The sequence below is a fragment of the Roseivirga sp. genome, assembly GCF_034669765.1.
Classification (GTDB): domain Bacteria; phylum Bacteroidota; class Bacteroidia; order Cytophagales; family Cyclobacteriaceae; genus Roseivirga.
Window position 1 is genome coordinate 230,687 of sequence record NZ_JAXMOQ010000004.1, and the last position, 57,671, is coordinate 288,357.

Consider the following 57,671-nt stretch of genomic DNA (forward strand, 5'->3'; position numbering starts at 1 on the left):
CAAAACCAATGAATTGCTAAATCAGTATGGTAGAGCCAAACTGCTGATCAACGATCATCATAATAAAACACTTCTAGAAACAGAAAGTGCCTTAACAAAGACGAGTAAGGGATATTCGATTAATAAAAACCTAGATCAATTTAGGCTAAAATGGGTCAGAGTAGATGCCGATATAGAATATGAAGTGAATAAAAAGCCCAATACAGATTCCACCAGTGTTAATATGGCGCGCTTTTCTTCGATGGGAAATCCCAAAGGGTTCAAGTACAAACTCACTTTTCAAACCACAGATTTCCAATACCAAAAGGCTTATATTGAATGGGAATCAAATCAAAAATAGTAAACTAAGAATTACCTTCTCATTCCTCCAAGATTGGCCAAGGCTCTTTTCCCTCCACCCATCTTGTTCATGGTTTTCATCATTTTACGCATGTCGCCAAACTGCTTCATTAAGTTATTTACTTCCTGAATAGTTCTACCGCTACCGCTGGCAATTCTCTTCTTTCTGCTGCCGTCAATTAAGTCTGGATTGGCCCTTTCAGCCTTGGTCATTGATTTGATAATGGCCTCTATTGGCTTGAATGAATCGTCATCAATATCGAGTCCTTTCATGGCTTTTCCCATGCCTGGTATCATTCCCAAAAGGTCTTTGATATTACCCATCTTCTTGATTTGCTCAAGCTGAGAAAGGAAGTCTTCAAAATCGAATTTATTCTGACGAATCTTCTTGTTCAGCTTACGTGTTTCTTCTTCGTCAAAGTTTTCTTGTGCCTTTTCAACCAAAGACACCACATCACCCATTCCAAGAATTCTGCTGGCCATCCTTTCAGGATAGAAAAGATCGATAGCATCCATCTTTTCACCAGTAGACATGAACTTGATTGGTTTCTCTACTACCGTTCTGATAGAAAGGGCAGCACCACCACGGGTATCACCATCTAATTTGGTTAACACAACACCATCAAAATCGAGGCGCTCGTTAAAGGTTTTGGCTGTATTCACCGCATCCTGTCCAGTCATCGCATCGACAACGAACAAGGTTTCGGTAGGATTAAGGGCTCTTTTAAGCTCCTCAATTTCATTCATCATTTGTTCGTCTACCGCCAAACGTCCAGCAGTATCCACAATTACAATTTTCTTACCCGTTGCCTTGGCGTGTTTGATCGCGTTGTTGGCAATTTGAAGGGCATTCTTATTCTCTGGCTCGGCATATACCTCCACTCCTACTTGCTCTCCCAATACTTTCAATTGGTCAATTGCAGCAGGTCGGTAAATATCACAAGCGGTTAGCAATACCTGACGGCCTTGCTTTTTAAGCATGTTGGCCAGTTTACCAGAGAAAGTGGTTTTACCCGAACCTTGAAGTCCAGAAATTAAGATCACAGCAGGGTCACCCTTTGTATTAAAGTCAGCCTTTTCGCCCCCCATCATCTTGGTAAGCTCTTCGCTTACAATCTTCACTAAGAGTTGGCCTGGCTTAACAGAAATCAAAACATCACGTCCAAGTGCTTGTTCCTTGATCCTATCCGTTACATCCTTGGCTACTTTAAAGTTAACATCTGCAGAGATTAAAGCCCTCCTGATTTCCTTTACCGTTGCCGCAACGTTAATTTCAGTTATTGTTCCTTGTCCCTTCAGCGTTTTAAACGCCTGATCCAGCTTACCACTTAAATTATCAAACATATTCTCAATTGTAATTGACTGCAAAAATATAAAAATTATCGTCAGCACGAAGGATGAATTCGCATTGAAAAACCCAAAAAAAACATTTCACCTTTTTAAATACATTTGATATGAAGATATTGGTGCCTTCATAACATTCCCAAACATGATCAAAGTCGATTTTAAGAAGGACATATTGCCTCACATAGTTGCGATAGCTATTTTCTTAGTACTTACCCTCATCCTTTTCAAGCCTGTTTTTTTTGAAAGCAAAGCTTTAACCCAAGGTGATATTTTACAGTGGGAAGGTGGCGCAAAAGAAATTTTGGATTATCGTGCCGAAACAGGTGAAGAAGGCCTTTGGACCAACTCCATGTTTAGTGGAATGCCAGCCTATATGGTGAGTGTAAAATGGGGGAATGAGTTGATCAAAACCATGCACGCAGTCATCAGTTTTGGACTACCCCACCCGGTTAGGATCATCTTCGTTTCGATGATTTCCTTCTACATCATGCTGCTTTGCTTTAAAGTGAGGCCCTATCTAGCCATTATTGGCGCTGTCACTTTTGCGCTTTCTTCCTACAATATTATAGGCATAACGGCTGGGCACAACGCTAGAATCTCAGCGGTATCGCTGATGCCTTTGGTCATGGGGGGAATTCATCTCTGCTTCACCAGAAATCAATGGTTAGGCTTTAGCCTTACCGCTTTGGCTTTGGCCATGCAGATGCGGGTCAACCACCTTCAAATCACTTATTACTTGGCTTTTATTGTTGCTATTTACGGTTTGCTTCAACTTATCCATGCAGCAAAACAAGGTGAATTAAAGCCTTTTGCTCAACGTTTGGGACTACTAGTATTGGCGGCCGTTTTAGCAGTAGGCACTTTCTTTGGCGAATTTTATGCGACTTACGAGTATGGAAAATATTCAAACCGTGGCGCGTCTGAGCTAACAGCGCAAACCGATCAAGATTTAAACGAAGATGGCTTATCTAAAACTTACGCCTTTCAATACAGTAATGGGCTTGCTGATCCTTTTACATTATTTATTCCAAATGCTTTAGGAGGAAATGATGTATTAGGAACCGACTCTAAAAGCGCAGATGTTTTACGAAAAGCGGGCGCTACTGAAGCGCAAGTGAGGCAAACACTACCACAGCTCAGAACTTACTGGGGGAAGGAATCTCCAACCACTTACTATGCTGGTGCTACAATGGTATTTCTTTGTGTAGTAGGGATGTTCTTTGTGGAAAGAAGGTATGTGATATGGCTAGTGGCCATTTCCATTTTGGGAATTTTAATGAGCTACGGTAGAAACCTACCTAGTCTTAACAACTTTCTCTTCGATTACTTCCCTGGCTATAATAAGTTCAGGTCGGTGAGTTTCACGATTATGATGCCCATTTTCGGCATTATCTTCTTAGGAATGCTAGGCTTAGAAAAGGTGATAGATCAAAAACTGAATAAAGCACAGCAAAAGAAATTATGGATCGCATTAGGCGCCACTGGAGGTTTAGCCTTGCTATTGGCCATCATTCCAGGAATATTAGGCTTCAACTCACTCTTTGATGGACAGTTACCTGTAGAGTATGCCAATGCACTGAAAGAAGACCGTAAGGATTTATTCCGAAATGATGCATTCCGTGCCTTTATGTTTATCGCGCTTTTTGCAGGTACCTACTTTTTGTATTCCATAAAAAAACTAGGGAAACCAATGGCTTTCGGGCTAATGATTTTGTTGGGGATTTTAGATGTAAGCCTAATTGCAGGGCGTTTTATTGGAGAAGCCAACTTTGCTACATCGCCAAGGGCGCAGTTCTTTACAGAAACCAATGCAGATAGGTACATTAAGCAAAATGAAAGTCTAGGAGATCGAGTATTAAACCTCACTTCTTCCTTTTATGGTGCTCAATCGTCTTACCATCACCATACGATAAATGGATATCATGGAGCCCGCTTGAGAAGATATCAAGAGTTAATCGACAAAAACATCTTTCCTGAAATGCAGGAATTGACCGATAACATTAAAAGTGGAAATACTGATATTGGAGGTTTTGGGGTATTGAATATGTTAAATACCCATTATCTTATTATTGATCCTTCATCTCCTCAAGGCGTGTTAACTAACAATTCGGCCAATGGTGCCGCTTGGTTTGTAGACAACTTAGTCGAAGTAGATTCTCCTGATGGTGAATTTAACTCCATCAACAACCTTGACACTAAAACGGAAGCAGTCGTTAACACTTCTGAATTCGATTTAAAAGCAACGAACTTAAGCTCGGACGGGAAAATAGACCTAGTGGATTATCACCCTGGATATTGGAAATACAACAGTCAGAATTCGGGAGATGGCTTTGCGGTATTCTCAGAAATCTATTACCCGAAAGGCTTTAAAGTAACCATCGATGGCCAGCCAGTAGAAATGCTTCGTGCTAATTATGTGCTTCGTGCATTGGAAATCCCTGCTGGAAACCATGAAATAGTTTTTGAATTCAAGCCCGCGATCTACAGCACAGGAAAAATAGTGATGAGGATTTTCTCTATTTTGGTGGTGTTGATGTTTTTAGGAACAGTGTATTGGAGTTTAAGACCTAAAAACACCTAGTCCATTCCGTATATATTTTTATAAAAAGCGGTATCACCTCTCATAATCAAAAATTCAACCCTAAATTTGAAGCTATGGGCAAGAAAATCTGCATGCTTCTACATGAATTTTACCCGAACGACATTCGTGTAACCAAGGAAGTCTCTTCTCTTAATGAAGCTGGATTTGAAATTCACCTAATTTGCCTTCAAAGAAAAAGTGAGCTAAAAACCGAAATGGTTAATGGAATTAAGGTTCACAGAATCCCAATTGCTCAAACTTTTTTTTGGAGGGGGATTTGGGATGTGCTTCTCGTTTTCTTAGGTTTCTTTCAGCCTATGTTTTATAAAAGACTATACTGGCTACACAGTAAGGAGCAATTTGATGCAATTCATGTTCATGATTTGCCCTTGGCCAAAACGGCAATACAGCTTAAAAAGAAAACGGGGGTAAAAGTTGTTCTGGATTTCCATGAGAATTATCCCGAGGCTTTAAAAGTTTGGTTCAAATGGAAAAAGAATCCACTAATTCGTTTAAAGAACAAATGTTTTTTTGGATTTGATAAATGGTTAAAGTACGAAAGAGAGATGGCTCACTCGGCCGATAAAGTGATTGTCGTTGTTGAAGAAATGGCAGAAAGAATTCACCAACTTCACAATATTCCTTTCTCCAAAATCAATACAATTACTAACTCCGAAGGAAAAGATTTCCTAAATCAGGAGTCATTTGAAAATATTTACGAACGTAATGAAGGTGATTTCATACTAGCCTACACTGGAGGCGTTGGTCCTCACAGAGGAGTCGATGTAGCTATTGAAGGTTTGGCTTTTCTTAAACATCACCCTAAAATCAGGCTGGAACTTACCGGCACACTTTCTACCGCCACCCGCCATTGGCTAGAAGACTTAATTAAGAAGCACGGCATCGGAAATCAAGTAAAAATCAATGGCTATCAGCCGTTTTCTAAGTTCTTCTCCTACATGGCTTTTGCGGACGTAAACTTGATTCCCCACAATAGAAACGGACACACCGACAACACAATCCCTCATAAGCTTTATCAGGGTATGATGGTCGGGAAGCCAGTGTTAGTCAGTGATGCACCTCCGCTAAAACGCGTGGTTGAAGAACTCAACAGCGGGTTAGTTTTTGAAGGTGGGGATTCAAAAGACTTCGCGAATAAAGTTGAAACACTATATTTGAACAAAGTGCTTTACGACCAACTTGGTAAAAACGGTTACGAAGCCACTATGAATCAGAACGCCAACTGGGAAGCAACAGGCAAAATACTCATTAACGAATACCAGCAATTACTTGAATCCAATGACTGACAAAAATAAGCAGATTACTAAATTCAGAAGGTTCGAGCAAACACTTGAATTCATGAAAGGGTCTCTTCCGAAAGGAAGCAAAATCTTGGATTTAGGCACTCCGAATGACATGTCTTCATATTTGACAGACTATGGCTACCAAGTAGACAACGCCTACGGAGTGGATTTCGACCTAAATCCCGAAATCATTGCAAAAGAGGGCTATGATGCGGTAACTATGTTTGAAGTACTAGAGCACCTCATCAACCCAATGGGCATTCTGACTCAGGTAAAAGCCCCCAAACTTTTTGCTTCAGTGCCATTGAGTCTTTGGTTTGCGAAAGCCTACCGTAATAAATCAGACGAATGGGACCAACATTTTCATGAATTTGAAGATTGGCAATTTGACTGGTTGGTAGAAAAGTCAGATTGGAAAATCCTAAACAGAGCAAAATGGGTAAGCCCAGTTCAGAAACTTGGTTTCAGACCCATTTTACGAAAATTCACACCACGTTATTATATTATTGAGGCTGAAAGGTAACCCGTGGGCATCGTAATCAAGCAAAGCATTCGTTCTTCTATCATCGCCTATATAGGAGTATTGATTGGATACGTCAATGTGCTTTGGCTTTTCCCTTATTTTTTAGAGGCAGATCAAATTGGCCTCTTCAGGTTAATTCAAAGTAGTGCTTTTTTGATGGCTACTTTTGGGCAATTTGGCCTAGGCTCTGCTTTGGTCAAATTCTTCCCGAAACTCAAAGATCAAAAAGGCTTTCTCAGCTTTATAATTCTAGGCGGACTTATCGGGTTCATTGTATTTGCTGCATTTACCTTTCTGTTCAACGCTGAAATCACAGCTTACTTCGCTAAAGAATCGGGCTTATTTATCCAGTATTTTGGAATTACGCTATTGATCAGTTTTCTACTCATTCAGTTTCAATTGCTAGAATCTTATTGCCGTAGTTTATTGAAAATCGTCATCCCTACGCTTATTCGAGATATCCAACTGAGACTCTCTGTAACTGTCCTTGTTGCGCTATATGCCTTAGATATTATCACGTTTGGTGGGCTTATTCAATGGTTATCTGGTGCATACCTGCTCATGGTAATTACGGTTGTTTTTTATCTGCGTCACCTGAAAGTCTTTCACCTCAATTTCAACTTTAAATTCATTGATAGACCGTTATTGAAGCAAATCTTGACCTATGCTGTCTATATGATGATTGGAGCAGGAGGCACGCAAATCGTGCTACAAATTGACAGCATTATGGTGAGCGGTGCTTTAGGTTTAGATGCCACAGGAATTTACATGATTGCCTTTTTTATTGGCGGGGTAATCGAAATGCCCAAACGTTCTATTACGCAGATTTCTGCCCCATTAATTGCACAGGCTTTCGAAAAGAACGACATGCCCGCTGTAGAGAAACTCTATAAACAGACCTCTATCAACCAAATGATTATTGGAAGTTTATTGCTCATTGGCATTTGGGCAAATCTAGAAAGCCTCTATTCATTTATCCCCAACGGAGAAGTATACATCCAAGGCATTAACGTGGTTTTGTTTATTGGCCTAGGGAAGCTAAGTGATATGATTTTCGGCACCAATGGAGAAATCATTGTGATGTCGAAACACTATAAGTTTAATGTAATTGCAGTGGGTATTTTGGCCATACTCACTGTTGCGCTGAACTTATTATTGATTCCAAGTTATGGAATTGAAGGTGCTGCCATTGCTTCATTTTTAGCCATGCTTACTTTTAACCTAAGTAAATTTTTATTCGTTTGGATGAAGTTTAAAATTCAGCCATTCTCTTTGGGGAGCATCAAACTACTGGCCATTATAGGGCTCGTGCTTTGGGTAAACCAATGGATCCCCAAGCTGGACCAAACGCTTTTAGATATTATTATTCGGTCTCTAGCAATTACAATTCTACTAGTAGGCCTCACCATTGGGCTCAAGGTTTCAAAAGAGGTAAATAGCCTTGTATTGGGTTTTATAGATCGATTAAAGAAGAATTAACGAGTGCCCAAGGTATTCAGTAGTTCGCTCAATTCCTGAGTTAAACTTCTTCTTCCAAACCTACTTATTCCTTCAACATTAGTAATAGAATTTCCATTCTTCCAATCTTGATAGGCTTCTCTCAAAAAGGACTTTAATTGATTCTCGTCAGTTTGCTCGAAAACAGAACCAGATTTTGTATGGTTCAGAATTTCGGCCAAATCACTCTCCTTATTCCCTACACATAAGATTCTCCTTTGTGCCCCTAAATACTCAAAGAGCTTCCCTGGCAAATGCCCCTTTGCATTTTCAGAATTATTCTGAAGTAATAGCAGCACAGAAGATTGCTGATATTTTCCCAGCACTTCCGAATGAGGTAAATAATTATATTTCCTAATAAGTGGCATCAGATGCGTATGGGATTTAAAAGTAGCCAATACATCATCGCTCAAGATTCCTACAAATTCAATTTCTAAATCATCTCCTAATTCGCCTGAGGTGACCATTTCATTCAACACCTTCCAAAACCACTCTGGGTTTCTGAAAACATTCAGCATGCCTACATGACTTACTCTAAACTTATCAGGTTGAGGAGTGGAAATGGGGCTATTAAAATCTTCTTCATCGAAACCGTTAGTTATGGCTTTCACTCTTCTTGCCCCCAGTTTCTCAAAATCGCTTTTCCAGCTATTGCTCACCGTCAATACGCAATCCGCAGCGCGTATCACCTTTTGTTCTAAATCTCTGTGCTTCCGCCAAACCAAGGCGCTCATGTTGAATTTCTGAAGTATATCCCATTTAGACCAAGGGTCACGAAAATCAGCAATCCAAGTAACCCCAGGGTTCTTCATCTTAAGCTTTAAACCAATCAGATGCATGGAGTGTGGTGGCCCTGTTGTAATAATGGTTTTTATATTATTACCTTCTAATATTGAGTCAATGTAGTTGGCAGAAGGCTTTGCCCAAAAGATCTTAGGATCGGGGATGAAGACATTCCCCCTTAGCCAAATCGCCAACCGAGACATGATGCTCTTCTTACCTCCTTCTAATACTTGTCCCTGTTTCAATTCCTTTCTACCAGAAAGCTTCTTAAATATTGAATAGGGTTCCCAAATCGGAAATTTCAACACTTCAGTTTGAAGAGAAGTATCTCTAACTAAGGAATCATCTTTCAAGTCGAAATCAGGATTTTCAGGGGTGAAAATCACAGGTTCCCAACCATATTCTGGCAGGTACTTTGAAAACTTAAGCCAACGCTGCACTCCCCCCCCAGCACTAGGTGGCCAATAGTATGTGATGATCAATACTTTTTTATTGACAGAGTCAGTCATTGGTCAAATATGATAAGAAAACCGATAATGACATAAAACAAAAGGGTAATAAGGCGCTATTAAGGGTTAACTTTGCTTTTGTTCTCAAAAAAAATTTACTTCGAACAAAATAGGTCAAACACAAAACATACAACAATGGGTTACATGCCGATTATAGTCGCTCTTTCAGGTTTCATTCTACTATTCTCTATCTATATCTACAATCAAATTAAGCCACGAAAAGCCAACATCACCAAAATGATTGACAGGATGGAAGAGGTGAGTCGTGAAAGAAAACATTTAATCTTGGGCCATCACAGCAGCAATGAAGTCTCACCACTATCGGAAATTGCTGGGCAACTCAAGAAAACTTCCACTGATAGGTTTCAGAGTTTTAGCAAAGAAGAGCTATTGATTGCAGAAATTAATCTGGCAGCACCACAAATTTCTGACAAACCATTGTCAACCCAAATTCAACGATTAAATGAAGAGCAAAAACAATTGCTTCGTAATTTAAAAACGGCCTCAGGGGAATATAATCGATTTATCGCCTCGCCTTCCAACAAAATGGTGGCTTCACTTTTCGGCTTCAAGGCTTTTTGATTCAATTTCTGACAAAACGTACTTCAATACCCCTTCGTGATCGCTAGACTCAAACCATTTGACTTGGTCATTTTTCTTAAACCATGTCATTTGGCGCTTAGCGTATCTTCTTGAATTCCTCTTAAGCAGGCGTATGGCCTCATCTCTATCGTAATCCCCATCTAAATAGCCGAAAATCTCTTTATACCCAACTGTTTGAAGTGCATTCAATTGGCGTTTGCCATAGAATCTTTCAGCCTCTTCAAAAAGACCATTTTCAATCATCTGATCCATTCTTAAGTCAATTCGCTCATAGAGTTTCTCTCGAGCCATCTCCAAACCAATCATGATCACATGAAAAGGTCTAGCTACCTTCTTCCCAGTTCTGAAGCTACTAAATGACTTTCCTGTAGAGCGGATTACCTCCAAGGCACGAATTACGCGTTGTGGATTCTTCAAATCCGCTTGGATACAATAGTCAGGGTCTGACTCCATTAATTCATCCACAAGCGAATCAAGTCCTTTTGTAGCGAGTTCTTGGGTAAGTTGATCTCTCAACTCAGAAGATACTGGGGGTAAATCATCCAAGCCATAACAAACAGCATCGACAAATAGTCCTGAACCGCCCACCATGATCGCAACTTTCATTTCTGAAAAGATATGCGCTAGAATCCTCAGTGCATCATTTTCGAACTTTCTAACATCATAATGGTCGTATATAGAAAGTGAATTTATCAAGTGATGCTTGACGGCCGCAAGTTCTTGACTGTTTGGCTTAGCTGTTCCAATTTCTAGCTCTTTATAAAACTGTCTAGAGTCTGCGGAAATAATCTCAGTCTCAATACTGCGAGCTAATTTAATTGAATGAACGGTTTTCCCTACTGCGGTAGGGCCAACCACACAAATTAAAAAGTCAAACTTAATCACACCTCCTATTTGAATCGTCATAATTAATGAATAAACTTGCCCGACTTCAACCTAGACACCCCATTTTGAGTAGAAAAATACTTATCGTAGACGATAATGATATAAATCGTCAATACTTACGTTCCGTTTTGTCGGACGAAGATACTGAATTGTTGTCAGCCTCAAATGGTCAAATGGCTTTAAAATTCCTTGAAAATCACATCCCAGATGTTATTCTAATGGATATTCAAATGCCCGAAATGGATGGCTTTGAATGTTTAAATCTCATAAAGAAAAAGCACTCTGATTACCCTTCACTCGTTTTTGCTGTCACCGGTTTTTCGGATGACTTTGGCAATACTTCATTCAAACAACTTGGTTTTGATGAATTATTCCTAAAGCCCATAAAGGCAAACCTTTTCAAAGACCAAATCGAAAATCTTCTACAGAAATGGAGAAAAGAAAAAGCAAGCTCAAATCACTTGCTAAGATATTCCGATGCTGAATTAGTTGAAATAAAGACCATCAAAGAACTCAGAAAATACGCTTCACAACATGAATTATTAGAGATATACAAGGACTTTGAATCAGAAACCTCTGAAGCACTAAAACAGCTAAAGTCTCATTTTGAGTCAAATGATATTGATAAAATTTTAAGTATCTTGCATACTATCAAAGGAAATTCGGCATCATTAGGAATTAGCCCTATTGCCAAGTTTTCTGAGCAAGTAGAATTCGAAATAAAAAATTCTCAAACAATAGACTCGGAAAATTATTTACCAAAATTACTTGCTTTATTTGCTAAATTCGTAAGTAATTACGAAAGAATCTTAAAATTGAACTAAATGACTGAAGTGAATTATAAAAACGTACTCGTTGCTGAGGATAGCTCCGTAATTCAAAACCTTTTGAAAAAGATTCTGCTTTTTGAAAATTGCAAAATCACCTCCGCCAAAGATGGACAAAGCGTATTAGACAAGTACGAAAAAGATGATTATGACCTTATTATTATGGATTTCAACCTTCCTGTAATGAGTGGATTGGAGGCTACTAGAAAGATCAGGTCTATTAAAAACAAAAAAGGGAAAGTACCTATTATCGGGATTTCAGGAAATGCTAAAAATCTTCCTGAGAGCACTTTTTTTGAGGCTGGGGTCAATGAATACATGCAAAAGCCCTTGGATTATGATAAGCTTATTGAGTTGGTGAAAAAATATACTGCTTCTGCTGAATGACTGTAAGGTACACGAAACAATTTTTGAGCAAACTCGAAGATCTTTTCGCTGAATCAGATTACATATTGCGGTATGAAAAAGGCAGTTTCAAATCAGGATATTGCCTTCTTAACGATACTAGAATTGCAATCATTAATAAGTACTATACCACTGAAGGCAAAATCACGTGCCTAATTGACATTTTGAAGTCAATTCAAATAGACAAATCGAAGCTTAACGAAAAGAACAGGAAGCTCTTAATGGAATTATCACAAACTGAAATCGACCTGTGAAAGTTACTTTTTTAGGCACCGGAACCTCACAAGGAGTCCCAGTAATTGGATGTTCTTGTGAGGTTTGTCGTTCTTTAGACTTCAGGGATAAGAGATTGAGAACATCAATTCATTTAGAAGTTGATGAACTAAGTATCATTTTCGACTCTGGCCCTGACTTTAGACAGCAAATTCTAAGAGAAAATATTACTCAACTAGATGCTTTGGTCTTTACTCATGAACATAAAGACCATACTGCTGGAATGGATGATATTAGATCATTCAACTTTCTACAAAAGAAAGACATGCCTGTTTATGCCCGAAAGAATGTAGTTGAACAACTCAAAAGAGAATTCGCCTACATTTTTAGTGAAACAAAATACCCAGGTATTCCTTCAGTTGACATTCAGGAAATCGATAACTCTCCGTTTTTTATAGAAAAAATCAAATTAACACCAATAGAGGTGGTCCACTTTAAATTACCCGTTTTTGGTTTTCGAATTAAAGACTTCACCTACATTACAGACGCAAAGACCATTTCTGATAAGGAAAAAGAAAAAATAAAAGGCTCCAAAATATTGGTCATCAATGCACTTCAAATCGACCCGCACCCTAGTCATATGACCCTAGATGAGGCCATTACATTGGCCAAGGAAATCAATGCTGAGAAAACCTACTTCACTCATTTGAGTCACAAAATGGGCACTCACAAGAAAGTAAGTGCACTACTGCCAGAAAATATCGAAATAGCTTATGATGGGCTAAAAATCGAAATCTAGTGCACCTTAATTTTTACGTTTTAAAGCGACTTTCAAAATCCTTGGGCTCAATACTTCAAGGAGCGGAACTCATTGAATCCTTCAGTCAAGAAAAGGACGAGCTAATTCTGGCCTTTCTATTAAAAGACAATAATAGTTTCTTTATCAGGGCTACACTTCAAAGTGATTTCACCGCCCTATCCTTTCCGGAAAATTTCGCTCGAAGCAAAAGAAATAGTGCAGATATCTTTCCTTTCTTCATTCATAGTAAGGTTCATTCAGTTCACCAGTATGAAAACGAAAGGGCATTTCACATTGCTTTTAAAAATGGTGCTGTGCTTCTTTTTAAAATGCATGGTAACCGGTCTAACATAATCTTAATCCCAAAGGGACAAAACCCTCAGTTATTCAAAAAGAAATTAATAGCGGACAAAACTATAGTGCCAGCTTCTTTAGAGAGACCTATAGCCCGCTCCGAGGCCTTGTACTTGACTGAGCCAGATCCTCATAAGTTCTACCCCACTTTTGGGAAGTTAGTCAAAGGATACCTCTTGGCTAACCGTTTCAATGAACTAGACATTCATGAACAATGGGCAATGCTAATAGTATTAATTGAAAAACTAGAGAGCAACCCGTTTTTCATTACAAACTTAAAAGGTGCTCCTGCACTCAGTTTAATTGATTACGGTGACACAAAGGAAACGTTATCAGAAGACCCAATCCATGCGTTAAATCGCTTTTACCATATTTTCCATACGGAGTATTCTTTCGAGAAAGAGAAGAGTAATGCGCTACAACTGTTTAATAAAAAAATAAGCCAAGCCAAAAACTACATTGCTAAAACAGAAAGTCAATTAACAAAACTTGAAACGTCAACCGCTCCCAATCACATTGGAGATATAATTATGGCCAATCTACACGCCATTCCTTCTGGAGTGACAACGATCAATCTGTTTAATTTTTACACTGAAGACAACATTGACATCAAATTAAATAAGTCTCTTTCTCCTCAGAAAAATGCTGAGAACTATTATCGAAAGTCAAAGAATCGAAAAATAGAGGTTGAAAAACTTACTGAAAACATATTAAACAAAGAAGAACAGCTAGCTACTCTTCAAAGTCAAAAAGACCTGATTGAACAAGTTGAAAAACTCAAAGAATTAAGGTCAATTGTCAAGAGCAGCGGCTTTGAGTCAAATCAGAACATTCAAGAAGTTCATCTCCCTTATAAAACATTTATCGTACAGGGATATCAGGTTTGGGTGGGGAAAAACGCCAAATCGAATGATGAACTTACATTGAAACATGCTTACAAAGAAGACCTCTGGCTGCATGCCAAAGACGTTCCTGGCTCTCATGTTTTAATCAAACACCAGGCGGGAAAAAACATCCCTGTATCTGTAATAGAAAGGGCTGCAGGTTTTGCCGCATACTATTCAAAAAGAAAAACCGATACGCTAGTACCGGTTATTTATACGCCTGCAAAATATGTCCGTAAGAAGAAAGGAGCTGCACCTGGTCAAGTATTTGTGGCTCAAGAAAAGGTACTCATGGTTCCTTCTCAAGGGCCTCAAGCAGAGCCCTAGTCAGCTACATTAAGTTTTAACATATTCGTCCTACCCCTTTCCCTGATTGGCATACTTGCGGTAGTGATAAACACATCTCCCTTTTGTAAATGACCATTCGCCTTCAGAATGTTTTCATGATCCTTAAAGGTTTGATCTGTAGACTCTTCACTGTCATAGAAGTACGCCCTTACTCCCCAAACCAAAGCCAATTTGGTTAGCAAGCTCCTTTCGGGTGTGAAAATAAAAATATTAGATTTTGGCCTATGCGATGCCAACTTGAATGCCGTATAACCAGACACAGTATTACCAAGCACAGCTTCTGCTTCAATTCTTTCAGCCAAACGACAAGCGGACAACATAATATTGTCATTCATGTAAGTGTCGCTAGACTCTAAAGGCTCATAAAAATTACTGTAAATTCGTTGAGCCGAGGATTCAACAGAAGCGATCGTTTTCGCCATACTCTTAATGGTCTCAACAGGGTATTTACCTGCAGCAGTTTCCGCAGAAAGCATCAGTGCATCGGCACCGTCCAAAACCGCATTGGCAACATCATTGGTTTCTGCCCTCGTTGGCCTTGGGTTGTAAATCATGCTTTCCATCATCTGGGTAGCAATAATTACTGGTTTAGCCGCCAAGTTACACTTCTCAACGATCATCTTTTGAGCGATTGGCACTTCCTCCATTACGATTTCGACTCCCAAATCACCACGTGCTACCATTAGCGCATCAGATTCCGCAATAATTTCATCTATATTTTGAAGCGCCTCAGGTTTTTCAATTTTAGCAATAATTCTGCAGTCCTTCCCTTCCGCCTTAATTCTTGCTCTTAAATCACGAATATCATCTGCGTGACGTACAAACGATAATGCAATCCAGTCCACGTTATTCTCTAAACCGAAAGCGAGATCTTCAATGTCTTTTGGGGTGAGCGAGGGAGCAGAAACCTTGGTAAAAGGTAGGTTAATCCCTTTTTTAGATTTAAGTAATCCTCCGTATTTAACTACACAGGTTACATCAGCTCCTTTAATCGACTTGACTGTAAGTTCTAGGTTCCCGTCATCAATCAAGATCATGTCACCAACATTCACATCTGTTGACAGACCTTCATATACAGTAGATACCTTTTTGCTATTGCCCACCATTTGCTCAGTGGTAATCACTATTTCTTGGCCAGCGGTAATCAACACTTCGCCACCTTCAATCTCACCAACCCTTATTTTAGGTCCTTGCAAATCCTGAAGAATAGAGCAATAGGTACCCAATTCATTATTGAGCTCTCTAATTCTTTCTATAATTAGAGATTTATTTGCATGATCTCCATGCGAAAAATTTAAGCGAAAAACGTTAACTCCAGCATAAATCAGTTCCTTAAGCACCTCTTTAGAATCGCTTGCAGGACCAACCGTAGCTACAATTTTAGCTTTATTGATATTCTTATTATAACCCATATTAAAATATTAAATTATCCTTAGACTTTAAGGCCGCAGCATCCATTAACACTGCGAATTGAACGAAAGGTATTTCTTTGATTTTTGAAATGAAAGCGTTTAAGTCAAAACCAACAGATTCGTTCTCTAACATAATGAAATAGTCGAAATTCTTTAACTCAGGAATAATAAACGCATTGAATTGTTCCTCTCCATCGACCGCTCTGTTACGAATTAATCTGAAAGTCTGGTATTCCGTCTCGTATAAATAGTTAGATATTAGCAAGGCTTTATTACCTGTGAAATCTAGCTCAATATTCTCTTTTTTAACTAAATCCCACCCTAGGCTTTTATTCAGCATCCAAGCCAGCTTGTATTCCTTTACGCTAGCATTAATTGCTACCAATTCAAAATCAATCTCATAAGAAATTTCTAGCTTATTTTTTGCCATAAATGCGAAAAAAACGGGTTTCTGAATACTCAAGTAACCAACGACAAGATTAAAAAATATGTTTGACATTATTGTTAATTTGCATTTCTTTGCAACACGTTTTAACTAAAATTTTCCAAAATGTCGGACATTGCATCAAAAGTAAAGGATATCATCATTGATAAACTAGGAGTAGAAGAATCAGAGGTGACTCCCGAAGCAAGCTTCACTAATGATCTTGGAGCAGATTCGCTTGACACTGTTGAGTTAATCATGGAGTTCGAGAAAGAATTCAACATTTCTATTCCAGATGATCAAGCAGAGAACATTGGCACCGTAGGTGATGCCATCTCTTACCTGGAAGCTAACGTTAGCAATTAATAATTTTTACTTACTACTCTTATATGCAATTAAAGCGAGTTGTAGTAACAGGCCTTGGCGCACTAACACCTTTAGGAAACAATCTCGATACTTATTGGGCTAATCTTATTAAAGGTGTAAGTGGTGCTGGGCCTATCACCCGTTTCAATCCAGAAAAATTCAAAACTCAGTTTGCCTGTGAAGTGAAGGATTATGATCCTTTGAATTATTTCGACAGGAAGGAGGTACGTAAGATGGACCTCTTTACACAGTTCGCTATGATTGCGGCTACTGAAGCTTTTGAACATTCAGGCTTGGACTTAGCGTCTATTGACCTATCCAAGGCCGGAGTAATTTGGGGATCAGGAATTGGAGGACTTAAAACCTTTCAGGATGAAGTTATGTCATTCGCACAAGGTGATGGTACCCCAAGGTTCAATCCTTTCTTTATTCCAAAAATGATTGCGGACATATCTTCGGGTATGATCTCAATCAAATATGGTTTCCGCGGGCCTAACTTTGTAACTGTTTCAGCTTGTGCTTCAGCTACCAACGCCATGATTGATGCCATGACCTATATAAAACTAGGTAAGGCTAAGATTATGATTACTGGTGGTTCAGAAGCTTCTGTTACCGAAGCAGGGATGGGTGGATTTAATTCCATGAAGGCACTCTCTGAAAGAAATGACAGTCCACAAACGGCATCGAGACCTTTTGACAAAGACAGAGATGGCTTTGTTTTGGGTGAAGGCGCTGGGGCTTTGATTCTTGAAGAATATGAGCATGCGAAAGCGCGTGGAGCTAAAATCTATGCAGAAATAGTTGGTGGCGGAATGTCGGCTGATGCCTATCACATTACGGCACCACATCCAGAAGGCTTAGGAGCTACAAGCGTTATGATTAATGCACTTGAAGACGCTGAAATGCAGCCTGAGGAGATTGATTATATCAATGTACACGGCACCTCTACTCCTTTGGGAGACATGAGTGAAGTGATCGCTATTGAAAAAGTATTTGGTGAGCACGCATATAACCTGAACATTAGCTCTACAAAGTCGATGACAGGTCACCTTTTAGGAGCTGCTGGAGCTATTGAGGCTATTGCAGCAATAAAATCAATTGAACATCAAATTGTTCCTCCAACCATCAATCATTTTACTGATGATGACCAGTTTAACCCTAAGCTGAATTTCACATTCAATAAAGCTCAGGAAAGAACGATCAACGCCTGCTTAAGTAATACTTTTGGCTTTGGTGGTCACAACACATCGGTTGTATTTAGAAAACTGGATTGAAAGTGAGGTTGTGGTTAACCCAATTTAAAAACCTTTCAAAAGAAGATAAAAAGCTTATTGCCTCAATTAAAACAATTGTGGGCAGTAAGCCTTTTAATTTAAAACCCTACAAAATTGCGACCCAACATACCTCTGTTGCTAAATCGGTAAAAGAGGGAGTTAAAGAATCAAACGAAAGGCTAGAATTCCTTGGTGATGCGGTTTTAGGGCTGGTAGTAGCCAATTACATTTTCAAAAAATACCCCTACAAAGACGAAGGCTTCCTTACAGAAATCAGATCTAGAATTGTAAGCAGGGACTCTTTGAATCTGCTTGCTCGAAAAATTGGCGTGGATCATATTGTCCAATTCGACTCTAGAAGAAAAACACCCAATTCTCACAAGTCCATTTATGGCAATACATTAGAAGCACTTATTGGTGCCGTATACATTGACCAAGGATTTAAGCGTTCCCAAAAATTTATCGTCAACAAACTCTTAATTCCTCATTTCGATATTGAGGAGATTATTAGTACCACGAAAAATTACAAAAGCAAACTGATTGAATGGGCGCAGAAGAACGGGAAAACCACTAGCTTTGACCTCTTGGAAACCAAAGAAAAGACCCACTTTAAGGAGTTTGTTATTCAAGTTTTAATTGATGACGAACCAATAGCCAAGGGACATGGTTTAAGCAAAAAGAAAGCAGAGCAAGATGCAGCCCGCGAGGCCTGTATTTCACTTGAAATTGAATAAATGGGAATTTATCGTATTGGTACTGCCACAGTAAACCAGACCCCTCTCGATTGGACTAACAATATTCTTCAACTCAAAAAGGCATTAAAAGAAGCCAGAAATGAAGAGGTTGAAATTTTATGTCTTCCTGAGCTATCCGTAACTTCTTATGGCTGCGAAGATCTTTTTCTAAGCCATTGGTTACCTGAAAAAGCCAAAAGCTTTCTACCTGAACTTATTGTGGAAACCAAAGGCCTTTTTACCAGTTTTAACCTTCCTCTTTATTTTGGCGGTAAGTTGTACAATTGTGCTGTGGTGGTTTATGACCAAGAAATATTGGGTGTTTACGCCAAGCAGTACATGGCACTTGATGGAGTACATTATGAACCCAGATGGTTCACCCCTTGGCCAATTGGCGAAGTATTGGAAATTGAAATAGACGGAAATAATTACCCAATCGGAGACCTTACCTTTGATTTCAAAGATTGGAAAATAGGTTTCGAAATATGTGAAGATGCTTGGAGAGGTGTTGTACGCCCTGCGCACAGACTTTGTAAAAAGGAAGTCAACCTAATTCTGAATCCAAGCGCCAGTCACTTTGCAATGGGAAAAACATTGCAGCGAATTGACTTGGTGAAAAATTCTTCGAAAGAATTTAAATGCACCTACGTTTACGCAAACCTTTTGGGGAACGAAGCTGGAAGAATGATCTATGATGGGGAAATGATGATAGCCCAACATGGAGCACTCATAGTAAGAAATGAATTACTCTCTTTCCAACCCTATCAAGTCATTTGGGCGGATGTAATTTCAGAGGGCAACACCCAACCACAAAATATCATCCCAATAGATGCAAAGGAAATTGAGTTTCCAAAGGCGGCTGCTTTAGCCCTATATGATTACCTCAGAAAAAGCCGAAGTAATGGTTATGCGCTCTCCTTAAGCGGTGGTGCAGACTCAGCTACTTGCGCAGTATTGGTGGCCGAAATGGTAAAGAGAGCCATTGAAACTTTAGGTCAGTCAGCATTTTTAAAAAGCATTAACCGACTAGATTTAGAAGGAAAGAGCCACAAAGAAATTGTCGGAGAAATTTTTGCGACTGCCTATCAAGGCTCCGTTAACTCATCAGACGACACTTTAAACGCAGCTCAGGAACTGGCGAATTCCATCGGAGCTACTTTCTATCATTGGACAATTGACAAGGCCGTTGAAAATTATACTTCGACCATAGAGACGGCCCTCGATAGAAAGTTAGAATGGAAAACTGATGATATTACTCTTCAGAATATTCAGGCCCGCTCCAGAAGCCCGATTATATGGATGCTAGCCAATATTAAGAATAGAGTACTATTGACTACTTCTAACCGTAGCGAAGGCAGCGTAGGCTACGCTACAATGGATGGCGACACAAGCGGCAGCCTAGCTCCTATATCGAGTGTAGACAAAGTCTTCATTAGAAAATGGCTCGTATATGCCGAAGAACACTTGGGTTACTCTGGCTTGGCTAGGATCAATAGCTTAGCCCCAATGGCCGAATTGAGACCAAAAAATCAAAATCAAACCGATGAGGATGATTTAATGCCTTATCCTATTTTACTGGCCATTGAGCAGTTGGCCATTCGAGATCATCAATCGCCAAAAGAGGTTTTCGAAAACCTGAAAAAGAAAGGACTAGAAGATGAAAGTCTTTTAAAGAACCACATCATTAAATTCTACAAACTTTGGAGTAGAAATCAGTGGAAAAGAGAGCGACTTGCTCCTGCATTTCATTTGGATGAATTCAATGTGGATCCACGCACTTGGTGCCGATTCCCAATTTTGTCCGCTGGATTTATTGAAGAACTGAAAGAATTGTAAGTATCATTACGATTAAGGTTGATCTAATTGAATTCAATTTGCGATAATGATGTTAACTCAGAATGGCAATGAAACTTAATGAACTCAACAAAATTTCCTCATTCTTTCCCAATACAGAGAAAATGCCTGCGCTTTTCTTAGGGCATGGAAACCCAATGAATGCTATCGAGGAAAATGAGTTTGTGGAAGGCTTTAGAAAAGTAGCCACCGAAATCCCCAAGCCCAGTGCTATTCTCTGCATTTCTGCCCACTGGGAAACCAAGGGCACTTTTGTGACAGCCATGGACTCACCAAAAACCATTCATGATTTTGGTGGCTTCCCTAAACAGCTTTTCGAAGTGCAATATCCAGCTCCTGGGAGTCCAATGCTGGCGGAAGAAACAAAAAAAATCATTACAAAAGCCAGGGTAGAACTCGATCATGATTGGGGACTCGACCATGGCGCTTGGAGTGTGGTAAAACATTTGTATCCCAATGCAGATGTGCCTGTCATTCAAATGAGCTTGGATTATAATCAGCCTCCTCAATACCACTATGACCTTGCAAAACAGTTATCTGCATTGAGAAAAAAAGGGGTACTGATTATTGGAAGTGGAAATATGGTGCATAATTTACGCTTGGTGGCATGGAACCAAATCAATACCGTTGGCTACGCGCACGATTGGGCTTTGGAGGCCAAAGAAAAAATGAATCATTTCATTATCAACGATAATCACGATTCACTGATCAATTACAGCGCTAACGGAAAAGCCTTTCAACTTTCTATCCCTACGCCTGAGCATTACCTTCCTTTGCTGTACACGCTAGCACTGAAAGATAAAGATGAGACTGTATCGCTCTTCAATGACAAGTCCATAGCCGGTTCACTTACAATGACCTCGGTAAAAATTGGAGGTTAAGGTCTAAGTCTGATTATCATTTACCAATACCAGCTTCTTCCTCTTTTATCGCTTCCTCATTGTTCTTCTTATCCTTTCTTTTCTCTTTTGGAGGTTTGGCTGCTTTGTCCTTCTTTTTGAACATTCCGAAAACACCTTTCTTTTTGATCGACAGCGTATCGACTGCGATGGAATCTTTAAGTGCCTTTTTATAAGCTACAGAATCTATTGGGTCTGGAGGTGGCGGTGGTTGAGGGAACAAATGACCAAATTTCTTGTTGTAGTTCTCTTGGTCTATGTTATAGCCTTTATACCCCTTAGGAGTCGTTAAAATGGTTGCCGTAATCACCTTTTTAGGAGTTATTGAATCCAGTGGAGTAGAATCGTTTATAGATTCTATTTCCGTTTCTAATGAATCCAAAATACCAATATTGACCAACTCGGGCACAACTATATCGAGCTTATAGAATGGTCGTTTCATTAAGATTTTATCTATAAGATATGGATTTTCTAAAACGGGTCTTTCAGGACTTGACCAAATTCTAGCAATAAAAGAGGGGTGTTTTCGATTATTATACTCGAAACCTTCCTTCTCAATAGGGTACGTTCTTCCCTTTTGAACTCGAAATCCTTTGCCTTCGGAAGCGGCATAAAAAGATTCATCCAATTCGTCACTTCGGTCTTTCACAAAGCCATAAGGCATTTTCGGAATGGTGTCGCCTTCAAAAATAGTAAATGGAGAGAAAAGCTGTTGCCGATAATCGTTATCTAGGATTAGAGAAGTTTGGTATGCAGGACATATTAACCTCTCTGTACATGAAAAGAGGACGCTGCAAAGGCAGAGCAATATGATAGGTTTACAATTCATTAGTCCCAAAAGGGCTTCCCAGATTTACTAATGTGCTGCTAAGCCTCAAACCTAACAATTTAATTTAATCTTCAATAAAGAATCTGTTCGTCCATTTTAAGCGAATCGTAATGATCAAAACTTAGTTTTATCATTTAAGTTTACATAGCGATGAGGCAATTTGATTATATAATAGCAGGAGGTGGGTCAGCAGGTTTGACCTTGGCTTATTTGCTGTTGACATACGGAAATAAGGGAAAAACCACACTTATTATCGATAAAGACGACAAATCAGCAAATGACCGCACTTGGTGCTTCTGGGAAAAGGAAGTCAATCTATTCGAAAACCTAGTGTCTAAACGGTGGGATAAAGCTTATTTCTCAAGCCCTAGTTTCAAGAAAACATTCGATCTTCAACCCTATTCTTACAAAATGATAAGAGGTAAAGATTTTTATAATTTCATGAAATTGGAACTCGCTAAATTCAAAAACCTCACTTGGGTAACAGAGAACGTTACCGAAATCAATACTGAAGGAATAGTGAAAACTAACACAGAGACTTATTCCGGAAACCTGGTTTTCAATAGCACATATGGCCTTAAAGATTTCGAGATTCCCTCTAAGCATGTACAGTTTCTTCAGCATTTTAAAGGAAGGTTTATTCAGACAGAGCAACCTTGCTTCGATGCCGACACCATGACCTATATGGATTTTCGGATCGATCAAAAAGGAGATTGTCGATTTGGTTACGTGCTTCCTTTTTCTCCCAATGAGGCCTTGGTGGAATACACCATTTTTAGTGAGGAACTCCTTCAACCTGAAGAATACGACAAAGGACTGGATGATTATCTCGACAATTTCCTAAGAATAGAGGACTACAAAGTGATAGAAGATGAGTTCGGAGTGATTCCAATGACTGACTTTCCTTTTCCTGTAAAGGATGGGAAAATTATAAACATTGGCATCAGTGGTGGTTTTGCTAAACCCTCCACTGGATATACCTTTTTGCGATCGCAACACATCTTAAAAAAGATGGCGAATAATTTAGCCGAACAAAAAGATCCATTGGCCGATTTGCCCTATCAGAAAAAGAGGTTCATGAAGTACGACAGTACATTATTAAATGTATTGAAGAATGGGGAGCATTCGGGCGCTCAAATATTTTCTGATTTGTTTGAGAAAAATGGTGCGCAAGCCGTATTTAAGTTTTTGGATGAGGAAACCAATTTGGCCGAAGAAATGAAAATCATGTCCTCCACTCCTATCCTTGCTTTTGGCAAAGCCTTTATTAAAACCTTCGGAAAGTAAGCTTGAGGAAAATTACCAAGGTTGGTAAAGCACTCCTGAAGATGAATCCTTTGAGGCCCCAGTCACTGAACTAAGGCAATTGGTTATATTTTCGCTTCTCAACACACCCATAAAAGCAAAGACGATGGCTTCTTTAAAATCGATTACTGAGGTTTCAGGAATTACCACTTCAATTGAACTACCCAAATAGTGCTGAATCGTCTCCACCAGAAATAGATTCTTTGCCCCTCCCCCGGTCACCAACATCTTGGCATCAGCCGTTGCATAAGGCTTCTGGCTTTCACTAATTTGAAAAGCGATATGATGTACCGCTGTATGCAATTGATCATCAATACTAGCCTCCGAACTGTCAATCAAAGGCATCATTTCATCTCTGAACCATTCAAAACCCAAAGATTTAGGGAAAGCTTGTTGATAAAAGACCAATGCGTTCAGTTGATTTAATAATGGCTGAACCAATTTGCCTGAACGTGCCATTTCGCCCCCGTCATCAAAAGGCTTCCCAGTTGATTTTAAGATATAGCTCAACAGCATATTGGCTGGTGAAATATCAAAAGCTTTCCTGGTTCCCTCTATTCGGAACGAAGCATTTGAAATGCCGCCCAGATTCAAGCAGAAATCATAATCAGAGAAAAGAAGTTCGTCACCTATTGGCACTAAAGGTGCCCCTTGACCGCCAAGCGTCACATCGAGTGTACGGAAGTCACAAATCACTTTTTGACCAGCAGCATTGGCCAGTTCTTGTCCTGCTCCTATCTGGTAGGTGAGTCCTTTGTCTATCTGATGAAAAACCGTATGGCCATGACTGGAAATAAAATCAACATCAAGCTGGTTTTGGTCAATAAGAATCTTGGACTGCTTTCCCATCCATTGCCCGAATTCATTATTGAGCAGCAATAAATCTAAAGTAGAAAGCTCAATAGAGCACTTAAGTTTCTCTTGAAAATCAGGGGTATATTCTATACAAATGGATTTGTTCAATGAAAACCGCCATTGTTCATTCTCTTTCCAAAAAGAGCAATACGCCATATCCAGTCCATCCAAAGAGGTACCCGACATTAAACCTAAAACATGGTAGGTTTCTTTCATCTCATTAATTGAAATTAACCAAAGAGTGCGCCCGCTATTGTGGCAGTCATCATTGTAGCGAGTGTCGCAGCCATTAGTGCTTTAATTCCCAGTCTCGATAGGTCTCCCTGACGATTTGGTGCCAAACCTCCAATACCTCCAATTTGAATAGCGATTGAAGAGAAGTTCGCAAAACCACAAAGGGCATAAGTGGCTATAAGGATTGATTTCTCACTCAGTTCGCCAGCGGCTTTCATATCTGCCAAGCTTAAATAAGCTACAAATTCATTGATCACTGTTTTCTGACCAATTAAACTCCCTACTTGCAAGGTTTCAGACCATTCTACACCCATGATAAAGGCAAACACCCTAAACACCTGACCCAAAATATATTCGAGACTAAAACCGCTAAATACGCCATTGGTACTTGAAACCACGTAAGTGTTTAAGCCTGTCCAAGCACCAATTCCATCAACCAGAATCCAGTTCAGGGAATAGATTACTGCAATAAAAGCCAACAACATAGCAGCGATATTCATCGCCAATTTCATTCCATCCGATGCGCCACCAGCCAGTGCATCAATAACATTGACACCAATCTGATCCTTGTTCACGTTCAGTCGTGAATCAATTTTTTCTGGTTCTAACTCTGGTAAGAATATTTTAGACATTACGATGGCCGCGGGGGCATTCATAATGGAAGCACTCAAAAGATAAGTAGCAAACTTGGCTTGTTGAACGGGATCTCCACCTCCTAAAAAGGACACATAAGCCCCCAAGACTGAGCCAGCAATAGTGGCCATTCCACCTGTCATCAAGCAGAGTAATTCGGAGTTGGTCATTTTACCGATAAATGGCTTCACCAATAAAGGCGCTTCGGTTTGACCTAGAAAGATATTTCCAGCAGCAGACATTGATTCTGCGCCTGATAAACGCATAGTTTTTGCCATAATCCAGGCAAAACCATACACGATTTTTTGAAGGATTCCCAAGTAATAAAGACCTGCCGTAACCGCGGAAAAGAAGATTACAGTAGGTAATGCTTGAAAAACAAATAGAAAACCTAAGCTGTGGTTTACACCTTCAACAGCATCACTATTTTTAGCCAAGTCGCCATAAAGGAATTCGGCCCCATTAAGAGAAAAGCCCAAAAAGGTAACAAAAGCCTGACTCACATAATCGAAAGCCTTTTGGATAAAGCTTACTTCTGAAATGAGTAGCGCAATAACCAACTGTATAATGACGCCAACTCCTACCAGTCTCCAATCAACCTTCTTTCTTTTACTCGATAGTAAATAGGCAATCCCAATTAGTACTATCAATCCAATTATTCCTCTTACAATGGCCATGGTTAACTGATCACATGTGAATTTCTGATAATAAAAAGTGACTTATAAAACCACTCCATTGCGATCTCGAAAGAAATACTCTAAAGATCAATCCGTTAAAGTTAACAGAACTTATTAAACACAATAAAGCCCTTCTGATTTAATTCAGAAAGGCTTTATCTTCTTCTAGCTTCGTTTATTCATTTCATCCCTGATTTTGGCTGCCTTTTCGTAATCTTCATTACCTAAGGCTTCATCCAGCATTTGCTGAAGCTTATCCAGGGAATAATCTTGCAATCGATCTCCCTTTGGTTTTTCCGTTACCGCCATATCTTCCATGTCCTCTGCTACCTCTTCCTCATCGGTTAAAATGATTCCTGCTTCGGAAAGCACGGTTTCGTAAGTATAGAAAGGAACATCGAATCGAATTCCTATGGCAATGGCATCAGAGGGTCTTGCATCAATATCGATGGTTTTAATGCCATCGCTACAAACGATTTTAGCAAAAAAGACGCCTTCTTTTAAATCGGAAATGATGATATGTTTCACACTAAAGCCAAAGCCATTCGCAAACGATTTAAATAAATCATGCGTCATGGGACGGTTAGGAACAATCTTTTCAATTTCCAGCGCAATGGCTTGGGCCTCGAACATCCCGATAATAATGGGCAATCTTCTCTCGCCTTCTACTTCACCAAGCACAAGGGCAAAGGAGCCAGAAGTTTGCGACTGACTGGAGGAAAGCCCCAGGATTTCGATTTTTATTTTTTTCAAAATGGTAGAAAACTAGGCTAAAGCTTTTTTAAGGGCTTCGTTCAACTTAGGTAAAACTTCAAAAGCATCACCAACAATACCATAATCAGCAGCTTTGAAAAACGGTGCTTCTTCGTCTTTGTTGATCACAACAATGTATTTTGAAGAGTTAACACCAGCCAAATGCTGGATAGCGCCAGAAATACCCACCGCGATATACAATGAAGGGCTCACTTTAACACCTGTTTGACCAACGTGCTCATGGTGAGGTCTCCAGTCCATATCTGAAACTGGTTTTGAACAGCCTGTGGCTGCACCTAGCGTTTTGGCCAAGTCTTCAATAATGCCCCAGTTTTCTGGACCTTTCAATCCACGACCACCAGATACTACGATATCTGCTTCTGGTAGTAATACATCGCCTTCTGCTTTTTCAGAAGAAGTGATTTTTGCACCAAAAAGAGCATCGTCTAAAGCTACTTCAAAAGCCTCCACTGAAGCCGCAGCCCCATCTGTTTTTAGCTCAATAGCATTTTTCTTGATGGCCAATATTTTCTTATCGGTAGTTAAACTAGTGTTTACAAAAGCCTTACCTGTGTAAATGCTTTGCTTCACTACGAAACCGTTATCTGTTTTCGGTAATTCAGATACATTCGAAGCCAAGGCGGCTCCCAATTTCACTGAAATTCTACCTACTACTGCATCTGCTAAAGATGACTTCGCAGTAACCAATACTTCTGCACCAGTGCTTTCAAATGCTTTGGCAATCACTGCTGTATAAGGCTGAATCAAACCAGCGTTAAGCTTTTCATCAGCGGCATGCAATACCTTAGTGGCACCGTTAGCTCCTGCTGAAGCCAATTCTTCGTTCGATATTGAACCTAAAGCAATGGCCGTAACCTCCCCAATTGCAGCTCCATATGAAAGGGCCTCTCTTGAGGATTTCTTAATCTTTCCGTCTTCTGTTTCTATAAATACTAAAACTGACATGTTCTGTGCTTTTGGAGATTTAAATTACTTTCGCTTCGTTCTTGAGTAGGTTCACCAACTCTTCCACATTATTGGCATCAATCATTTTTACCGCTCCTTTTGGTGCAGGCAATTCGTATTGAGCAATCTCAGTAAGTTTTGTGTTGTCCGTAGGTTCCACCACATTCAATGGCTTCGTTCTGGCCGACATAATACCTCTCATGTTAGGGATTTTCCATTCAGCGATAGGCTCTTGACAACCTGCCACGAAAGGCAAATTCACTTCCAATATCTCTTTACCGCCTTCGATTTCACGGGTGATTTTTGCAGCGCTACCTTCCACTTCCAACACCATTACTGGAGAGAATGAAGGCAAGCCAAGCATTTCGCCCACCATACCGTGTACCATGCCACCGTTAAAGTCGATCGACTCGCGCCCCATCAAAATCAAATCATATTCACCTTGTTTTGCTACATCAGCAATTTGTCTGGCAACAAAATAAGAATCAGAAGGAAATGCATTTACTCTAATGGCTTCATCAGCTCCAATGGCCAATGCTTTTCTCAAAGTTGGTTCAGTTTCAGCTTCTCCAACATTTAAAACGGTTACTTTACCTCCATTCGCTTCCTTCAACTCTACCGCTCTGGCCAATGCGTAATCATCGTATGGACCGATGATAAATTGCACACCATTCTTATCGAATTTGGTATTGTTTTCTGTGAAAGCGATGCGCGAAGTAGTATCAGGTACGTGGGTGATACAAACGAGTATATTCATGCTTGCTTTATGATTTTTTGTAAAATGATTTTCTTTAATAAACCCCTCGCTTGGCCTTGTGTTCAACTTTTAGTGAAAAAGCCCTTTATTCTGAGGAAAACGATGTAAAAAGAAGGTTTAAACCTTAAATTTGCCCCGAAGATAGTCAATAATGAAGTAAATAAAAATCAATGTAAACGATGAACGAACAGAGATTGAGTATGTTAAAAAAGTTTACAGCGGAAGAACCCAACGACCCTTTTAACTGGTACGCCTTGGCCAACGAATATTTAACGGAATCGCCCGAAAAAGCCAAAGAATATTTTGACAAGCTGCTGCTAGAATTTCCTGACTACCTTCCCACTTATTACCATGCAGCCCAGGTGTACATCGACTTAATGGAAGATGAAAAAGCCTTAAGTATTTACACTCAAGGGATTGCCTTGGCACAAAAACAACAGAATTCAAAAGCACATCGTGAGCTGAGTGCTGCGCATCAAAACTTATTATTCGAAATGGAGTAATTAAACTTTGAATAATTTGATTAGGCTATTACATTTAGAGCGAAAATTTAAAGCCTTTCAAATGATTCGAGCTACACTCAGTTTACTCTCTCTTCTCCTTTGCTTCAGTGCCTTTGCTCAAGAAGTTGATACTGTCTACTTCAACCAAAAGGATAAGAAGGTTACCAAAAACGATGCTTCAGTATTTCGCTATGATGTGACGACTACCATTGAAAAAAACAGTTCTATTCATAAATATTTGAAAGACGGGACATTATTAGAGCGTGTAAATCTGGAAAAGAAGAAAAAAGAGGGTGATTATTACGCTCTAGATCTTAACGACTCAATTCGAATCACAGGAACGTATAAAAAGAATGTTAAGGTAGATAAATGGACCTCTGAAGACCTCAGAAATGGCCATACTTTTATCGACCTCTATGATATGGATGGGGTTTTGATTAGCAAGGAAAGTATTTTATCGCCTGACATCAGAATTTATGAAATGGATGACCTTGACACCCATCCAAGTTATAAAACAGGAGAAGATGGATGGAACAAACACCTAATGCAAAATTTAAAGTATCCAGTAGAAGCCCGCAGAAGTGGAGCACAAGGAGAAGTAAAGCTTAGATTAACTATTCTAAGCAGTGGCAAGGTGGCTAAAGTGGAAGTTCAAAACAGTGAATTCAATATGTATTTAGCCAGAGAAGCCCTGCGAGTGGCTCAAATTCCCGAGAATTGGAACCCTGGAATAAAAGAGGGCAAAGCGGTCAACTCCTATATGGATTTAAGGATTGTCTTTAAGCTCGGTTAACATTACTAAGTAATACAGAAATCGTGCAATTCGCTTTGAGGCGAAATGCGCATGATATTCTCCATTTACCTCAGAATAGGTGCTTTTACGGTTTTGAACCGTACCTTTGCCTTTGATAAACCCATATGGACATGTCCGAAAGAAGAGATAGAAAAACAGCCAATAAAAAATCGAGTAAAGACAGTGCTCCGGCAGCCAAGCCAAAACTTCACCCTAGAAATAAGCACAGAGGCAGATATGACCTACCTCAGCTTGTTAAAGGAACCCCTGAATTAGGCGCCTTTGTTCAACCCAATAAGTATGGCGATGACTCTATTGATTTTGCCAACCCAGCAGCGGTAAAGACACTGAATACGGCTTTATTAAAGCATCATTATAAATTAGAATTCTGGGATATTCCTGAAGACTATTTATGTCCGCCAATTCCAGGAAGGGCCGATTACATCCACCACATGGCCGATGTACTTTGCGCGAGCAATTATGGAAAAATACCAACGGGTGATAAAGTAACATGTATCGATGTGGGGGTTGGCGCCAATTGCGTTTACCCGATCATTGGCTTGCAAGAATATGGATGGTCTTTTATCGGCACTGATATTGATTCGGTTTCGATCAAATCGGCACAGGCCATTATAGATCAGAACCACAACTTGGTGGGGAAAATAGAATTAAGAAGACAGCCCGAGCCAAAGGATATTTTCTACGGTATTTTGAGAAAAGAAGACCGAGTTGACCTTACCATATGCAACCCTCCCTTCCACCGTTCTCCAGATGAAGCCCAAGAAAGTGCTTCGCGAAAGGTGAATAACCTTGCCAAGAAAAAAGTAGCCGACCCTGTGTTGAACTTTGGCGGAAGAAGCAAGGAACTCTGGTGTGATGGCGGAGAACGAAAGTTTATTCAAACCATGATTCGCGAAAGCAAAAACTTTGGCGCCTCCTGTTTTTGGTTCTCTAGTTTAGTTTCAAAGTCTTCGAACCTTGCTGTAATTCTAGAATCTTTAGAAAAAGCAGAAGCAGTTGAAGTAAAAACCATTCCGATGGGCCAAGGCAACAAAAGTAGCCGCATTGTAGCATGGACTTTCCTCAACGCGGCTCAACAAAAAGAATGGAAAAACACGAGGTGGAAGGAAAAGGAAGAATCTACCAAAACATCAGAGTAACGAATTTGGTAAATGGTTAAAACCATTACACAAAATTTTTCCTGCATATAGCCCACGGTTTAAACCGTGGGCTATGATAATCGGATGAATTGACAGAACCGTTTTAACGGTTTATATTGGTAATTATAAAAGAAACACCATGTCACATTCCTTCAATAAAATATGGGTTCATGCCATTTGGGCAACTAAAGAGAGGGCTCCGCTCCTAAAGGATAACATAGAGCAAAAGGTTTATCAATTTATTTCTACTCAACTGCGAGAACAAGGATGCCCTGTCAGAATTATCAATGGTATGCCAGACCATATTCATTGCCTATTTCTTCTAAACCCACAAAAATCAATAACTGAAGTCATCAAACAATTAAAAGGGAGTTCTTCTCATTTCGTTAATCAGAACAATCTGATGTCCGAGAAATTTTCATGGCAAACTGGATATGCGGCTTATTCTGTTTCCGAGTCGGTAGTTGAAAAGGTTTTTGAATACATAAAGAATCAAAAGCAACACCTTATAAAGAAAACCTTTCAGCAAGAGTTCGATGATTTTATGAAAAAATACGGATTGAGTAATTCCTAATCCACTGTCGCTGACAAGAGTGAGAAAATGGTTAAAACCATTACCAAACAACATTAATATTCCATAGCCCACGGTTTAAACCGTGGGCTATGGTAAAGATGAATTGAAAGAACCGTTTTAACGGTTTATGTTTTTTGAGTTCAGCAGTAGTTTTACAATCAGGAAGGAGCTGGTTTTTGGGTGTGATTTAGCAGAAAAGATACTTTTTTTTCTATCTTTAATTAAAGACAATAAGAATTGTTAAAGTTAGAAGCCATATCGACCAAGGGTGAGCAATTTATTGGTTTAGCAATTCCATATGATCAATCACTTATCGATAAAGCAAAAAAACTGAACGGTCGTTGGGATTCAAAACTAAGACTTTGGCTCTTTAAATACTCCTCGGCTAATGAAGCTAAGATCAAACTAGCATTCAACATTGAAGAAGATCTCGCCTCTAGTCACACAATTAGAAATAAAAGTATAAAACTCCCAAAAGAGTACAAAGACCAGCTTGAACGTAGAAGGTACAGCCCAAATACGATCAAAACATACGTTTCTCTTTTTGAACAGTTTTTGAATTATTTCTCTGATATCGAACCAGAATTATTAAACGATGAGCATGTTGCCAAATTTCAGACCTATTTAGTGAATACCAAAAAGGTTTCAGTCAGCAGTCAAAACCAATATATCAACGCAATCAAGTTCTATTTCGAGAAAGTATTGGGGCGAGAAAAGGGATTTTATCATATTGATCGGCCTATTAAGGAATTTAAATTACCAAAAGTACTTACTGAAAAGGAAGTACTCGTTTTGCTTAAAACTGTAAGGAATTTAAAGCATAAGGTCATGCTCTTAATAGTGTATAGTTCCGGTTTAAGAGCAGGTGAATTAATTAACTTGAGAATATCAGATATTGATGGAGAGCAGATGCGAGTTTTCATTCGAGGCGGTAAAGGGAAAAAAGATAGGGTAACAATTTTATCTGAAAAGGCACTTACAGCATTGCGTGATTACTTTAAAGAGTATCGCCCAAAAGAGTATTTGTTCGAAGGTCAAAATGGGGGGATTTACAGTACGGCTAGCCTAAGAAAAGTTTTTAAAAAGGCTTTATTTAAATCGGGTATTAAGAAAAAAATCACGCTACATTCATTAAGACATAGCTTTGCCACCCATCTTTTAGAAAAGGGAGTTGATTTGAGATACATACAAGTACTCTTAGGCCATAACTCTAGCCAGACGACAGAAATATACACGCATATTACACACATTGGATGGAAGCGAATTAAGTCTCCTTTAGACGAGTTAGATATTTAAATAAAAAAACTAAGAGTGCCTGTTATACCTAATATATAAGGTATAACAGGCAAAAAATTCAATATATTTATGGCTATACGCCACAAACGTGACTGATACATAACGTTGTGGTGCATTAAAAAAATGAAGGTAAAAGAACCAAAATTCAGGTGCGGGACAGAAAAGGCAATCAAAGAATTGGTTGCTAAATACGATTATCCATATGCTGATTGGATGCAAGATTGGCCTTATGAAATTGCTGAATCGAAAGAAATAGAAAACTACTTTCAACATTATAACGAGCAAACAGACGAAGACAAAAAGTTTAGTCTAATGGAAATGCTAATCCAAGCATTGACCGATATTGAAGACCCAAACGAATATGATAAAAATTGGAATCGTCTAAGACTAAAAATTATTGAAGATTTTGAAATTCACGAATACACTATTTTCTATTGGAGTTGCTTTGGACAAAGCATTTCTGATTGTTGGAAAGTGACTCCTAATATGAGAGACTTGTGGATTGATATCAAAGAAAAAAGAAATGTTTAGCACTTTTGGAAATAGGGTTCGGATTAAACGAACAACAGAAACAGAGAACAAAGGACTTGCAGATAAAGAAGGTGAAGTTTATGGGCAATCAACTCCCTCAATTATGGACTTTGAAGTTATTGGAACATTGACAAAAGATGTTGCGATAAATGTACATTTTGACGATTTAAACGCATCATTTTGGTTTGCTGAAGACTTGATAGAACACATTGATAATGGTCAAGGTGCTGAAATTACACTTGACGGAATAGATAAAAAATGGACTAAGGGAGAAAATGGTGATTGGATTGAAGAAGACACCAAAAAAGAAAATAAATGGTGGCAATTTTGGAAATAAAAAACGACACCACAACACTGTATATAGCCAATAGGGCGTTCGGTGGGTTAGGGAAGTTTGGTACTTTTTACAAACACCGCCAAATCGTTGATTTGGCTTTTAAGAATGAATAAATTAAAAACAAAATACAACGTTTTGGCTCAGTGCAAACTTGAAAGATTATCGCTTCTTCTGCCCTACTTGCCATATACTAACCGTTGTAGCACATCACCTAAACTTAAATAATGCATTTCGGAAAATATATTTTAGTAATTGGCCCAAGTGAAAAAGACTTTCTAAATGCGGTTCAATCAATGGCAGACCTTTATTCAAACACAGAGTTTGTAAAGGATATTAAAACCTTCAAATCAAACACTAATGAAAATCAGTACTTACTAAGTTTTACAAATAGTCCTGATTTTGAGAGATTCAAGTATTTCGTGAATTACTTGAACTATGCTGAAATTCAAGATTACTCTGCTAAAGTCTTGGGGTTTTGGACAATCGAAAAAGAGGACAAACTACCTGATGAAAAACTTGGTAAGCGAGTACTTTTATATGTTTCTGATAGTGATGATGAAGGGGATAATGTCTATGCTGTTTTTGAAGGTGAATACAAAACCTACAAAATGGGATTCGGAATTGGCCACGAATATTCAGAACTAGAGACTAAAGAATTTGATTTTGCTGAACCGAAAATCACAATTTCAAATTTTGAAGCTATGAGTAAAATTTCTCCTGACCCGAATGCTAAACCACCTTCAAAGCTGGGGAATGGTTGCGCGTTAGCCATAGTGATATTAATTGTCTCAACTATCGGGGTTACATTAATTTTAAATTAGACGTGCTACAACATAACCTATACGCAATGCGGTTGATGGTGGTATCGAGACTGCATCTCCTTCCCCGCCAAAGCTGAGCTTTGCTTTTGAAAATGTATAACTTAAAATCAAATCACAGCTTTGGCTTACCACTGTGCTCGATTGAAAACTACTGCTTTTCAATCCCGCACTGCGCATAGCCAAACCGTTGTAGCCAATTAAAAAAATGAAAAATCACTGTCAATTTATACCAGACCAAAAGGCAAGAAAAAGTTTAGCAAAAAAACTAAGCCTAAAGTTTGATGAATCAATGCAGGATTGGGAATATGAAATTGCTGATTCAAATCGTGTAGCAGAATTTATTGAAGAATACGACAAACCAGAGACAACTGATAAAGAAAAGGAATCTTTAATGGAAATGATAATTGATAGCACAAATGACATTTTTAATAAAAACAACAATGTAGAAACCGAAGAATTATTATTTCTAATAAATGAAAGGTTAACAAAGTCAATTGATTTACATAAAGGAACTTTAAATTATTGGAAATTCAACGATTTTGAAATTTCTAAAAGATTAGCAAATGTCGAAATTTAAGCTTTGGTTAGAATTTGAAGAAGTTGACCCAGGGAATTGGGACACTGACAACGAGTTTGCTAATGTTCACGTGGACTTACCTGATGGAAGGCACTATGGAATCAATGTGTGGACATATAAATTTCTGGAGACTTCGATTAAGTTGGATATGGTGAGTGGTGAAAACTCGAATGGGATTTACCAAGTTCCCCCAGACTTGTTCGTAAAAGAAATGACAAGAGATTGTATTGAAAGAACAATTACAGACTTATTGGCTAAAGGGAATTTGGAAGATGTATTGAATCCGACTGTAATTGATAATGAAAAATAAAAACTGGCTACAACACTATGTAAAAATGCATTAAAACGCATTTTACATTAAACGTTCAGCAATAACTACTTACCAGTTTAAATGGTTAACCCATTCCACAAAGACATTTATAACAAAGCCCACGATTTACACCGTGGGCTTTGTTTTTGGGGCTTGCTCTCACAACCGTTTTAACGGTTTATAATTTAGGAGTTCATCAGCAGTCCTACAATGAAGAAGAAACAGATTTTTAGGTCACAATTCAAGCCAAACCAGTGACCCCGAAGGCTCAGGAGATACACATATTACTCATAAAGGCTGGGGGAAAATCACCTTTAGACAAAGGTGACCTTCAATAAACTTCCTTATAGCGACTGATTTGGATGCTATAAGGAAGTTTTGATAAATTACATGAGATATATGCGTCACAAACGTGGCGTAAACATAACGTTGTAACCAACTAAAAGAAAAATCATTAAAATTTCAACATCTCTTAATAGAAGCCCTAATTTAGTGGAGTAGAAAATGAGCAACCATCTACTCATATCATCATCCAACAAGTCCATTGTGGTTCTCCCTTTTGTGAATATGAGTGCCGACCCTGAGAACGAATACTTCAGCGATGGCATTACGGAAGAAATAATCAATGCCCTCACCACCGTAAAGGGTTTGAAAGTCATTGCTCGCACATCCTCTTTTGCATTTAAGAATAAAAATATAGATGTACGAACCATTGGTGGTCAGTTAGGAGTCAGTACTGTTTTGGAAGGGAGTGTTAGGAAAGCCAAAAACAGGGTTCGTATTACAGCGCAGTTGATCAGTACTGATGACGGTACTCACTTCTGGTCAAAAAATTTCGATCGGGAGTTGGAAGATATTTTCGTCTTGCAAGATGAAATCAGCATACTTCTTGCCGACCAGATTCGTGAAAATTTTGGACATATCGAAATCCCATCTTCTCTCAATACTAGCCAAACTCATAACGTCAAAGCATATGATCTATGGTTGAAAGGAAGTTATCATTTAAAGCGGAAAGACTTTGAAGACATTAAAAATGCGATGAAATTCTTCAAAGCTGCAATTAAAGTTGACCCAAATTATGCAGAGGCATATGCATTCTTGGGGGAAACATATATTCACGCTGCAGCCCTCAATATATTACCCAATGAAGAAGGGAATGACTTAGCAAGAAATGCAGCTAATAAAGCCATCGAATTAAATGTAGAAAATGCAAAGGCACATATGGTGCTTGCTTATATTGAACTGTTCTCGGCTTGGAATTGGGAAGCTGCCCTTATAGAATACGACAAGGCTATAAAATATGGACAATCTGACCAAAATGAATTCATAACCTACTACTATATATTTATCAAAGAAGATTTTGAACGAGCAATTGAAGTAGCCAAAATGGAGACCGAAACAGATCCCCTTCATGTTCATACTCATTGGCAATTGGGCTTGACCTATTATTTTGCAAGGCGTTTTGAGAAGTCTATAATTGCATTTAATAAAGCCTTGGAAATAGACCCTAATTATGCAGAGGCTCTTCGTTTTCGGGGGTTGGTTCAGGCGTATTTAGGAAACTATAAGGAGGCATTAATTGACATTAATGGAGCACTCGAACTTATTGGAGGTCTAGGACTTGCCAACTTAGATTTATTGGTAGTGAAAATACTAATGGGTAAAAAAGAAGAGGTTTTAGCTGTCCTAAAAAAATCGAAATATGTTGATTCTTCTGATCCGGCAGTTTTATACTCACTTTTAAATATGCCTGATGAAGCCATTTACTGGTTAGACAAAGCTTACGAAGAACGTTCGACAATAATGGCAACCTTGAAGATTTTTTGGGTCTGGGATAACCTGCGGGATCATACTCGGTTTAAAGAAATTTATGCCCAAATGAATTTTCCACCATCTATAAAAAACAAACATATTCTTGAGCCTATAAACATAGCTCAAACCACTTTCGTTAATCCCTCCTTATTAAACGAAAAAGAAATAGAAAACTATTTAGAGCAATTAGATCAGCTAATGAAAGAAGATCAGGTCTATTTAGACCCAGCAATTTCGCTAAGGCTATTAGCAGAAAAATTGGATATGCAGCCAAATAAATTATCGTGGTTACTCAATGAACAAATAGGTAAGAATTTCAACGAATACATTAACGCGTACCGATTAATCGCTTTTAAAGAAAAAGCACTCAACCCAAATAACAGTAACCTAACACTCTTAGGTTTAGCTTATGACAGTGGCTTTAACTCCAAAACAGTATTCAATGCTTTTTTTAAAAAGATGGAAGGAATGACTCCAAAAACATGGGTAAAGTCGCATAAAAAATAGATCAAAATGACTGTTGAGACTAAACCCAAACTCTCCCGGTATCAATTTCTTTTAGTCACCATCATTGCGTTAGTTTTATTGACTATTGTTTTGGACTACATGTTAACCTCTGCCTTGTCCGCTATACTTCTTCCTGAACTGAAAATCACTACCAAACAGTTTGGCTTACTTGCCTCAGCATATCCTATTAGTGCAGGAATAACTGCCATATTATTATCGGGCTATGCTGATAAATTTGATCGAAAAAAACTACTGCTATTCTTTTACTCGGGTTTTTTACTGGGCGTTTTATTTTGTGCTAGTGCACCTAGCTATAATGTATTGATTGTTGCTCGGATTATTACCGGGACATTTGGTGGTGTTGTAGGCCCTATTTGCTTTGCCATCATAGCTGATCTATTTGAAACAACTAAAAGAGGGAGGGCTTTTGGAATTCTACAGATGGCTTCTGCAGGGAGTCAAATTTTGGGTTTACCACTTGCTCTTTACTTGGCTTCTGAGTGGGATTGGCATTTAGCTTTTGGGCTGATTTTAACTATCGGAATCATTGCCATATTTCTAGTCATTTGGAAAATAAATCCAGTAAATGAGCATCTACAAAAACCGGTTAAAGTCAACCCTTTGCTTCATTCATTAAAAATAATCAGCAACAGAAATTATCTAATTGTGTTTTTTAATAATACGCTCTTAGTAGCAGGTGATGTAATTTTAATGACTTTTAGCGCTGCTTTTTGCATTAACAATCTTGGAGTAGGTCTTGATGACCTTCCCTTACTATATGGAATCGCAGGGGTTTCGACTTTCGTGTTCTCTCCTCTTATTGGTCGATTAACAGATAAATATGGAACACTCAAAATTTTTGTAGTTGGAACAGTTATTACAATTTTGACGGTTGGAGTTTTTACAAACTTGGAAATAAACCCTTTTTGGACAGTTGCCATCGTTCATACCTTCCTTTTTATAGGAATTAACGCTCGAAGTATTTCATCTTCAGCTATTGGGACAGTGGTTCCTGAAGTAGAAGATCGAGGTGCATATATGGCTGTTGATGCAGCAATGCAATTGGCGGTTGCAGGTGCAGCAGCCATATTAGCTGGATGGATAGTATTCCAGTCTGATGATGGAATGATAAATAATTTTTCCACCTTAGGAGCTGTAGTGATTTCATTAATGATTTTGACGATTGGATTGATGTTTATTATTAATCGAATCGTAAAAAGAAAGAATACTCCATTAGACTAAGGATCTACCATTTCTCACTTTGTTGCCTCTCAAATACTACCTTATATTCTAAGGTTTTATACAAACCGCTTTACTAAGAAACTTTTACAAAACGAGCCAAAAACTAATATGGCTTAATTACAACTAAGACTTAATACCAAATGGTGCTTTCTCCCCAAATTTAAGCCTGTTTAAAAAGTTTCGAATCTCACTATTAAGTACTGAATTACATTTCAGAACGATTCACTTTGCTTTCCAGCCCATCTTTGAATTATCAATCCGGTCAAAATGTAAATATGCATTGGATGATATTTCCTTCTCTTATGCTAAACGGTCTAACAGTAAGCGAAAGGACTTTGTGAAACTCAAAATATTGAAAACATGAAAAAAGCATTATTAATCCTGTCTTTGTGCGTATTAACATTAATCGCCAAAGCTCAAAACACAAGCGTTGAAAAATCAACATTCGGAGTACAAGCTGGAGTTTTAGGAATCTGGGCATACAATGAAGCAAAACTGTCAAACTCCATAGCATTAAGAACAGAGATTGGTTTTGATTTTGGTATTTGGGAAACCACTTATTATGATGATTATGATTCTCCATTAATTCTCACACCCGTCATAGTTGTTGAACCAAGATTCTATTATAACCTCAAAAAACGTTCAGAAAACTCTCAACGAACTGATGGAAATAGCGGCAATTTTATTGCGATAAAAACTAGTTATCATCCGGAATTGGCGCTGTTCAATACTGACGATGCACCTATAGTAAGTGATTTCGCCATAATACCTACTTGGGGAATTAGAAGAAATTTAGGCGATCATTTTAATTATGAAGCAGGAATTGGTGTAGGGTACAGTTACACATTTGCAGAACGTGCAGGTTATTTAGAAGACGAAAGCGGTTTAGAATTAAATATGCATTTGCGAATAGGGTATAAATTTTAGGGTAAACTAGAACAAATTTTCATATAACCACAGGCTCATTGTCAGCATTGAATTTTTAGGCAACAATGCTCCTGATAGATTCAAAGATGGACGATAGAAGGAAAAACTACCTCCTTTTTTGAGCCAAATATTTGCAGCGGAATGAATTTTTAAGCGATAAGATCAGAAATCATTTCCCAGTCACATAATCACTTTAAAAATCAAGAAAAATGAAAAACATATTAATCATTCTTTTATTCTTTAGCACATTTGGTGCTTTTGCTCAAAAACAATCACAGGAAGAAGGAGAAGAAAAAACTGAAGTAACCCATAAGTGGAGGGTAAGTACACCTTATTTTATTCTTACAGATCCTATCGGAGGAGGGTGGAATGATCGGACAAGTACACAAATGATAGAGCTTCACGTAAAGCGTAATCTGGATAATAAGAACATCATAGGATTGAAGCTTGCCACCTGGAGATTGTTTCAACCTATGGGCATCCAATATTGGGATGGCCTTTTGGATAAGTTAGATACAGAAAGTGAATTCTATCCAGGACATGTGCGAGAAAGAGGAATAGGATTTACATACCAACGTATGTTATGGAAAGGACTATTCGCAGCTGTTGAAGTGTTACCACAATTTCAAACCTACATGGATCTAGAGGGTAACAAAATCGGAAATGATTTTAAGCTCTATAATTCATATCATGTCGGTTATCATATCGCATTTGGCAAGAAAAAACGCTTTTTTATTGAGCCTCAAATACATGTTAACCACTGGATGTTTGATAACAATGCTCCCGAAGCATTTAAGGTAATAGATGATAAGTGGAAAAACTACTTTCTTTTTGAGCCGAACATTTACATCGGGATGAGTTTTTAAGCCATAAGCTTAGAAAGGATATAAGTCCCCAGTTTATTAATCACATTTAATTATAAAAAGATGAAAAACATATTAATTATCATATTTACATTTTGTGCACTTCTCTCCTATGGTCAAAATGAGACCAACCCACTTGAAAGAAAAGGATTTGTCATTGGTTTTGGAGTTGGCGGTGGTGCCATCAGTATATCTGACAGCGATCAAGCTGTACCTTTTGATGAAAGTCAAGCTGGTGGGAGTTTTCCTAATTTGAAAGTGGGTTGGATGGTCAATGATCGCCTAGCTATTCTAGGAGCATATGCTGGAATGGGATACGAATACGAAGGCAAAGACCGAAGTTTTGATGCATTAATGCCATCTGTCCAATACTGGGTAAAAGACAAATGGTGGATAAATGCTGGTGCGGGTCTAGCGATGGATTTTCCGGCCTTCTATGAAGACAACATTGAAGATGAAGATTGGAATTTTGGTGGAGCAGTAGCCTTTAGTACAGGCTACGAATTAATACAAAAGAAACGCTTTGTACTAGACCTTCAAACGCAACTTCAGATGGGTTGGGCAAATTTGAGCGACAACAAAGATCGGGAAGTTGTAATGCTCTCCTTTGGAGTCGGATTTAATTGGTATTAAAAATGGAAAACTCAATGTAATTGGATCCTCAGAGCAAAGTGTAAAAAAAGTCTTTGAGATAGAGGTTAGCCCCTTACCTATTGCTGGTGTTATCACCAACAAGAGAATATCTCTAAGACATACTTTGTTAGTCATAAGACCAACAAGACTGAGAGGTTATGAAGGTGATACAGGAGACATATTCTGGGTAGATGCTCAATTACTCGAAGCTCTTAGCCCCAAAGATTAAACTCAATTCCTAAAAACATAGGGTAACACTTACTTGAAATCATACTACGCTTTATATACTAACCTCCGTAGCAGAATAGAAAAATAAATGAAATCACTTTTCAAATCAGAAGAAGGTAAACGGGACATACTTCGTCTATACGATAAGAAGCTTAAAGAACTAGACGTTGAGTATGACTACTTAAGGGTAAATACTTCTTTTGGAGAAACAAATATCATTGCAACTGGGGATACATCCAAACCACCAATTATACTGGTTCATGGTTCAAATGGCTGTGCACCAATAGCTTTAGAAACCTATCCAAACCTGTACAAAACTCATCGTGTATATGCGGTTGATGTTTTGGCTCAACCAAATAAAAGTGCCGAAACTCGATTAAGCATGAAAGACAATTCCTATGGGAAATGGATGAATGAACTCATTGATGACTTGAAAATTGATAGCGTATCAATGGCAGGCTTTTCTTTTGGTGGCTTGGTGATACTCAAAACTCTAGAATACGATGAAAGTAGGATATCGAAGGTCTATTTGTCTGCACCAGCATACATAGTGAATGGCAATCCTTTAAAAGCTCTGTTCAAAATCTTCATCCCGATGAAACGGTACATAAAGACTAAAAAAACAAAATACGTTGAGAAGTTTTTAGCTGAAGTATTCACTGATAGGGATGAATTTGCTATAAAATATCTATCAAAAGTGTTTTTGGAGTTTGACATGGACTTCACGCCAGTACCAGTAATTGATTCAAAGAAGGCGGCCAATATCAAAACGCCAATTACAATTTTTGCTGCCCAGCATGATGTTATTTTTCCTGGTAAAAAAATGCTCAAAAGAGCAAAAAGGATTTTCCCATCCTTAAGAGAGAGCAAATTACTTATTGATTCGAAACACGTTCAAAGTAAAGAGCAAAATCTAATGGTTGAAAAAGCAATTATTAAATAAAAACGTGCTAAAAAAAACCTAAAGGCAATACCCTCCTTGTTCCGCTGACCGCTAGTCGCTTTAGCTTTAGGGATGGGACAAGCTTCGCAAAGGCGAGTCGGGATTCTTTGCATAGCCAAACCGTTGAAGAACATAGATAGTAATTAAACACATATTAAATAATATGAAAAACACAGTTTTACTTATTTGTATTCTAATTTGTGGGATATCATCAAGTACTTACGCACAAGAAACAGAAGAAATAAACTCAAATTGGGGATTAGGATTTCACATAAAGCAAAATCAACAGGACTTCGGGTTAGGTGTAAACATGACAAGTCCATATTTTGCTCAAAAGAAAGTCGCCTTGCGAGTAAGAGCAAACTTATTGTTCAATGAACATATAAATAACACCAATATTACTACTTGGACTCCATATTCCAGCATGTCACTAGGGATTATTGGTGTGGCAGGTAAAATCGGTGAATTCATTCGGTTGTATAGTGAAGGAGGGCTCACATTGTTGCTTCCATCTAGTGAGTTTTCATCAGAAAGTACTGTTCTCGGAGGTTACGGATTATTTGGGTTTGAATTCTTTATGCATCAATCAGCAAATTACTTCATTGAAATAGGAGGCGTTGGAACAGGTGCATCAGCGGATAAAATCGTTGGAAACCCAATTTATTCTAATGGTTTAATGATAAATGTAGGGTATAGGTATGTTTTCAAATAGGTAAACAAATTAAATACGCTCTACAACAGTGTATCGTCCTGAAATAGGTTGACTATAATCTTATGGAAAAGTCAACTAAAAACAGGATTCTCAAGAAGCCAAGTCATGCTGTAAGCCCCGAAGCCTCGGGAGGTCTCGTACTTGGCGGTTCATTGAATCACACAAGCGCATAGCCAGACCGTTGCACCCCACTGTCGTAGGTTCTCCGATTTATCTGCCTTTGGCAGAACCTGTGACTACTATTCATCAAGAACTCTGTCCCTGGGATCACAAAGCTTATCTCCAACATTTATGTTTAAGACCCTTCGTACCCTGCGGAAGGAAAACAAACGGTTGCTGCCAAAATGGTTAAAACCATTGCACAAAGTCATTCTCACAACAAAGCTCACGGTTTAAACCGTGAGCTTTGTTATTCTATACATTACTGAAACCGATTAACGGTTTACATAAGACCTATTAATAATTCCCGAAGAACACCGCATTAAATAATAGTCTGTTGGTGCCGTACCACATGCCACGGAAATTCGGATTATCTACAAACATTACCACATTGCCCCTACCCATTCCGGTAGCAATCAATGAGGCTGTTCCGCCAATATCTTTCAAATTAGCTTTGTTTACATAACCACTTAATAGCGGGTTTTCAGTGTATTTCACCACCGTATTGGTCGGGCTTGAACTCGGCTGAATTAAAGTAGTATGGTTTCTATATACTGGTAATTCACGGCTTGTATATCCAAAGCCAATTGGATGGCTAATGTCAATATCCGTCATGTACATTGAACCACCCACAGAACGGGCACCAAAGAAATCACGTGAAGTCACATAATCCATACGGTCTGGCGTTTCTTGTTCGCTTCGCGCAGCATATTTTTCATTCACCCATTTTGCTCCTATGGCCCAACTGGTGGCTCCTTTAATGGTAATCAGTGTTCCGCCTTCTCTTACCCAAAGCTTGATTCTGTCCAGCGTACTTTCGCCTAAAGAATTATAAGAACCTGAAACTAGGATCAGGGTGTTGTAGTCGCTCCAGCTAATTCTTCCAGCGTTGTCCATATCTACTTTCGTGATTGGCATTCCCACTTTAGAATCGAATAAATGCCAAACCTCTCCAGCTTCAGCACTGTTGGTATTTCCACCAATCAACATAATCGCTTTTGGTTTTCTTACCGTGGTAAAGCTTCCACTTCCTAAATCTACTCCAGAAGTACTAAAACCAGTTTTCACGCTTTGGGCACGAATACCAGCAATCTCGGTGGCTTCTTCCACATAGGCATGTACCAAATCGGCATCCATTTCCTGACGGGAAACTGGAATCATTAAGGTGCCATAGCCATATTCCTTTACGCCTTCATTCGTTTCGATAGAAAATGGTTTGCTGCCATAATTCACATAAACGCCCTTTTCCAAAAGGTAATTCAAAGCCTTTGGCGCATAGTATTCATTCCACTCAATCAGATAAGCATAATTGGTTTTAGGAACTCTGGCATAGGTGCCTTTCAGGTCGGTTCTATCCAATTCTTTTCCAGACAAATCTTGTTTTCCTTTCCATTCGGCATAAGGCATATTGTAGGTTAAAGCAGCCGTCCATGAAGAAGCATCGTAAAAAATACTGTCATAGAATGTGGTTACCTGCTCAAACATGGTGCGCACCATTCTGTATTGCTTTTGCGCATTGGTCACATAGAATGCCTTGCCCGCTTTATAGCTTTTTCCGTTCAATTCAATATCCTCATCCAATGCCACGGTTTTGATTTTGTGTCTCAACAACAAATCAATAAAGGCTTGATTTCTTCCGTCATCTACAGGATCACCAAAAACCCATCCTTTAACAGGGTTTTTCGCTCCTTCTTCCAAAGCCGAATCGAAATAGTTCTCCATGTGCTTGAGCAACACTTCACGCTCGCCCACCGCAGCGCGGACTGTCGCCAAACTAGAGGTCACGTGATTTTTTATGGTAAAAGCAAAACCCACTTTTCCTGTTGGAGAATCTTGCACATGCCCTCTTGAACTGGCTTGTTCAAACACCAAGCCCAATGCCCCGTGAATATCTGGGTAAGTCGAACCATAACCTGGGTAACTGTTATCGTACTGCTCTTTAGTGAAATACAAAGAACCAATCTCGTCTAGGGCTTCATGAAAATAGCCTGCGAAAAGGTTGTTCAAGCCATCATAATTATCTCTCGGCACCACTGGGTTTTCAGAACCAAATGGTTTTGTTGGCTCAAAGAAGTAGGTAGAGTTCGTTCCCATTTCATGGAAATCGGTTACCACATTCGGATACCATTTGTGATAGAAGTCGATTCTCGCTTGACTTTCTACATGCGCCAATGGCAACCAGTCACGGTTCAAGTCATACCAATAGTGATTCGTTCTTCCACGCGGCCAAGCCTCATTGTGTTCCACATCAATGGGGTCAGACACCATTGGGTCGCCTAAATAAGAGTTGGCCCAAGTGGTATGGCGATCGCGTCCATCAGGGTTAAAAGCTGGGTCTACCATTAATACCGCATCTTTTATGGCGGCCCTTACCTCGGCAGATTGCCCTGCTACATAGTAATAAGCCGTTAGCAAGGCGGCTTCTGAGCTGGAAGGCTCATTTCCATGTACGTTATAGCCCAAAAGCACCACAGACTTCATGTTTGAATAATCGTCAATACTCTGATTTGGGTCAGTCAATTTTAAATGCTCCTTTCGAATACTTTCTAAGTTCCTATGATTTTCAGGAGAGGTGATGGTCAATACCACCAACTGTCGGTGCTCATAAGTTTCCCCAATCGTATCGAGTGTGGCGCGGTCAGAAAGTCGTGCTAACTCGCGCATGTAGCCAACAATCGCATCGTGACGCGTATGCAATGAGCCAATCGGGTAACCCAAATATTTCTCAGGTGTTGGGATTTTCGGATCGAAACGAGCCCCTTCTGCAAAAAAGTAATCGTTTTGAGCATTAAGGTTGAATAGGGCGAATAAAAGAACAAGGGTTGTAAATAGACTTCTATATCTCATGGTTGAATGTTTTTTCTTCTCTTCAAATGTGAGTAAGTTGAATTTATTACTATTCAAACTTTCTCATTTAGGTTTGCTCCTTTTTGCGAACTTTACTTCCCGTTCCCGAAAAACAAAATAGCCCTTAATATCAAAGCATGAAAATCTCAGGTCATATTTTAGATGTAAGAAACAAAAGGTTGTTCAAAGGCATCCTCCACATCAAAGATAACAGAATAGAAAGAATTGAGCCATCGGATACTGTGGACGGTCAATTCATTATGCCTGGGTTCATTGATTCGCATGTTCATGTGGAAAGCTCAATGTTGGTTCCTTCAGAATTTGCCCGACTTGCGGTGGTGCATGGAACGGTAGCTACCGTGTCTGACCCGCATGAAATCGGCAATGTTTTGGGTGTGAAGGGTGTGGAATACATGATTGAAAACGGGAAGCAGGTGAACTTCAAGTTCAATTTTGGGGCGCCTTCCTGTGTACCTGCCACTACATTTGAAACGGCCGGTGCCGAAATCACCCCTGATGAGGTTCGGTACCTACTCGAAAAAGACGAAATCAAATATTTAGCTGAAATGATGAACTGGCCGGGAGTGCTTTTTAACGACCCTATGGTTTATGAAAAAATAAACATCGCCAAATCACTGGGCAAGCCTATAGACGGTCATGCCCCGGGTTTAAGAGGAGAAAAGGCAGAAGCCTATGTAAAAGCAGGTATGTCGACCGATCATGAGTGTTTCACCAAAGAAGAAGCCCTTGACAAACTAAAGCACGGAATGAAGATTGCCATCAGAGAAGGCAGCGCAGCAAAGAATTTCGAAGCCCTTATTGAATTGTTGCATGACCACCCTGAACTGATCATGTTTTGTTCCGATGACAAGCACCCCGACAACTTGGTGGAAGGCCACATTAACTTGCTGGTAAAAAGAGCGCTTGAAAAGGGACATGAGTTATTCAATGTACTTCAAGCGGCTTGCACTACCCCTATTGATCATTACAATTTAGAAGTTGGAAGCCTTCAGGTTGGTGATCCTGCGGACTTTATCATCATCGACAATCCTAGCAGTTTCAATGTTTTAGCCACTTATATCAATGGTGAAAAGGTAGCCGAAAATGGAAAGACATTAATTCCAAGAGTCAATAACGACATCGTTAATAATTTCAACTGTGCCCCGATTGTTGAATCTCTAATTCAAATCAAAAATGAAGAAGGTAAAATCAATGTAATTGAAGTCCTAGACGGCCAATTGGTCACCAACTGTATTGAAGCAGAGGCGGCCACCGACCAAAACGGAAATATAGTATCGAATGTAGCCAATGATGTGTTAAAGATGGTGGTGGTAAACCGTTATCAAGCAGCAAAACCAGCAATAGCTTTTATTAGAAACTTTGGTTTAAAAGAAGGCGCAATCGCGTCCAGTGTAGGACACGATTCACACAATATTATTGCCGTGGGTGTTACCGATGCTGATATTGTAAAGGCAGTAAACCTGATTATTGAAGCAAAGGGCGGAGTAAGTGCCGTTTCTCAACATGAAGAAGCCTTAGTGCCATTGCCCGTAGCGGGCATTATGAGTACAGAAGATGGATATGCTGTGGCAGAAGCCTATTCAAACATCGATAGAATTTCTAAAGAGATGGGAAGTAAACTAAATTCACCGTTTATGAGTTTGTCCTTTATGGCACTATTAGTGATACCATCATTAAAGCTTAGTGACTTAGGGTTGTTCGATGGAGATAGCTTTAAGTTCAAACCATTATTTATTAAGCATTCGTAACAATTTAATAACGAGTCTAGGTTATCGCCATTTTTAATTGCGTTAATTTTACCTCATTAAAAGTACAATTATGAAAAAGTTATTATTCTGTCTTCTTCTGGGGCTTTTAGCTTTCCCTGCTTTAGCACAAAATCCGGAAATAACGTACCCTTCCGACCCTAAAATGGCTGGGAAAGCAAAAGAAAAATTTGCCATGTCGCTGGATGACATGTCCATGGATAGATATAGAGAAGCTGCCAACTCACTGGCTTGGCTGTTGAAAAACGCGCCTAACCTTTATGAAGGGTTATACATCAACAGTTACAAGGCCTACGAAGCAATAGCCGAAAAAGAAACCGATCCTTCCAAAAAGGAAGTCTATTTAGACTCTATGTTTACGGTATATAAGTTGAAAGACGAAAGGTTTCCGCTTAGCGATACAGAAATAAACAATGTGGCTTATCGGTACTACAAATACCATAAGGATGATGTAGACAAATATGATGAAGCGTTAAAAGCCTTTGCTAGGGCATATGAAAAGCCAGATGAGGTGATCAATAACAATTTGGTGGCTTACATGGATATTATTAGAAGAAGCCATATTAAGAATAAGAACATTAGTGATGAACAGGTTTTAGATATTCATTCTAAAATAACTGAAATCATTGAAAAGCGAATTTCTGAAGGAAAGGATGTGTCAAAGTTCGAGCAATACAAAACAATAATAGATCAGGCCCTCACTTCCATTATTGATGTGAATTGCGAATTCATTGCACAGAAACTATATCCTCAATTAAAAGAAAACCCAAGCAACGTAAAACTGGCCAAAAGAATATTTCAGTTATCACTTACCGCTAAATGTTCTGATTCAGACTTCTTTATGGAAGCAGTTGAGGTGGTACATAATGCTGAGCCAACCTCTGGTTTGGCCGGTATTATAGGTAGGAGAAAACTTTCAAGCAAAGAGTATCCTGAGGCGATAAAATACCTGCAAGAAGCTATTAGCCTAGAACAAGACAAAGCTAAAAAAGCAGAAACCACACTTTCATTGGCCAAAGCATACGCTTTATCTGGTGAAAAAGTGAAGGCAAGAAACGAAGCAGTAAAAGCGGGTGAACTTGACCAAAGTGTGGTTGAAGAAGCCTATAATCTTATTGCCTCGATGTACATGAATAGCTTTGATGAATGTAAACAAAATGTAAGTCAAGTGGCCGATAGGGCTATTTTCTTTGCCGCTTACGATGCCTATAAAAAGGCTGGTAACAGCAAGGGAATGGAAAGTGCTAGAGCACAATTCCCTACAAAAACTGAAATCTTCGAGTTAAACTTAGAAGAAGGCGCATCAATTAAAGTAGGTTGCTGGATTAACGTAACTTCAACAATTAGAACTAGACCAATAGAATAATGGCGATAAGAAATGAAGCGGAACAGTTAATTAAAGACCTCCGCAATAAAATTGACGAACTTATAGAGAAAGCCAAGGATGCTTCTGGAGATGTACGTGAAGAAATGGAAGAAACCATTGAAAAGCTGAAAATTCAGCGCGACAAACTAGAAGAAAAAATGGATGATTTTCGAATCAAAAACGAGCCAAAAATTGAAGAAGCTAAACATCACCTGAAAAATGCTTTAGACGAAATAAGCAAAGCCTTTGAGAAAATGTTTAGGAAAGGCCCTGGTGCCGAAGAAATGAAAGACTGAGTTAATTACAACGCTATAAACTTAAGAGCCAGCCCTACCCTAGTGCTGGCTCTTTTATTGTCATGTTTTCTCACGAAATAGCAACACGCCCTAAAATATACCTTGTGTTTTTCTATATTGCATTTAGCTGAGATATTCATTGGTCATAATATATCATTTTTCAATCATACAAAGTCCTCCTTACACCAATGTACAACCCAAACAACAAGCACATTAAAGACCGCAGCGAATTATTTGTTGAACAAGCCCCCTCGGCAATTGCAATGTTCGATCGTGAAATACGCTACTTGGCAGCCTCTCAAGAATGGCTAAAAGATTATAACCTCGAAGGACAGGACATTATAGGTAAAAGTCATTATGATGTATTCAAAAACATTGGTCAAGAATGGAAGGATATTCATCAAGAGTCCTTAAGGGGGGCTATCAAAAAGAAACAAGAAGATTCCTTCACAACCAATGATGGATCGACACAATGGATAACCTGGGATGTTAGACCTTGGTATACTGAAAAAAATGAAATCGGTGGTATTCTCATGTACACAGCGGACATTACCTCGATTAAAAAGAAAGAGCACCTACTTTCTAGGTATCAAGAGTTACTTGAAAAAACCAATGAAGTTGCCAGCATCGGCACTTGGGAAGTTGACCTCAAAAATGGAACAGTAACATGGAGTAAAGTAACCCGAGACATCCACGAGGCAGAAGAGGGCTTTACGCCAAGTATTGAAAGCGGAATCAATTTCTATAAGGAAGGAGAAAGCAGAGATTTGGTCTCTAAACAATTTCAAGCATGCATAGATAAAAAGGAAACCTTTGATTTAGAACTCGAGATTGTTACCGCAAAAGGCAATCATAAATGGATACGTACGATTGGAATTCCTGAAATTGAAAACAACGAAGTAATAAGCGTATATGGGGTTTTTCAAGACATTGACGAAAAAACCAAGGCCAACAAACTATTAGCCCTTCAGGAAGAGCAGTTCCGTCAAACCTTCGAATTTGCAGCCAACGGAATGGCACTGGTAGACCTTGACGGAAAATGGTTGCAAGTAAATCAGAGCCTTTGTCAAATTATTGGTTACCCAAAAAGAGAACTTTCCAAACTCACCTTTGCCGACATTACTCACCCTGATGATTTAGAGAAAGATTTTCGTTTACTTAATCAACTTACAAAAGGTGAAATCGATAGCTATCAAATGGAGAAAAGATATTTCCATAAAAAAGGCCACATTATTTGGGTACTACTTTCTGCCTCTATGGTGAAAAACAGCTTGGGCTTGCCAAGTCATTATGTTGCCCAAATCAACAATATCACAGAAAGAAAGGAAGCACAAATTCAATTACAAGAAAGCATAAGCAAGCTTCAGGGCATTCAAGATGCCAGTACACAAGTGTGTATTATTGAAACAGATTTAAATGGAATAATTAAGTCGTTCAACCGTGGAGCAGAAAACCTCTTAGGCTATTCCGCAAAAGAAATGATTAATCGCCAATCGCCAGAAGTCATTCATCTGGCCAGTGAAGTCAAAAATAGAGGGAAAGAACTTTCCAAAACTTATGGTATCGACATCCAAGGTCTACAAACACTAATCTATCAAGCCTCAATAGGACATTACGAAACAAGAGAGTGGACCTACGTGCGAAAAGACGGTTCTACCTTTCCTGTGCAATTAACGGTAACGGCCATAAAGAATAGTAATAATGAAATTAAAGGCTACTTGGGTATGGCTACTGATGTTTCAAGTTTAAAAAGAGTGGAAGAAGAAGTGAAATCTCTACTTGATGTTACTAAAGAACAAAATGAACGCCTGCTCAATTTCGCCCATATTGTATCCCACAATCTCAGGTCTCATTCCGGAAACCTTTCAATGCTTACAGAATTAATGAAAATGGAAGTACCTGAGGCTACTCAAAATCCATTTTTCCCATTACTTACTGAAGCTTCTGACAATTTAAAAGAAACTATTCAGCACCTCAATGAGGTGGTAGCCATGAGCACCAAGACCAACGACAATTTGCACTCCTTAAACCTCTTAGAATATATTAAAAAAGCACAAATTAATCTCCATGCGTCAGTACTAGAAAGCGAAACTCAAATAGAAAATAATGTTTCTCCTTCAATTTTTGTACAGGCAATTCCTGCCTATTTAGAAAGTATTTTTCTTAACTTGATTTCCAATGCGATCAAATACCGATCATCAGATCGACCTAACCGAATTACGATTGACGCAGAAACCAAAAAGAAATTTGTCGTTATTAAATTCACCGACAACGGTAGGGGGATGAACATGAAATTACATGGCCGAAAACTGTTTGGTATGTATAAAACATTTCATGGAAATGAAGACGCAAGAGGTATCGGTTTGTTCATTACAAAAAATCAAATTGAAGCCATGAATGGCAAAATAGAAGTAGAAAGCGAACTCGATAAAGGAACAACATTTAAAGTGTATTTGAAATTATGAAGAAAATTGACATAGCCTGTATTATAGATGATGACCCTATTTTTGTTTTTGGAGCAAAAAGAATGATGGAATTGGCCGACTTCTGTAATGGTTTTATGGTATTTCAAGATGGCAGAAAAGCACTAGATGGCCTTTCTGCTATAGTGGCTTCAGGAAACAATTTACCAGAGCTCATTTTACTAGACCTTAATATGCCAGTAATGGACGGTTGGCAGTTTTTGGATGAGTTTACCAAAATAAAAATCGACAAAAAAATAACCCTTTACATCGTCAGTTCTTCTATTGATAGCGAAGATTTTAATAAAGCCGAGACTTATGAAGTGGTCAGTAATTACATTGTAAAACCGATTACAATGGACGCCCTAAAAGATATACTTGAGGATTTTTAACTCAAGTATATCTTTTCATTTACCTCCTACTTATCATTATTCCTCTCTAAGCGTGTCGGCAGGGTTTGCCTTTGACACTTGCAAGGACTGTAAAAGAGTCACCATCCAGCTCAAAGCCAGAAAGCTTAAGAATGCGCCAATGAAAATAAGTGGAGTGATCTCAATGCGGTACTTGAATTCATCTAACCAACCCTGCATGGCATAATAGGCGATGGGCGAAGCGATGAGAAAAGCCAAAACCACAAGCAGTGTATATTCCTTGTTCAGCAATAGCAATAGGTTTTGAATTGAGGCCCCAAGCACTTTTCTGATGCTTACTTCCTTCTTTCTTTGCTCTAAACTATAGGTGGTCAGCGCAACTAAACCTAACAGTGAAATACTCAAGGCAATAGTTGAGAAAATTTGGAAGAGTTTAAATTGGCCCTGCTCCTTTTTATAAAACTCCGCGATCTTATCATCCAAAAAAGTGTATTCGAAAGGCCTGCCGAAAAACTGTTCATAGGGAGCAGCAAGCTTACTCAGAACAGAGCGAAGATCTGCCGCTTCTACTTTGACTAAGATATTATCGTTGCCCCAATCATTTAAATAATAGATACTAATTGGCTCTATTTCATCTTTAAGCGATTTCATGTGAAAATCGTCCACAATGGCTATTATCTCTTTACCGATTTGGTCATCATAACTGTAAATTCTCGCCTCTGCTGGGTTTTCCAAGATATTCATGCTTTCCGCCATCGACTTATTAATAATGACATGATCTTCATCAAATCGGTCTATCGCATCATCCCCAGCTTGCCAAAGCACCTTGATCTCCATAAGATCTAGAAAGCCAGCATCGGCAATTATGGCCTCACCGCCTAACCCGTCAGCTCCTTTACCATTTTCATTGGGTGCATCCATAGCGGTGATATAGGCATAGCCACCAGGACGAAAACCACTAACACTCGCACTTTGAACTCCTGATACTTTTAAAAACTCCTGTTTTAAAGGGACATGTGACTGGATGGAATCGCCATCTAAAGGGACAGATATGATTGCGCTCGCATTAAACCCAAGGTCCTTTTGTTTAAGATAATTCATCTGCCCAACCATAATGAGTAATACCGTCAGCAATAATGCAGTAACTGTAAACTGAAACAGCACCAGAATTTTTCTAAAACCAGCGTTTTGTTTACCTCCATTTGAACCCGATTTTAATAAATGGAGTGGGCTCACTTTCAGGATTTGTATGGCCGGATAAAGGCCAGAGATTAAGCCAATTGTCACACCCGCTACTGCAATCCACAAAAAGAAGACAGAGCCAAAGTATTTAAGCGCAATATCTTTTCCTAGCAGGTTATTAAATACAGGCAAAAGCCTTTCGGTAAGGGCAAAAGCTAGGATAAAAGAGAGCATTACAACAACTACTGACTCAGCAAATTGATAGGCCATCAATTGATACCTACCCGCGCCAATGACCTTTCTAAGTCCAACCTCTTTTACTTTCTTAGTGGCTTGCGCAGTAACCAAGTTGATATAGTTTATAATGGCCAAAAGCAATACTACCAACGCAATACCACCAAACAACTGAATATACCTGATGTCGTTTTGCTCAAAAAATGTCTCTAAATAATCTGCGTACAACCTTTGGTCAGCCATTGGAGACAGTCCGTATTTAACCTCCATGGACATCAACGTATAGGGAGGTTTTACTTTGGCCTCATTTATTTGTGCTATGGCCTGATCTATTGAAACATCCGAACGGAGGTTAAGATAAGTAACCACGCTTCTCAAGCTGGAAGTTTGCTCCCAATGATTTTTAAAGCGCCCTTCTACAAAAGTGACTAGCTCGAAACCAAATGAACTATTGAGCGGTGGGTCCTTAGCTACTCCGGTAATAGTATAAAGCTCCTTACCTTTTTCTAAAATCAGCTCCTTACCTATTGGATTGGCTTCCCCAAAAAGCTTTAAACTGAGGCTCTCCGAAATTACCGCACTCCCTGAGGTAGCTAGAACGGTAGAAGGAAAACCATCTTTAAGTTGGAAAGAAAAGAATTCAAAGAAGTTAGGGTCGGCAGAGAGCACACCTTTAGTATTCAGTTCTTTGCCTTCTCCAGCGACAAGCATAAGCTCATTGCTTAAACTCACCCGAGAATAACTATTGAGCCCAACCACATCATCTTTAAAAAATTCAACATAGTCGCTAGTGATAGTACCTCTCGTTTCTCTTTCTAGATATTTAGAGGTTACTCGGTAGATGTTTTCATAGTCCTTATGAAACTTATCAAAACTGAGTTCATGCCTGATGTACAGCGATATCATCAAAAAGGCAGTGAGGCCTACGGTTAAACCCAGCACATTCACCAAGGTGAACAGCTTTTCTTTCTTAAGCCTTCTGAATACTAAAATGAGGTTGTTCTTGAGCATAGCTTTAAGGTTTATTCGTTTCTTAAGGTATCTACTGGGTTAAGTCGGCCGGCTTTGAGGGATTGGAAAAGGATGGTAAAAAAAACAATGAATAATGTGACCAAGCCCGTGAATAAGAATACTTCTAAGGACAATGAAATACGATTAGCAAAACCATTGAGCCAGTTTTGCATGGCATATATGGAAACTGGAATAGCAACAACAAAAGCAATTGCAATAAGCTTGGCAAAATCTTTAGAGAATAACTGAACAATATTTCCCACTGAAGCACCCAATACCTTACGAATACCAAACTCATGAAAACGTTGCTCAATAGTAAATACAGCTAAGCCAAATAAACCAAGGCAGGATACGATAACAGCCAAAACAGAGAAGAAAAGCATATAGGAAAACCCTTGATTTTCTTCCTTCAATAAGTTGGCATAATTAGATTCAAGCGCTTCCCATTCCAAACGTTTATCAGTATACCCTGCCCAAGCTAGCTCTTCCCATATGCTTCTTACAAATGCCTTTGCTTCATTTTGATCCTTTGATTTTATAGTGAGATAACTATATAAGTTTGGTTTCGATTCCAAGATGATAACTGGATCAACGGCTCTCCTCAAATCATTAAAAAAGAAGTCCTCAACCACCCCAACAACTTCATACTTATCGCTTATCAATTCTCCAATGGGCTCTTCAAGCCCCAATGTGCTTGCAGCCATTTGATTTATCAATACAGGCCTTAATGTGGATTCCTTGGCATCAGTTGGACCAGGGGAACTTGTTCTTTTTTCAGAAAACATTTCACCTTGAATCAATCGGAACTTCATCAATTTTAAATACTCCATGTCGGCTCCCATAATAACAACACGATGTTCGTCACCATTTCCATCTTTCAATGGCATAGGAATTTGCTTTATATCATCCATTGGTAGCCGACTTGAAAACCCAAATTCTTCGATTAATGGGCTTTTTGATAATTCATTTTGGAAAGCGCTAATTGTGCTACTTCCATCTCTTGGATTGGATAAATAGAAAAGACCATTTGTGGTTAAAATCCCTTCATCATCATAGCCTAGGTCTCTATTTCTCAAAAAATCAATTTGCAGGAACATGACGATAACCGCTGCGATTAAGCTAATGGACCCTACAAACTGAACTACTGTAGCTACTTTTCTAAATCCTGTTGCATTAAAAATACTGAGTTCATTTCTGGGCAATCCCTTTCTCATCAGAATCAAGGACTTGTTGCTGGATAAATAAAGGGCTGGATATATGGCTGAAACAAGCGTGAGCCCTAAAATAAACAAGGCAGTACCTATCAACCACTCATTAAAATGAAGGACAGAAAACTCCACAAATGAACCTCCAAAGTCTGCGCTCAATTTGATCACCAATTCTACTACACCTAGGGCCAGTATTGCCGAAAGCAACACAACGATAAAGGCCTCAATTAAAAACTGACTAACCAATAATCCACGGTTAGCTCCCAAAATACGTTTCACCCCAACCTCCTTAAATCTTACGGTAGCCTTTGCGGTTGATAGGTTAATAAAGTTAATGACCGAGATAAGCAAAGCGGCAATGCCAACGATAATCATCGTTGTCAATCTACTCTGATCAAGTTTTGGCATTAGATTAAGCATGGCCTTAGATTCAGTCCTTAATTCATCCAAAGACTCAATCTTTAAGCCTCGATAAGCTGGGTCTTTCTTCCAATCTTCAATGCTTAGATTTCCAGCTTCATCACCCTTCGTTTGTGGATAAATATATTTTAGAACGATTTCATCCATGCTTTGCTCAAAACTATCTCTGTCAGTAGCCTGATTGATTCTTGCGTAAATGTGTTTCGAAGCACCGCCCCATGTTTTCGTTTCATAAACATCAACTTTAGCGTTGTGCACAATTGCATCAACATCAAGTTGGGTTTTATAGCGAGGTTTTTCAATTACTCCATTTATCAGATAAGGATCTCCGGCATAAGTCACTACTTCTCCCAACACATCGGTTGACCCAAAAAGTCGTGTTGCAAATTCATTGGTAATTACGGCAGAACCAGGTTTACTCAACATCGTGGAAGCGTCTCCCGCCATTACCTTAAAATCGAAAACCTTAAAAAAGTGAGCATCAGTACTTATAGCATTAATATTGAAGCTTTTATCGTCAGTGGTCAGATCAGCCCTACCCTTTGTGAAAGCTGTAATAGCTTCAACCTCTGGTATTTCATCTTGAACTAAGGCGAGGTTTGGAGTACTTACTGCCATCCCATCCATCATTCCTTGCATTTCAGAGCCTATTTGAAAAATATCTTCTTTATTACTGAAGTCACTTTCATAGCTTTTCTCTTGATAAACATAGAGTGAAACCAAAAAGAAAACTGAAAGCCCTATCGTCAAACCAGTTAGGTTAAGTAGATGGATTAGAGGCGTTTTTCTGAAACTTCTGAATGCGTATTTGATCAATTGAGTTATCATAGCTTTAAGGTTTATTCGTTGCGCAAAGTGTCTACTGGGTTAAGTCGGCCTGCTTTGAGGGATTGGAAAAGGATGGTGGCCGCAACTATAAAGAAGACCACAATGGCTGTGATGATAAAAACACCAACCGAAAGGTCAATACGGTCAGCAAAGTTATTGAGCCAATTCTGCATGGAATAAACAGAAACGGGAATAGCAATTACAAAGGCGATGGCAATAAGCTTGGCAAAATCTTTAGAGAAAAGCGCAATGATATCCGCTACCGAGGCACCAAGTACTTTACGAACACCAAACTCATGAAAACGTTGGTCGACTGTGAAGATGGCTAAGCCTAAAAGGCCTAAGCAAGAAATTAATATGGCCAGAATGGAAAAAACTAGAACAGCATAAAAGCCTTGGCCTTCTTCTTTCAATTTTTCATAATACTTATCACTTAATAATGTCACGTAGGGATTCTTATTAGAAAATTTAGCCCAAGCTTTTTGTACCGTTTCGATCTCCATTTTTCCTGAAGAAGTCTTAACTACTATCTCACTAAGCTGTGGAGCTTTTGTCATC

54 protein-coding genes (2 of these 54 running past the window's edge) are annotated in these 57,671 nt (G+C 38.9%); 38 read left to right on the forward strand and 16 right to left on the reverse strand.

What is annotated here, in order from left to right:
• Positions 1–340, forward strand: the 3' portion of a protein-coding gene (locus VOI17_RS09730; protein WP_323757059.1) for a hypothetical protein. 371 nt of this gene lie to the left of the window's left edge; the window shows 340 of its 711 coding nt (coding positions 372–711); its start codon lies beyond the left edge, outside the window; its stop codon occupies positions 338–340.
• A gap of 11 nt (positions 341–351) precedes the next feature.
• Here VOI17_RS09730 and ffh read toward each other — a convergent pair whose 3' ends face one another.
• On the reverse strand, positions 352–1,683 hold the full coding sequence (gene ffh, locus VOI17_RS09735) for a signal recognition particle protein (protein ID WP_323757060.1): 1,332 nt from the start codon (positions 1,681–1,683) through the stop codon (positions 352–354).
• 145 nt (positions 1,684–1,828) lie between these two features.
• Between ffh and VOI17_RS09740 the strand changes: the two genes are divergently transcribed.
• The 4 genes from VOI17_RS09740 to VOI17_RS09755 all read left to right on the forward strand — a co-directional run bounded on the left by VOI17_RS09740 (position 1,829) and on the right by VOI17_RS09755 (position 7,573).
• On the forward strand, positions 1,829–4,267 hold the full coding sequence (locus VOI17_RS09740) for a YfhO family protein (protein ID WP_323757061.1): 2,439 nt from the start codon (positions 1,829–1,831) through the stop codon (positions 4,265–4,267).
• 74 nt (positions 4,268–4,341) lie between these two features.
• Positions 4,342–5,574: a glycosyltransferase family 4 protein gene (locus VOI17_RS09745; RefSeq protein ID WP_323757062.1), complete on the forward strand. Its 1,233-nt coding sequence runs from the start codon at positions 4,342–4,344 to the stop codon at positions 5,572–5,574.
• The gene (locus tag VOI17_RS09750; RefSeq protein WP_323757063.1) at positions 5,567–6,094 is read left to right on the forward strand and encodes a class I SAM-dependent methyltransferase; all 528 of its coding nucleotides are present in this window, start codon (positions 5,567–5,569) and stop codon (positions 6,092–6,094) included. Before VOI17_RS09745 ends, VOI17_RS09750 begins: the two co-directional genes overlap by 8 nt.
• A 3-nt stretch (positions 6,095–6,097) precedes the next feature.
• A complete protein-coding gene (locus VOI17_RS09755) occupies positions 6,098–7,573 on the forward strand; it encodes a polysaccharide biosynthesis C-terminal domain-containing protein (RefSeq protein ID WP_323757064.1) in 1,476 nt (491 codons plus the stop codon).
• Here VOI17_RS09755 and VOI17_RS09760 read toward each other — a convergent pair.
• Positions 7,570–8,883: a glycosyl transferase gene (locus VOI17_RS09760; protein ID WP_323757065.1), complete on the reverse strand. Its 1,314-nt coding sequence runs from the start codon at positions 8,881–8,883 to the stop codon at positions 7,570–7,572. The genes VOI17_RS09755 and VOI17_RS09760 overlap by 4 nt on opposite strands.
• Positions 8,884–9,027: 144 nt before the next feature.
• Here VOI17_RS09760 and VOI17_RS09765 point away from each other — a divergent pair, with 144 nt between their 5' ends.
• Positions 9,028–9,465, forward strand: coding sequence for a hypothetical protein (locus VOI17_RS09765; protein WP_323757066.1), 438 nt, complete (start codon positions 9,028–9,030; stop codon positions 9,463–9,465).
• Here the strand turns inward: VOI17_RS09765 and miaA are convergent.
• Positions 9,439–10,392: a tRNA (adenosine(37)-N6)-dimethylallyltransferase MiaA gene (gene miaA / locus VOI17_RS09770; RefSeq protein ID WP_323757067.1), complete on the reverse strand. Its 954-nt coding sequence runs from the start codon at positions 10,390–10,392 to the stop codon at positions 9,439–9,441. The genes VOI17_RS09765 and miaA overlap by 27 nt on opposite strands.
• Before the next feature lie 5 nt (positions 10,393–10,397).
• Between miaA and VOI17_RS09775 the strand changes: the two genes are divergently transcribed.
• From VOI17_RS09775 to VOI17_RS09790, 4 genes are all read left to right on the forward strand, one after another.
• Positions 10,398–11,195 carry a response regulator gene (locus VOI17_RS09775; RefSeq protein ID WP_323757068.1) on the forward strand — a complete coding sequence of 266 codons (798 nt, stop codon included), beginning with the start codon at positions 10,398–10,400 and terminating at the stop codon, positions 11,193–11,195.
• The gene (locus VOI17_RS09780; RefSeq protein WP_323757069.1) at positions 11,196–11,585 is read left to right on the forward strand and encodes a response regulator; all 390 of its coding nucleotides are present in this window, start codon (positions 11,196–11,198) and stop codon (positions 11,583–11,585) included.
• A 268-nt stretch (positions 11,586–11,853) separates the two neighbouring features.
• A complete protein-coding gene (locus tag VOI17_RS09785; protein ID WP_323757070.1) occupies positions 11,854–12,615 on the forward strand; it encodes an MBL fold metallo-hydrolase in 762 nt (253 codons plus the stop codon).
• Positions 12,615–14,180 (forward strand): NFACT RNA binding domain-containing protein, encoded by a 1,566-nt coding sequence (locus VOI17_RS09790; RefSeq protein ID WP_323757071.1) that lies wholly within the window; start codon positions 12,615–12,617, stop codon positions 14,178–14,180. Before VOI17_RS09785 ends, VOI17_RS09790 begins: the two co-directional genes overlap by 1 nt.
• On the opposite strand, the gene pyk is transcribed toward VOI17_RS09790, so the two are convergent.
• Both pyk and VOI17_RS09800 read right to left on the reverse strand, forming a co-directional pair.
• Entirely contained in the window at positions 14,177–15,613 is a 1,437-nt protein-coding gene (pyk, locus tag VOI17_RS09795) for a pyruvate kinase (protein ID WP_323757072.1), read from the reverse strand. The genes VOI17_RS09790 and pyk overlap by 4 nt on opposite strands.
• 1 nt (position 15,614) lies before the next feature.
• Entirely contained in the window at positions 15,615–16,112 is a 498-nt protein-coding gene (locus VOI17_RS09800; protein WP_323757073.1) for an IPExxxVDY family protein, read from the reverse strand.
• 51 nt (positions 16,113–16,163) lie between these two features.
• Between VOI17_RS09800 and VOI17_RS09805 the strand changes: the two genes are divergently transcribed.
• From VOI17_RS09805 to ygiD, 5 genes are all read left to right on the forward strand, one after another.
• A complete protein-coding gene (locus VOI17_RS09805; RefSeq protein ID WP_053223003.1) occupies positions 16,164–16,403 on the forward strand; it encodes an acyl carrier protein in 240 nt (79 codons plus the stop codon).
• A gap of 23 nt (positions 16,404–16,426) precedes the next feature.
• A complete protein-coding gene (gene fabF, locus VOI17_RS09810) occupies positions 16,427–17,677 on the forward strand; it encodes a beta-ketoacyl-ACP synthase II (protein ID WP_323757074.1) in 1,251 nt (416 codons plus the stop codon).
• A 2-nt stretch (positions 17,678–17,679) separates the two neighbouring features.
• The gene (gene rnc, locus VOI17_RS09815) at positions 17,680–18,411 is read left to right on the forward strand and encodes a ribonuclease III (protein ID WP_323757075.1); all 732 of its coding nucleotides are present in this window, start codon (positions 17,680–17,682) and stop codon (positions 18,409–18,411) included.
• Positions 18,412–20,247, forward strand: a complete 1,836-nt coding sequence (nadE, locus tag VOI17_RS09820; RefSeq protein ID WP_323757076.1) for an NAD(+) synthase — start codon at positions 18,412–18,414, stop codon at positions 20,245–20,247.
• A 68-nt stretch (positions 20,248–20,315) separates the two neighbouring features.
• Positions 20,316–21,146: a 4,5-DOPA dioxygenase extradiol gene (gene ygiD, locus VOI17_RS09825; protein WP_323757077.1), complete on the forward strand. Its 831-nt coding sequence runs from the start codon at positions 20,316–20,318 to the stop codon at positions 21,144–21,146.
• Between the two features lie 16 nt (positions 21,147–21,162).
• On the opposite strand, the gene VOI17_RS09830 is transcribed toward ygiD, so the two are convergent.
• Positions 21,163–21,993 carry a hypothetical protein gene (locus tag VOI17_RS09830; protein WP_323757078.1) on the reverse strand — a complete coding sequence of 277 codons (831 nt, stop codon included), beginning with the start codon at positions 21,991–21,993 and terminating at the stop codon, positions 21,163–21,165.
• A 150-nt stretch (positions 21,994–22,143) separates the two neighbouring features.
• Here VOI17_RS09830 and VOI17_RS09835 point away from each other — a divergent pair, with 150 nt between their 5' ends.
• Positions 22,144–23,280 (forward strand): lycopene cyclase family protein, encoded by a 1,137-nt coding sequence (locus VOI17_RS09835; protein WP_323757079.1) that lies wholly within the window; start codon positions 22,144–22,146, stop codon positions 23,278–23,280.
• A 12-nt stretch (positions 23,281–23,292) separates the two neighbouring features.
• Here VOI17_RS09835 and VOI17_RS09840 read toward each other — a convergent pair whose 3' ends face one another.
• The 5 genes from VOI17_RS09840 to VOI17_RS09860 form a co-directional block, all read right to left on the reverse strand.
• Complete coding sequence (locus tag VOI17_RS09840; protein ID WP_323757080.1) at positions 23,293–24,369, reverse strand: anhydro-N-acetylmuramic acid kinase; 1,077 nt, start codon at positions 24,367–24,369, stop codon at positions 23,293–23,295.
• Between the two features lie 14 nt (positions 24,370–24,383).
• Positions 24,384–25,697 (reverse strand): NupC/NupG family nucleoside CNT transporter, encoded by a 1,314-nt coding sequence (locus VOI17_RS09845; RefSeq protein WP_323757081.1) that lies wholly within the window; start codon positions 25,695–25,697, stop codon positions 24,384–24,386.
• Positions 25,698–25,862: 165 nt separating this feature from the next.
• On the reverse strand, positions 25,863–26,426 hold the full coding sequence (locus VOI17_RS09850; RefSeq protein WP_416376051.1) for a bifunctional nuclease domain-containing protein: 564 nt from the start codon (positions 26,424–26,426) through the stop codon (positions 25,863–25,865).
• Positions 26,427–26,462: 36 nt separating this feature from the next.
• Positions 26,463–27,416 (reverse strand): electron transfer flavoprotein subunit alpha/FixB family protein, encoded by a 954-nt coding sequence (locus VOI17_RS09855; protein WP_323757083.1) that lies wholly within the window; start codon positions 27,414–27,416, stop codon positions 26,463–26,465.
• Positions 27,417–27,435: 19 nt separating this feature from the next.
• Positions 27,436–28,173 (reverse strand): electron transfer flavoprotein subunit beta/FixA family protein, encoded by a 738-nt coding sequence (locus tag VOI17_RS09860; protein WP_323757084.1) that lies wholly within the window; start codon positions 28,171–28,173, stop codon positions 27,436–27,438.
• A 179-nt stretch (positions 28,174–28,352) separates the two neighbouring features.
• Here VOI17_RS09860 and VOI17_RS09865 point away from each other — a divergent pair, with 179 nt between their 5' ends.
• The 10 genes from VOI17_RS09865 (at position 28,353) to VOI17_RS09910 (ending at position 35,075) form a co-directional block, all read left to right on the forward strand.
• Complete coding sequence (locus VOI17_RS09865; RefSeq protein ID WP_323757085.1) at positions 28,353–28,676, forward strand: tetratricopeptide repeat protein; 324 nt, start codon at positions 28,353–28,355, stop codon at positions 28,674–28,676.
• 61 nt (positions 28,677–28,737) lie between these two features.
• Positions 28,738–29,469, forward strand: coding sequence for an energy transducer TonB (locus tag VOI17_RS09870; RefSeq protein WP_323757086.1), 732 nt, complete (start codon positions 28,738–28,740; stop codon positions 29,467–29,469).
• Positions 29,470–29,600: 131 nt separating this feature from the next.
• Positions 29,601–30,629 (forward strand): 23S rRNA (adenine(1618)-N(6))-methyltransferase RlmF, encoded by a 1,029-nt coding sequence (gene rlmF / locus VOI17_RS09875; protein WP_323757087.1) that lies wholly within the window; start codon positions 29,601–29,603, stop codon positions 30,627–30,629.
• Positions 30,630–30,768: 139 nt separating this feature from the next.
• Positions 30,769–31,203: an IS200/IS605 family transposase gene (tnpA, locus tag VOI17_RS09880; RefSeq protein ID WP_323757088.1), complete on the forward strand. Its 435-nt coding sequence runs from the start codon at positions 30,769–30,771 to the stop codon at positions 31,201–31,203.
• Positions 31,204–31,440: 237 nt separating this feature from the next.
• Positions 31,441–32,499 (forward strand): site-specific tyrosine recombinase/integron integrase, encoded by a 1,059-nt coding sequence (gene xerA / locus VOI17_RS09885; RefSeq protein ID WP_323757089.1) that lies wholly within the window; start codon positions 31,441–31,443, stop codon positions 32,497–32,499.
• Between the two features lie 123 nt (positions 32,500–32,622).
• On the forward strand, positions 32,623–33,030 hold the full coding sequence (locus tag VOI17_RS09890) for a hypothetical protein (RefSeq protein ID WP_323757090.1): 408 nt from the start codon (positions 32,623–32,625) through the stop codon (positions 33,028–33,030).
• Positions 33,023–33,367 (forward strand): hypothetical protein, encoded by a 345-nt coding sequence (locus VOI17_RS09895; protein ID WP_323757091.1) that lies wholly within the window; start codon positions 33,023–33,025, stop codon positions 33,365–33,367. Before VOI17_RS09890 ends, VOI17_RS09895 begins: the two co-directional genes overlap by 8 nt.
• A 224-nt stretch (positions 33,368–33,591) precedes the next feature.
• On the forward strand, positions 33,592–34,188 hold the full coding sequence (locus tag VOI17_RS09900; RefSeq protein WP_323757092.1) for a hypothetical protein: 597 nt from the start codon (positions 33,592–33,594) through the stop codon (positions 34,186–34,188).
• Between the two features lie 205 nt (positions 34,189–34,393).
• On the forward strand, positions 34,394–34,765 hold the full coding sequence (locus VOI17_RS09905; protein WP_323757093.1) for a hypothetical protein: 372 nt from the start codon (positions 34,394–34,396) through the stop codon (positions 34,763–34,765).
• Positions 34,752–35,075 carry a hypothetical protein gene (locus VOI17_RS09910; RefSeq protein ID WP_323757094.1) on the forward strand — a complete coding sequence of 108 codons (324 nt, stop codon included), beginning with the start codon at positions 34,752–34,754 and terminating at the stop codon, positions 35,073–35,075. Before VOI17_RS09905 ends, VOI17_RS09910 begins: the two co-directional genes overlap by 14 nt.
• A 404-nt stretch (positions 35,076–35,479) precedes the next feature.
• On the opposite strand, the gene VOI17_RS09915 is transcribed toward VOI17_RS09910, so the two are convergent.
• Complete coding sequence (locus VOI17_RS09915) at positions 35,480–35,734, reverse strand: hypothetical protein (protein WP_323757095.1); 255 nt, start codon at positions 35,732–35,734, stop codon at positions 35,480–35,482.
• Here VOI17_RS09915 and VOI17_RS09920 point away from each other — a divergent pair.
• From VOI17_RS09920 to VOI17_RS09950, 7 genes are all read left to right on the forward strand, one after another.
• Entirely contained in the window at positions 35,724–37,394 is a 1,671-nt protein-coding gene (locus VOI17_RS09920) for a helix-turn-helix domain-containing protein (protein ID WP_323757096.1), read from the forward strand. The two genes, VOI17_RS09915 and VOI17_RS09920, sit on opposite strands and share 11 nt — an antisense overlap.
• A gap of 6 nt (positions 37,395–37,400) precedes the next feature.
• On the forward strand, positions 37,401–38,636 hold the full coding sequence (locus VOI17_RS09925; protein ID WP_323757097.1) for an MFS transporter: 1,236 nt from the start codon (positions 37,401–37,403) through the stop codon (positions 38,634–38,636).
• A 360-nt stretch (positions 38,637–38,996) separates the two neighbouring features.
• On the forward strand, positions 38,997–39,563 hold the full coding sequence (locus tag VOI17_RS09930) for a hypothetical protein (protein ID WP_323757098.1): 567 nt from the start codon (positions 38,997–38,999) through the stop codon (positions 39,561–39,563).
• Between the two features lie 209 nt (positions 39,564–39,772).
• Positions 39,773–40,429 (forward strand): hypothetical protein, encoded by a 657-nt coding sequence (locus VOI17_RS09935; protein ID WP_323757099.1) that lies wholly within the window; start codon positions 39,773–39,775, stop codon positions 40,427–40,429.
• A gap of 60 nt (positions 40,430–40,489) precedes the next feature.
• Positions 40,490–41,059, forward strand: coding sequence for a hypothetical protein (locus VOI17_RS09940; RefSeq protein WP_323757100.1), 570 nt, complete (start codon positions 40,490–40,492; stop codon positions 41,057–41,059).
• A gap of 316 nt (positions 41,060–41,375) precedes the next feature.
• Entirely contained in the window at positions 41,376–42,230 is an 855-nt protein-coding gene (locus VOI17_RS09945) for an alpha/beta hydrolase (protein ID WP_323757101.1), read from the forward strand.
• A gap of 163 nt (positions 42,231–42,393) precedes the next feature.
• Positions 42,394–42,942 carry a hypothetical protein gene (locus tag VOI17_RS09950; RefSeq protein ID WP_323757102.1) on the forward strand — a complete coding sequence of 183 codons (549 nt, stop codon included), beginning with the start codon at positions 42,394–42,396 and terminating at the stop codon, positions 42,940–42,942.
• 456 nt (positions 42,943–43,398) lie between these two features.
• On the opposite strand, the gene VOI17_RS09955 is transcribed toward VOI17_RS09950, so the two are convergent.
• Complete coding sequence (locus VOI17_RS09955) at positions 43,399–45,948, reverse strand: M14 family zinc carboxypeptidase (protein ID WP_323757103.1); 2,550 nt, start codon at positions 45,946–45,948, stop codon at positions 43,399–43,401.
• A gap of 137 nt (positions 45,949–46,085) precedes the next feature.
• Between VOI17_RS09955 and ade the strand changes: the two genes are divergently transcribed.
• From ade to VOI17_RS09980, 5 genes are all read left to right on the forward strand, one after another.
• Entirely contained in the window at positions 46,086–47,717 is a 1,632-nt protein-coding gene (gene ade / locus VOI17_RS09960) for an adenine deaminase (RefSeq protein WP_323757104.1), read from the forward strand.
• A 70-nt stretch (positions 47,718–47,787) separates the two neighbouring features.
• A complete protein-coding gene (locus VOI17_RS09965; protein ID WP_323757105.1) occupies positions 47,788–49,101 on the forward strand; it encodes a hypothetical protein in 1,314 nt (437 codons plus the stop codon).
• Complete coding sequence (locus tag VOI17_RS09970) at positions 49,101–49,397, forward strand: hypothetical protein (RefSeq protein ID WP_323757106.1); 297 nt, start codon at positions 49,101–49,103, stop codon at positions 49,395–49,397. The genes VOI17_RS09965 and VOI17_RS09970 overlap by 1 nt, the downstream gene beginning before the upstream one ends.
• Positions 49,398–49,585: 188 nt before the next feature.
• Positions 49,586–51,862 (forward strand): PAS domain S-box protein, encoded by a 2,277-nt coding sequence (locus VOI17_RS09975; RefSeq protein WP_323757107.1) that lies wholly within the window; start codon positions 49,586–49,588, stop codon positions 51,860–51,862.
• Positions 51,859–52,251: a response regulator gene (locus VOI17_RS09980; protein ID WP_323757108.1), complete on the forward strand. Its 393-nt coding sequence runs from the start codon at positions 51,859–51,861 to the stop codon at positions 52,249–52,251. Before VOI17_RS09975 ends, VOI17_RS09980 begins: the two co-directional genes overlap by 4 nt.
• Before the next feature lie 36 nt (positions 52,252–52,287).
• On the opposite strand, the gene VOI17_RS09985 is transcribed toward VOI17_RS09980, so the two are convergent.
• The 3 genes in view from VOI17_RS09985 to VOI17_RS09995 are tightly spaced (at most 11 nt apart) and all read right to left on the reverse strand, a layout consistent with a single transcriptional unit that may run on beyond the window.
• Entirely contained in the window at positions 52,288–54,657 is a 2,370-nt protein-coding gene (locus VOI17_RS09985) for an ABC transporter permease (RefSeq protein WP_323757109.1), read from the reverse strand.
• Between the two features lie 11 nt (positions 54,658–54,668).
• Positions 54,669–57,113, reverse strand: a complete 2,445-nt coding sequence (locus VOI17_RS09990; protein ID WP_323757110.1) for an ABC transporter permease — start codon at positions 57,111–57,113, stop codon at positions 54,669–54,671.
• Between the two features lie 11 nt (positions 57,114–57,124).
• A protein-coding gene (locus tag VOI17_RS09995; RefSeq protein WP_323757111.1) for an ABC transporter permease crosses the window boundary here: on the reverse strand, positions 57,125–57,671 show its 3' end. It continues 1,865 nt past the right edge of the window; the window shows 547 of its 2,412 coding nt (coding positions 1,866–2,412); its start codon lies off the right edge, out of view — the gene reads right to left on this strand; its stop codon occupies positions 57,125–57,127.

Bases quoted from the DNA above. Each gene is read 5' to 3' on its own strand.
- ffh (WP_323757060.1), bottom strand. From the start codon at position 1,683: ATGTTTGATAATTTAAGTGGTAAGCTGGATCAGGCGTTTAAAACGCTG.
- VOI17_RS09740 (WP_323757061.1), top strand. From the start codon at position 1,829: ATGATCAAAGTCGATTTTAAGAAGGACATATTGCCTCACATAGTTGCG.
- VOI17_RS09745 (WP_323757062.1), top strand. From the start codon at position 4,342: ATGGGCAAGAAAATCTGCATGCTTCTACATGAATTTTACCCGAACGAC.
- VOI17_RS09750 (WP_323757063.1), top strand. From the start codon at position 5,567: ATGACTGACAAAAATAAGCAGATTACTAAATTCAGAAGGTTCGAGCAA.
- VOI17_RS09760 (WP_323757065.1), bottom strand. From the start codon at position 8,883: ATGACTGACTCTGTCAATAAAAAAGTATTGATCATCACATACTATTGG.
- VOI17_RS09765 (WP_323757066.1), top strand. From the start codon at position 9,028: ATGCCGATTATAGTCGCTCTTTCAGGTTTCATTCTACTATTCTCTATC.
- miaA (WP_323757067.1), bottom strand. From the start codon at position 10,392: ATGACGATTCAAATAGGAGGTGTGATTAAGTTTGACTTTTTAATTTGT.
- VOI17_RS09775 (WP_323757068.1), top strand. From the start codon at position 10,398: ATGAATAAACTTGCCCGACTTCAACCTAGACACCCCATTTTGAGTAGA.
- VOI17_RS09780 (WP_323757069.1), top strand. From the start codon at position 11,196: ATGACTGAAGTGAATTATAAAAACGTACTCGTTGCTGAGGATAGCTCC.
- pyk (WP_323757072.1), bottom strand. From the start codon at position 15,613: ATGGGTTATAATAAGAATATCAATAAAGCTAAAATTGTAGCTACGGTT.
- VOI17_RS09800 (WP_323757073.1), bottom strand. From the start codon at position 16,112: ATGTCAAACATATTTTTTAATCTTGTCGTTGGTTACTTGAGTATTCAG.
- VOI17_RS09805 (WP_053223003.1), top strand. From the start codon at position 16,164: ATGTCGGACATTGCATCAAAAGTAAAGGATATCATCATTGATAAACTA.
- fabF (WP_323757074.1), top strand. From the start codon at position 16,427: ATGCAATTAAAGCGAGTTGTAGTAACAGGCCTTGGCGCACTAACACCT.
- nadE (WP_323757076.1), top strand. From the start codon at position 18,412: ATGGGAATTTATCGTATTGGTACTGCCACAGTAAACCAGACCCCTCTC.
- ygiD (WP_323757077.1), top strand. From the start codon at position 20,316: ATGAAACTTAATGAACTCAACAAAATTTCCTCATTCTTTCCCAATACA.
- VOI17_RS09830 (WP_323757078.1), bottom strand. From the start codon at position 21,993: ATGAATTGTAAACCTATCATATTGCTCTGCCTTTGCAGCGTCCTCTTT.
- VOI17_RS09835 (WP_323757079.1), top strand. From the start codon at position 22,144: ATGAGGCAATTTGATTATATAATAGCAGGAGGTGGGTCAGCAGGTTTG.
- VOI17_RS09840 (WP_323757080.1), bottom strand. From the start codon at position 24,369: ATGAAAGAAACCTACCATGTTTTAGGTTTAATGTCGGGTACCTCTTTG.
- VOI17_RS09845 (WP_323757081.1), bottom strand. From the start codon at position 25,697: ATGGCCATTGTAAGAGGAATAATTGGATTGATAGTACTAATTGGGATT.
- VOI17_RS09855 (WP_323757083.1), bottom strand. From the start codon at position 27,416: ATGTCAGTTTTAGTATTTATAGAAACAGAAGACGGAAAGATTAAGAAA.
- VOI17_RS09860 (WP_323757084.1), bottom strand. From the start codon at position 28,173: ATGAATATACTCGTTTGTATCACCCACGTACCTGATACTACTTCGCGC.
- VOI17_RS09865 (WP_323757085.1), top strand. From the start codon at position 28,353: ATGAACGAACAGAGATTGAGTATGTTAAAAAAGTTTACAGCGGAAGAA.
- VOI17_RS09870 (WP_323757086.1), top strand. From the start codon at position 28,738: ATGATTCGAGCTACACTCAGTTTACTCTCTCTTCTCCTTTGCTTCAGT.
- rlmF (WP_323757087.1), top strand. From the start codon at position 29,601: ATGTCCGAAAGAAGAGATAGAAAAACAGCCAATAAAAAATCGAGTAAA.
- tnpA (WP_323757088.1), top strand. From the start codon at position 30,769: ATGTCACATTCCTTCAATAAAATATGGGTTCATGCCATTTGGGCAACT.
- VOI17_RS09890 (WP_323757090.1), top strand. From the start codon at position 32,623: ATGAAGGTAAAAGAACCAAAATTCAGGTGCGGGACAGAAAAGGCAATC.
- VOI17_RS09895 (WP_323757091.1), top strand. From the start codon at position 33,023: ATGTTTAGCACTTTTGGAAATAGGGTTCGGATTAAACGAACAACAGAA.
- VOI17_RS09900 (WP_323757092.1), top strand. From the start codon at position 33,592: ATGCATTTCGGAAAATATATTTTAGTAATTGGCCCAAGTGAAAAAGAC.
- VOI17_RS09905 (WP_323757093.1), top strand. From the start codon at position 34,394: ATGAAAAATCACTGTCAATTTATACCAGACCAAAAGGCAAGAAAAAGT.
- VOI17_RS09910 (WP_323757094.1), top strand. From the start codon at position 34,752: ATGTCGAAATTTAAGCTTTGGTTAGAATTTGAAGAAGTTGACCCAGGG.
- VOI17_RS09915 (WP_323757095.1), bottom strand. From the start codon at position 35,734: ATGACTTTCAAACCCTTTACGGTGGTGAGGGCATTGATTATTTCTTCC.
- VOI17_RS09925 (WP_323757097.1), top strand. From the start codon at position 37,401: ATGACTGTTGAGACTAAACCCAAACTCTCCCGGTATCAATTTCTTTTA.
- VOI17_RS09930 (WP_323757098.1), top strand. From the start codon at position 38,997: ATGAAAAAAGCATTATTAATCCTGTCTTTGTGCGTATTAACATTAATC.
- VOI17_RS09935 (WP_323757099.1), top strand. From the start codon at position 39,773: ATGAAAAACATATTAATCATTCTTTTATTCTTTAGCACATTTGGTGCT.
- VOI17_RS09940 (WP_323757100.1), top strand. From the start codon at position 40,490: ATGAAAAACATATTAATTATCATATTTACATTTTGTGCACTTCTCTCC.
- VOI17_RS09945 (WP_323757101.1), top strand. From the start codon at position 41,376: ATGAAATCACTTTTCAAATCAGAAGAAGGTAAACGGGACATACTTCGT.
- VOI17_RS09950 (WP_323757102.1), top strand. From the start codon at position 42,394: ATGAAAAACACAGTTTTACTTATTTGTATTCTAATTTGTGGGATATCA.
- VOI17_RS09955 (WP_323757103.1), bottom strand. From the start codon at position 45,948: ATGAGATATAGAAGTCTATTTACAACCCTTGTTCTTTTATTCGCCCTA.
- ade (WP_323757104.1), top strand. From the start codon at position 46,086: ATGAAAATCTCAGGTCATATTTTAGATGTAAGAAACAAAAGGTTGTTC.
- VOI17_RS09965 (WP_323757105.1), top strand. From the start codon at position 47,788: ATGAAAAAGTTATTATTCTGTCTTCTTCTGGGGCTTTTAGCTTTCCCT.
- VOI17_RS09970 (WP_323757106.1), top strand. From the start codon at position 49,101: ATGGCGATAAGAAATGAAGCGGAACAGTTAATTAAAGACCTCCGCAAT.
- VOI17_RS09975 (WP_323757107.1), top strand. From the start codon at position 49,586: ATGTACAACCCAAACAACAAGCACATTAAAGACCGCAGCGAATTATTT.
- VOI17_RS09980 (WP_323757108.1), top strand. From the start codon at position 51,859: ATGAAGAAAATTGACATAGCCTGTATTATAGATGATGACCCTATTTTT.
- VOI17_RS09985 (WP_323757109.1), bottom strand. From the start codon at position 54,657: ATGCTCAAGAACAACCTCATTTTAGTATTCAGAAGGCTTAAGAAAGAA.
- VOI17_RS09990 (WP_323757110.1), bottom strand. From the start codon at position 57,113: ATGATAACTCAATTGATCAAATACGCATTCAGAAGTTTCAGAAAAACG.